At 50.1% G+C, this 57,671-nt stretch carries 48 protein-coding genes (1 of these 48 running past the window's edge); 27 read left to right on the forward strand and 21 right to left on the reverse strand.

The annotated features are described in order from the left end of the window. The first annotated feature begins 530 nt into the window (after positions 1 to 530). Positions 531 to 1,022, forward strand: a complete 492-nt coding sequence (locus tag AR688_RS17960) for an RNA recognition motif domain-containing protein (RefSeq protein WP_068237339.1) — start codon at positions 531 to 533, stop codon at positions 1,020 to 1,022. A 131-nt stretch (positions 1,023 to 1,153) separates the two neighbouring features. Continuing rightward, positions 1,154 to 2,248: a tRNA (uridine(54)-C5)-methyltransferase TrmA gene (gene trmA / locus AR688_RS17965; protein WP_068237342.1), complete on the forward strand. Its 1,095-nt coding sequence runs from the start codon at positions 1,154 to 1,156 to the stop codon at positions 2,246 to 2,248. An 18-nt stretch (positions 2,249 to 2,266) separates the two neighbouring features. Here trmA and fabR read toward each other — a convergent pair whose 3' ends face one another. After that, the gene (gene fabR, locus AR688_RS17970) at positions 2,267 to 2,875 is read right to left on the reverse strand and encodes an HTH-type transcriptional repressor FabR (protein ID WP_068237345.1); all 609 of its coding nucleotides are present in this window, start codon (positions 2,873 to 2,875) and stop codon (positions 2,267 to 2,269) included. A 98-nt stretch (positions 2,876 to 2,973) separates the two neighbouring features. On the opposite strand from fabR, the gene AR688_RS17975 reads away from it, so the two are divergent. The 3 genes from AR688_RS17975 to AR688_RS17985 all read left to right on the forward strand — a co-directional run bounded on the left by AR688_RS17975 (position 2,974) and on the right by AR688_RS17985 (position 7,098). Then, positions 2,974 to 4,092: an acyl-CoA desaturase gene (locus AR688_RS17975; RefSeq protein ID WP_068237348.1), complete on the forward strand. Its 1,119-nt coding sequence runs from the start codon at positions 2,974 to 2,976 to the stop codon at positions 4,090 to 4,092. An 87-nt stretch (positions 4,093 to 4,179) separates the two neighbouring features. After that, positions 4,180 to 5,604, forward strand: coding sequence for a Si-specific NAD(P)(+) transhydrogenase (gene sthA, locus AR688_RS17980; RefSeq protein WP_068237351.1), 1,425 nt, complete (start codon positions 4,180 to 4,182; stop codon positions 5,602 to 5,604). A gap of 129 nt (positions 5,605 to 5,733) precedes the next feature. Further along, positions 5,734 to 7,098 (forward strand): TonB family protein, encoded by a 1,365-nt coding sequence (locus tag AR688_RS17985; protein ID WP_068237353.1) that lies wholly within the window; start codon positions 5,734 to 5,736, stop codon positions 7,096 to 7,098. A 54-nt stretch (positions 7,099 to 7,152) separates the two neighbouring features. On the opposite strand, the gene hemE is transcribed toward AR688_RS17985, so the two are convergent. After that, positions 7,153 to 8,232 (reverse strand): uroporphyrinogen decarboxylase, encoded by a 1,080-nt coding sequence (hemE, locus tag AR688_RS17990; RefSeq protein ID WP_068237355.1) that lies wholly within the window; start codon positions 8,230 to 8,232, stop codon positions 7,153 to 7,155. A 297-nt stretch (positions 8,233 to 8,529) separates the two neighbouring features. Further along, complete coding sequence (nudC, locus tag AR688_RS17995; protein WP_068237358.1) at positions 8,530 to 9,324, reverse strand: NAD(+) diphosphatase; 795 nt, start codon at positions 9,322 to 9,324, stop codon at positions 8,530 to 8,532. Positions 9,325 to 9,468: 144 nt separating this feature from the next. Between nudC and AR688_RS18000 the strand changes: the two genes are divergently transcribed. Then, positions 9,469 to 9,954 carry an Rsd/AlgQ family anti-sigma factor gene (locus tag AR688_RS18000; protein WP_068237361.1) on the forward strand — a complete coding sequence of 162 codons (486 nt, stop codon included), beginning with the start codon at positions 9,469 to 9,471 and terminating at the stop codon, positions 9,952 to 9,954. A gap of 333 nt (positions 9,955 to 10,287) precedes the next feature. Beyond that, on the forward strand, positions 10,288 to 13,149 hold the full coding sequence (locus AR688_RS20690; protein ID WP_068237364.1) for a TonB-dependent receptor plug domain-containing protein: 2,862 nt from the start codon (positions 10,288 to 10,290) through the stop codon (positions 13,147 to 13,149). A gap of 55 nt (positions 13,150 to 13,204) precedes the next feature. On the opposite strand, the gene AR688_RS18010 is transcribed toward AR688_RS20690, so the two are convergent. Both AR688_RS18010 and speE read right to left on the reverse strand, forming a co-directional pair. After that, the gene (locus tag AR688_RS18010) at positions 13,205 to 13,654 is read right to left on the reverse strand and encodes a DUF4124 domain-containing protein (protein WP_068237367.1); all 450 of its coding nucleotides are present in this window, start codon (positions 13,652 to 13,654) and stop codon (positions 13,205 to 13,207) included. A 121-nt stretch (positions 13,655 to 13,775) separates the two neighbouring features. Continuing rightward, positions 13,776 to 14,630, reverse strand: coding sequence for a polyamine aminopropyltransferase (gene speE, locus AR688_RS18015; RefSeq protein WP_068237742.1), 855 nt, complete (start codon positions 14,628 to 14,630; stop codon positions 13,776 to 13,778). Between the two features lie 135 nt (positions 14,631 to 14,765). On the opposite strand from speE, the gene speA reads away from it, so the two are divergent. The 3 genes from speA (at position 14,766) to AR688_RS18030 (ending at position 18,577) form a co-directional block, all read left to right on the forward strand. Continuing rightward, entirely contained in the window at positions 14,766 to 16,652 is a 1,887-nt protein-coding gene (gene speA, locus AR688_RS18020; RefSeq protein WP_068237370.1) for a biosynthetic arginine decarboxylase, read from the forward strand. 102 nt (positions 16,653 to 16,754) lie between these two features. Beyond that, a complete protein-coding gene (locus AR688_RS18025) occupies positions 16,755 to 17,648 on the forward strand; it encodes an acyltransferase (protein WP_068237371.1) in 894 nt (297 codons plus the stop codon). Beyond that, a complete protein-coding gene (locus tag AR688_RS18030; RefSeq protein WP_068237372.1) occupies positions 17,648 to 18,577 on the forward strand; it encodes an acyltransferase in 930 nt (309 codons plus the stop codon). Before AR688_RS18025 ends, AR688_RS18030 begins: the two co-directional genes overlap by 1 nt. 7 nt (positions 18,578 to 18,584) lie before the next feature. Here AR688_RS18030 and AR688_RS18035 read toward each other — a convergent pair whose 3' ends face one another. Continuing rightward, positions 18,585 to 19,766, reverse strand: coding sequence for a class I SAM-dependent methyltransferase (locus tag AR688_RS18035; protein ID WP_068237744.1), 1,182 nt, complete (start codon positions 19,764 to 19,766; stop codon positions 18,585 to 18,587). Positions 19,767 to 19,841: 75 nt separating this feature from the next. Here AR688_RS18035 and AR688_RS18040 point away from each other — a divergent pair, with 75 nt between their 5' ends. Next, positions 19,842 to 21,701, forward strand: a complete 1,860-nt coding sequence (locus AR688_RS18040) for an ATP-binding protein (protein WP_068237378.1) — start codon at positions 19,842 to 19,844, stop codon at positions 21,699 to 21,701. Then, the gene (locus AR688_RS18045) at positions 21,698 to 22,084 is read left to right on the forward strand and encodes a response regulator (protein WP_068237381.1); all 387 of its coding nucleotides are present in this window, start codon (positions 21,698 to 21,700) and stop codon (positions 22,082 to 22,084) included. Before AR688_RS18040 ends, AR688_RS18045 begins: the two co-directional genes overlap by 4 nt. A gap of 18 nt (positions 22,085 to 22,102) precedes the next feature. On the opposite strand, the gene AR688_RS18050 is transcribed toward AR688_RS18045, so the two are convergent. Continuing rightward, entirely contained in the window at positions 22,103 to 22,960 is an 858-nt protein-coding gene (locus AR688_RS18050) for a tetratricopeptide repeat protein (protein ID WP_068237382.1), read from the reverse strand. Between the two features lie 349 nt (positions 22,961 to 23,309). On the opposite strand from AR688_RS18050, the gene AR688_RS18055 reads away from it, so the two are divergent. Together AR688_RS18055 and ilvN are read left to right on the forward strand one after the other, a co-directional pair. Then, entirely contained in the window at positions 23,310 to 25,079 is a 1,770-nt protein-coding gene (locus tag AR688_RS18055) for an acetolactate synthase 3 large subunit (RefSeq protein ID WP_197412285.1), read from the forward strand. Between the two features lies 1 nt (position 25,080). Further along, positions 25,081 to 25,572 (forward strand): acetolactate synthase small subunit, encoded by a 492-nt coding sequence (gene ilvN, locus AR688_RS18060; RefSeq protein ID WP_068237383.1) that lies wholly within the window; start codon positions 25,081 to 25,083, stop codon positions 25,570 to 25,572. Positions 25,573 to 25,608: 36 nt separating this feature from the next. Here the strand turns inward: ilvN and AR688_RS18065 are convergent, their stop codons facing one another. Both AR688_RS18065 and AR688_RS18070 read right to left on the reverse strand, forming a co-directional pair. Next, positions 25,609 to 26,853: a cation:proton antiporter gene (locus AR688_RS18065; RefSeq protein ID WP_068237386.1), complete on the reverse strand. Its 1,245-nt coding sequence runs from the start codon at positions 26,851 to 26,853 to the stop codon at positions 25,609 to 25,611. Between the two features lie 15 nt (positions 26,854 to 26,868). Continuing rightward, complete coding sequence (locus AR688_RS18070; protein WP_231732158.1) at positions 26,869 to 28,119, reverse strand: NRAMP family divalent metal transporter; 1,251 nt, start codon at positions 28,117 to 28,119, stop codon at positions 26,869 to 26,871. 163 nt (positions 28,120 to 28,282) lie between these two features. Between AR688_RS18070 and AR688_RS18075 the strand changes: the two genes are divergently transcribed. The 4 genes from AR688_RS18075 to AR688_RS18090 all read left to right on the forward strand — a co-directional run bounded on the left by AR688_RS18075 (position 28,283) and on the right by AR688_RS18090 (position 32,929). Next, positions 28,283 to 28,549, forward strand: a complete 267-nt coding sequence (locus AR688_RS18075) for a hypothetical protein (RefSeq protein WP_068237755.1) — start codon at positions 28,283 to 28,285, stop codon at positions 28,547 to 28,549. Further along, positions 28,546 to 28,794 carry a GNAT family N-acetyltransferase gene (locus AR688_RS18080; RefSeq protein WP_068237389.1) on the forward strand — a complete coding sequence of 83 codons (249 nt, stop codon included), beginning with the start codon at positions 28,546 to 28,548 and terminating at the stop codon, positions 28,792 to 28,794. The genes AR688_RS18075 and AR688_RS18080 overlap by 4 nt, the downstream gene beginning before the upstream one ends. A 116-nt stretch (positions 28,795 to 28,910) precedes the next feature. Beyond that, on the forward strand, positions 28,911 to 30,830 hold the full coding sequence (locus AR688_RS18085; RefSeq protein WP_068237392.1) for an alpha/beta hydrolase family protein: 1,920 nt from the start codon (positions 28,911 to 28,913) through the stop codon (positions 30,828 to 30,830). Positions 30,831 to 30,940: 110 nt separating this feature from the next. Further along, positions 30,941 to 32,929 (forward strand): cache domain-containing protein, encoded by a 1,989-nt coding sequence (locus AR688_RS18090; protein ID WP_068237397.1) that lies wholly within the window; start codon positions 30,941 to 30,943, stop codon positions 32,927 to 32,929. 29 nt (positions 32,930 to 32,958) lie between these two features. On the opposite strand, the gene AR688_RS18095 is transcribed toward AR688_RS18090, so the two are convergent. The 3 genes from AR688_RS18095 to AR688_RS18100 all read right to left on the reverse strand — a co-directional run bounded on the left by AR688_RS18095 (position 32,959) and on the right by AR688_RS18100 (position 34,335). After that, entirely contained in the window at positions 32,959 to 33,618 is a 660-nt protein-coding gene (locus AR688_RS18095; protein ID WP_068237400.1) for a GGDEF domain-containing protein, read from the reverse strand. A 27-nt stretch (positions 33,619 to 33,645) separates the two neighbouring features. Further along, positions 33,646 to 33,792 (reverse strand): lmo0937 family membrane protein, encoded by a 147-nt coding sequence (locus AR688_RS20285; RefSeq protein ID WP_156420352.1) that lies wholly within the window; start codon positions 33,790 to 33,792, stop codon positions 33,646 to 33,648. A gap of 123 nt (positions 33,793 to 33,915) precedes the next feature. Then, positions 33,916 to 34,335, reverse strand: a complete 420-nt coding sequence (locus AR688_RS18100) for a PRC-barrel domain-containing protein (RefSeq protein WP_068237407.1) — start codon at positions 34,333 to 34,335, stop codon at positions 33,916 to 33,918. A 212-nt stretch (positions 34,336 to 34,547) separates the two neighbouring features. Between AR688_RS18100 and AR688_RS18105 the strand changes: the two genes are divergently transcribed. From AR688_RS18105 to AR688_RS18120, 4 genes are all read left to right on the forward strand, one after another. Further along, the gene (locus tag AR688_RS18105; RefSeq protein WP_068237411.1) at positions 34,548 to 34,859 is read left to right on the forward strand and encodes a BON domain-containing protein; all 312 of its coding nucleotides are present in this window, start codon (positions 34,548 to 34,550) and stop codon (positions 34,857 to 34,859) included. A 98-nt stretch (positions 34,860 to 34,957) separates the two neighbouring features. Next, positions 34,958 to 35,737 (forward strand): Crp/Fnr family transcriptional regulator, encoded by a 780-nt coding sequence (locus tag AR688_RS18110; RefSeq protein WP_068237413.1) that lies wholly within the window; start codon positions 34,958 to 34,960, stop codon positions 35,735 to 35,737. Between the two features lie 111 nt (positions 35,738 to 35,848). Then, positions 35,849 to 44,572 carry a GH36-type glycosyl hydrolase domain-containing protein gene (locus tag AR688_RS18115; protein WP_082694839.1) on the forward strand — a complete coding sequence of 2,908 codons (8,724 nt, stop codon included), beginning with the start codon at positions 35,849 to 35,851 and terminating at the stop codon, positions 44,570 to 44,572. Positions 44,573 to 44,694: 122 nt separating this feature from the next. Next, positions 44,695 to 45,453, forward strand: coding sequence for a Crp/Fnr family transcriptional regulator (locus tag AR688_RS18120; protein ID WP_068237758.1), 759 nt, complete (start codon positions 44,695 to 44,697; stop codon positions 45,451 to 45,453). A gap of 56 nt (positions 45,454 to 45,509) precedes the next feature. On the opposite strand, the gene AR688_RS18125 is transcribed toward AR688_RS18120, so the two are convergent. From AR688_RS18125 to AR688_RS18145, 5 genes are all read right to left on the reverse strand, one after another. Beyond that, on the reverse strand, positions 45,510 to 46,436 hold the full coding sequence (locus AR688_RS18125) for an OmpA family protein (protein WP_068237415.1): 927 nt from the start codon (positions 46,434 to 46,436) through the stop codon (positions 45,510 to 45,512). Continuing rightward, positions 46,433 to 46,864, reverse strand: coding sequence for a DUF4398 domain-containing protein (locus tag AR688_RS18130; RefSeq protein WP_082694840.1), 432 nt, complete (start codon positions 46,862 to 46,864; stop codon positions 46,433 to 46,435). Before AR688_RS18130 ends, AR688_RS18125 begins: the two co-directional genes overlap by 4 nt. A gap of 117 nt (positions 46,865 to 46,981) precedes the next feature. Then, positions 46,982 to 47,704: a GGDEF domain-containing protein gene (locus AR688_RS18135; RefSeq protein ID WP_068237417.1), complete on the reverse strand. Its 723-nt coding sequence runs from the start codon at positions 47,702 to 47,704 to the stop codon at positions 46,982 to 46,984. Between the two features lie 85 nt (positions 47,705 to 47,789). Beyond that, positions 47,790 to 48,626, reverse strand: coding sequence for a BON domain-containing protein (locus AR688_RS18140; protein ID WP_068237419.1), 837 nt, complete (start codon positions 48,624 to 48,626; stop codon positions 47,790 to 47,792). 85 nt (positions 48,627 to 48,711) lie between these two features. Further along, on the reverse strand, positions 48,712 to 48,924 hold the full coding sequence (locus AR688_RS18145) for a hypothetical protein (RefSeq protein WP_068237420.1): 213 nt from the start codon (positions 48,922 to 48,924) through the stop codon (positions 48,712 to 48,714). Positions 48,925 to 49,120: 196 nt separating this feature from the next. Between AR688_RS18145 and AR688_RS18150 the strand changes: the two genes are divergently transcribed. The 5 genes from AR688_RS18150 to AR688_RS18170 are packed head-to-tail and all read left to right on the forward strand — an operon-like array spanning position 49,121 to position 53,212. Then, complete coding sequence (locus tag AR688_RS18150; protein ID WP_082694841.1) at positions 49,121 to 49,693, forward strand: diguanylate cyclase; 573 nt, start codon at positions 49,121 to 49,123, stop codon at positions 49,691 to 49,693. After that, complete coding sequence (locus tag AR688_RS18155; protein WP_068237422.1) at positions 49,690 to 50,796, forward strand: beta-ketoacyl-ACP synthase III; 1,107 nt, start codon at positions 49,690 to 49,692, stop codon at positions 50,794 to 50,796. Before AR688_RS18150 ends, AR688_RS18155 begins: the two co-directional genes overlap by 4 nt. Then, entirely contained in the window at positions 50,797 to 51,483 is a 687-nt protein-coding gene (locus AR688_RS18160) for an iron-containing redox enzyme family protein (protein ID WP_068237425.1), read from the forward strand. After that, positions 51,473 to 52,333 carry a DUF6999 family protein gene (locus AR688_RS18165; RefSeq protein WP_068237426.1) on the forward strand — a complete coding sequence of 287 codons (861 nt, stop codon included), beginning with the start codon at positions 51,473 to 51,475 and terminating at the stop codon, positions 52,331 to 52,333. Before AR688_RS18160 ends, AR688_RS18165 begins: the two co-directional genes overlap by 11 nt. A 3-nt stretch (positions 52,334 to 52,336) precedes the next feature. Next, positions 52,337 to 53,212 (forward strand): hypothetical protein, encoded by an 876-nt coding sequence (locus tag AR688_RS18170; protein WP_068237429.1) that lies wholly within the window; start codon positions 52,337 to 52,339, stop codon positions 53,210 to 53,212. Here AR688_RS18170 and AR688_RS18175 read toward each other — a convergent pair. The 4 genes from AR688_RS18175 to ompR all read right to left on the reverse strand — a co-directional run. Further along, positions 53,202 to 53,963, reverse strand: a complete 762-nt coding sequence (locus AR688_RS18175) for an ABC transporter permease (protein ID WP_068237432.1) — start codon at positions 53,961 to 53,963, stop codon at positions 53,202 to 53,204. The two genes, AR688_RS18170 and AR688_RS18175, sit on opposite strands and share 11 nt — an antisense overlap. Next, complete coding sequence (locus AR688_RS18180) at positions 53,960 to 54,886, reverse strand: ABC transporter ATP-binding protein (RefSeq protein ID WP_068237434.1); 927 nt, start codon at positions 54,884 to 54,886, stop codon at positions 53,960 to 53,962. Before AR688_RS18180 ends, AR688_RS18175 begins: the two co-directional genes overlap by 4 nt. Before the next feature lie 1,171 nt (positions 54,887 to 56,057). Continuing rightward, positions 56,058 to 57,362, reverse strand: a complete 1,305-nt coding sequence (gene envZ, locus AR688_RS18185) for a two-component system sensor histidine kinase EnvZ (protein ID WP_068237437.1) — start codon at positions 57,360 to 57,362, stop codon at positions 56,058 to 56,060. Beyond that, a protein-coding gene (gene ompR, locus AR688_RS18190; protein ID WP_068237440.1) for an osmolarity response regulator transcription factor OmpR crosses the window boundary here: on the reverse strand, positions 57,363 to 57,671 show its final stretch. Its footprint extends 417 nt past the window's final position; only the last 309 of its 726 coding nucleotides appear in the window; its start codon lies off the right edge, out of view — the gene reads right to left on this strand; it ends in the stop codon at positions 57,363 to 57,365. It abuts the gene before it with no gap.

The following is a 57,671-nucleotide window of genomic DNA, read 5'->3' on the forward strand; positions in this document are numbered from 1 at the left end:
AATCCATCATAAGTGCCCACACAGATGATTGATTGCGAATTGTTAAAGAGCGTGCTTTGAACTCTCAAAGCGGGAGGCGTATGTTACACTTCCCAGTTTTTAAGTCAAGCGTGACGATGATTCTTACTTCAAAAACACATCGTCACACCAGACTTGTTTACTCATTTCACTGCGTTAAACACCACCGTGAAGCGAGGGCGCCATTTTAGTGATTTAAGCCGATCTGTCAAGCGTCTTTTTGAAAGATTTTTGCGAACCGGTTTAACTCACCTGAAGCACCCAAACTGCAGCACCCGTGGCATGGCGCGCATTATAGGGCGTTTTGAAATACCTGCAAGCGGTTATTTAGTGAAAATGGGGTTTTACGTGCTGTTTGCTTACTAAATGGGCTTTTTGCATGTTTTAGATACAAATCGAGTGCAAACAAGCTGTTGTTTATGGTTGCGGTTTATTACCTAACCGCTAAGATAAGGCTGCTTTATCTTATTAAAGCATTCCGATAAATAGAACTAAGTGCTTAGGATATTATTATGTTACCCACTTTACGTGCTTCTTTGCCTTATACACTGGCATTAGCGGTGTTGGCTTATCTTGGCTTTGCCTTTCTTCCTGTGCTGGGGTTTGCTCAGGAAATTTTCGTGGTGATAGGTGTTTTGTTAGCCGGCATACTGGTGCCGGTGTTAGTAGATGTTAAAGGCCGTGCTGGCACGACTCCCTCGGCAGCACCTTTGGCGATGACTGACTATAAAGGTGATACGACTACCTTATATGTAGGTAACCTGCCTTATCGTGCAAACGAAGATGCCGTGAAAGAGTTATTCCAACGGTTTGGTGTTGTCGTTAATGTCCGCCTGATGAAAGATCGCCAAACCGGTCGGCGTCGTGGTTTTGGTTTTGTCGAGGTTGCGGCCAAAGACGGCGATAAAATGATCCAGAAGTTAAATGATTTTAATTTTCAGGAACGCACATTAAAAGTGCGTGAAGCTAAAGAGCGTCAGGATACTGACGACACTGAAGAGTAATTATCGATTATCGCTACAAGGGAAGCTTTTGCTTCCCTTTTTTATGCTCATTTTCCGCCCTGTTGAGATTCAAGGTTGGCTCAGCCTCTGCTCTGGCTTAAAATAGCTGTTTTGGTTTAATAGAGTTGCAGATGAGCGTAGGTCAGGTTTTCCCCGAGCAGTATTCAGAGCAGTTGACGGATAAGGTTAATGCTGTGCAACAGCTGCTATCAGATTTTAATGCCCCGGAGGCAGAGATCTTCAGATCTGAGCCCGATCACTACCGTTTGCGGGCGGAGTTCCGGATTTGGCACAATGGTGATGATATTTACCATGCTATGTTTGACTCGCAAACACGCGATAAGGTGCGTATTGACCATTTTCCGGTAGCCTGCCGCACTATTGCCGATTTTATGCCGGTGCTGCTGGAAAATATTCAATTTAACCATGAGCTACGCTATAAATTATATCAAGTTGATTATTTAGCAACTCTGTCTGGTGAGCTGCTGGTTTCTCTTATTTATAAGCGGCCATTAACCAATAGCTGGCTGGAGCAGGCTAAACAACTGACGGATAAGCTGGCCGGACAATACCATGTGAAGTTTATTGGCCGCTCACGTAAGCAGAAGCTGATGGTAAGCACCGATTATGTCACAGAACAATTCGAACTTGATGGCTGCCTTTTGCAATATCAGCAGGTAGAAGGCAGCTTTACTCAGCCCAATGGTGAAGTAAACCGGCAAATGCTGGGTTGGACAAAAAAGATTGCTCAGCAACTATCAGGAGATTTACTGGAGCTGTATTGCGGCAATGGTAACTTCTCTATCGCCCTGGCACCCTGCTTTAATAAAGTGGTGGCAACAGAAATTTCCCGTACCTCAATTAAATCGGCACAATACAACATTGCACTGAATAAGGTGGGTAACCTGCAAGTACTGCAAATGTCTGCTGAAGATGTATCAGCTGCACTGCAGCAAGGCTCTGTGCTAAAACAGCTGGATTTAGCTGATATGCAACTGAACACGATATTAGTTGACCCGCCGCGCGCCGGGCTGGACAGTGCAACCGAACAGCTGGTCAGTCGCTTTGACAATATTATTTATATTTCCTGTAACCCACAAACGCTGGCGCAGAACTTACAGACATTGACTAAAACCCACGATATTGCGCAACTTGCAGTGTTTGACCAGTTCCCTTACACCCACCATATTGAAAGCGGTGTGTGGCTACGTAGACGTCAAAGCTGATAAAGACCAGCTATAACGTCAGCCTTTTGGTTTACGGCCAGAACCAGCGGCACCATGAGTCAACCAGCGTAGCTGGGTAATAGTGCGACTGGTTAAATAACTATACTGCTCTGGTGGCGCGTCCAGCGCGTCGGCACCGGCATGAAAAACCAATATCACCATGGCTTCTGCCTGTGCCCTGGCTAATTCGTCCGGGCAGATGGTTTCCTTACGCAAATACTCGGCGAGTTCGGCAACAAAGTGCTGGATCTCGCGGGCTACTGCCCCTCTGAACGCTGCCGAGGTACCTGAGCGCTCGCGCAGCAATAAACGAAATACGTTACTGTTACCGGTAACAAACTCCATAAAAGTTTCAATAGAGGTGCGAATAACGCTGCCGTTTTTCTCAATACGTTGTCGGGCCTGGCGCATTAACTGTCTTAGCATCAGGCCTGCTTCATCGACTAAAGTAAGGCCTAATTCATCCATATCAGCAAAGTGCCGGTAAAAAGAGGTAGGCGCAATACCCGCTTCGCGCGCTACTTCACGTAAGCTTAAGCTGGCAAAGCTTTTATCAGCGCTTAGTTGAGAAAAAGCGGCATTTATAATAGCGCGGCGGGTGCGCTCTTTCTGCTCTGCTCTAGACACAGATATTCCTTCATTCACTGAAAAGCACTATTTTATACCTTGACCCGGGGGTTGTGACCAGTAGAATGAGCGAACAGTTGTAAGCTAAAGTGGAATTTATGAAAAAAGCACCCATTATCTGGACTAACGTTCTGCTGTTTTCCATCACAACCCTGATTGCAGCCATCGGTGTGCCTTGGTACGCCTTAACTGTGGGCTTCGGTTGGTTTGAGGTTATCGCCACTGTTATATGCTTAGGCTACTGCGGTATGTCTATCACTGCCGGCTATCACCGGCTGTGGGCACATAAAACTTATGATGCACATCCCATATTGCAATGGATTTACGCTATTGGCGGCGCTTTTGCGTTACAAAACAGTGCGCTGCATTGGTCAGCCGATCATCGTGTGCATCACCGTCATGTTGATGACAATGACAAAGACCCTTATTCTGCCGGACGTGGTTTCTGGTATAGCCATATTGGCTGGATGCTGCGTGATTATGAAGATGTAGAAAAACCGGACTACAGCAATGTAAGGGATCTGCAGAAAAACCCGATCGTAATGTGGCAACACCGCAATTACCTGTGGCTGACCATAGCCACCAACTTTGGTATCCCATTATTACTGGGTATTATCAGCGGTAACATTCTGGGCATGTTATTACTTGCCGGCGTACTGCGTTTGGTATTAAGCCATCATTTCACATTTTTTATTAACTCACTGGCCCATGTGTGGGGCTCACAGCCTTACACAGAAAAAAACTCTGCACGCGATAACGGCATACTGGCTTTTGTGACATATGGCGAGGGGTATCACAACTTCCATCATATTTTTGAATATGATTACCGCAACGGCATTAAATGGTATCAGTTTGATCCAACGAAGTGGTTTATTAAAACTGCCTCATGGGTCAAGCTAACTGGCAATCTTCGTACCGTTCCAGAAGAACGAATTGAACAAGCAAGGTTACAAATGCAGCTGAAACGGGCACAAGATAATGTGCGGCAAAAACCCAATGCAGAGCAGCTACTGCAATTGCTGCAGCATGAATACGAATTACTGCTTGCCAGAATGCAGGACTATTACAACATCAGAAAGCAACTGCTACTGCAACGCAAAGATAAACTGCTTGCACAGTATCAGGCGGTAGATTTCAAACATAAATACCACGAATTTAAACACCATCTGCAGCAGCAACAGCAACACTGGCAGCGGCTGGTGAATGCCGTCGCATGATAGAAAAAAGAGACTTCGGTCTCTTTTTTTATGTCTGATACCTGATATGCTCAAACTTAAGTTAGTTAAATCAGTGAGATTATCAGCGTGAGTGCGAGAAAAACGTCCCCGAAAAAAGCCAGCTTTGATTTTGATGCCATTGTTATAGGAACCGGCCCCGGCGGCGAAGGTGCGGCAATGTATCTGGCCAAAAGCGGGCTTAAAGTCGCGGCGATTGAACGCTATCATGCTGTCGGCGGTGGTTGCACCCATTGGGGCACCATTCCGTCAAAAGCGTTACGCCACTCGGTCAGCCGCCTGATTGAATTTAATGAAAACCCACTATTTCAGCTGGATGAACAGCATACCAAACTGACTTTCTCACAAATTTTAAAACATGCCGCCGGCGTGATCCGCAAACAAGTGCGACTGAGAACCGGTTTTTATGACCGTAATCAGGTAAAGATATATCAGGGCGAAGCCCGCTTTATTGATAATCACAACCTGAGTATCAGCAGTGATGATGGCAGTTGTTTTGAACTCAGTGGCAAAACCATTGTTATTGCCACAGGTTCACGCCCCTACCGGCCGGCAGATGTCGACTTTAACCATAACCGGATTTATGATTCAGACACTATCTTGTCACTACAGCACGATCCCAAGCATATTATTATCTACGGTGCCGGTGTTATCGGCTGTGAATACGCCTCTATTTTCCGTGGTTTAGGTGTTCGGGTAGATCTGGTAAACACCCGTGACCGCTTACTATCTTTTATGGATGCCGAGATTTCAGATTCACTGAGCTACCATTTCTGGAACTCCGGTATGACTATTCGCCATGGCGAAGAATTTGACCGCATTGAAGGTAAAGACGACGGCGTAGTGCTGCATCTAAAATCCGGCAAGAAAATGAAAGCGGATTGCTTTTTGTTTGCCAACGGCCGCACCGGTAATACTGATATGCTGAATTTAGCTGCAATAGGCCTTGAGTCAGACAGCCGCGGGCTGGTTAAAGTGAATAAACAGTACCAAACCAGCATAGACAATATCTACGCCGTTGGTGATGTAATTGGCTACCCCAGTTTAGCCAGCGCGGCATACGATCAAGGCCGCTTAGCTGGCGAAGCCATTGTTAAAGGTAACCTGGATGGCCATTTGATTGCTGACATCCCTGCAGGTATTTATACCATCCCTGAAATGAGCTCCGTTGGTAAAACTGAACAGGAACTCACTGCAGCAAAAATTCCTTATGAAGTGGGCCGCGCCCAGTTTAAGCATCTGGCCCGGGCGCAAATTGCCAATACCAGTGTGGGCAGCTTAAAACTGTTATTTCATCGCGATACGCTGGAGATACTTGGTATTCATTGTTTTGGTGAGCGTGCCGCAGAAATTGTACACATCGGTCAGGCTATTATGATGCAGAAAAATGGCGGCAATACCCTCGAGTATTTTGTTCATACCACTTTTAATTACCCCACTATGGCAGAAGCATATCGGGTAGCTGCATTGAATGGCCTTAACCGGCTATTTTAGCAATAAGATACTGATATTTAATAAATAAACAACTTAATTACCGTTGTAATATATATTTTTGTTTTGCCTGATAAATCGTTGTAAACTCAATTGCATAATAATTAAATAAATAGTTTACGGGGGCTTTTTATGCTGCAACTTAGGTACAGTTTAGCATTATTGTGGCTGACCATTTCGTTTCAGGCATATGCTGATTTCCCCACAGCAAAGGCCTTATTCGAGCAACAAGACTACTCGCAGGCCAAACCAAAGCTTGAAGCTTTGGCTGAGCTGGGTCACCTTGAAGCACAGTATCTGTTATCAAGAATGTATGCCGAAGGTTTAGGTGTAGATGCAGATATAAAACTAGCCTATGCCTGGACATTAATTGCCCGTGACGGTAAACACCCGTTAGCAGATGAACAATACAAGGCACTACGCACCAAACTTCCTTCGCGTTTGGCCGGAAAAGAAGTGTATACCACACTGAACAACCAGTATGGTAAACAAGCTCTGCTGGGTAACCTGTATCCAAGTGCCAACCGTTATGTAAAAACCAGCAGCAGATTAAAAGCAATAAGCCAGCCTGAACCTAAATATCCGTCCTATTTCGAGCGCGCAGGCGTCGCCGCCTGGGCAGTTGTTCACTATGACGTGACTGAAGATGGCACAGTAGAAAACGCCAGTATCGTTGCCAGCTTTCCTATCGATGGGATCAATGAGTACGTGCTGGATGCCGTGAAAAGCTGGCAGTTTGAGCCGCCAAAAGATTTATACGGCGATCCTGTGAGAATGGAACTACAATCGCATACCTTCAGAATAAAAAGCTCTGCAGGTTCACAAGCACGTAAATTCCAGCGCGATAGCCAAGAGTATACTGATGCCATTCTGGCGGCAGCTAAAGCAGAATCGGCCAAATATCAGTACCTATACGCTGTATTGGCAGAGAATAATATTACTACCGATCCCTCACCTGTTAACTGGTATCTGCAGGCAGCTGTCAATGGTTATCAGCCAGCGCAGTATCGCCTGGCGCAATGTTTAATTACCGGTAATGGCTGTGATAAAGATCACAGTAAGGCGTTAAACTGGCTGGGTATATCTGCTGATGGCGGTAATCCCAAAGCCGCTTATTTGTTAGCTCAGGAGCTACTGGACAGCAATAATGTTAATTATAATCCACATAAAGCTGCCGGTTATCTGGAAGGCGCGGCACTGCAAGAATACATGCCTGCAGTAACCGAATATGCCTCACTGCTGGCGATGTCAGATGATCCAACGTTGCGGGACCCACAAAAGGCGATCAGGCTGGCAGAACAAGGCCGCGCTATAGATGCCAACAACCCCAATCTGCTATCCACCCTGGGGATTGCTTTTATTGAGCTTGGCCAGCAAAGCCGGGGCGAGTCAATGCTCCAACAAGCGCTGGAAGAAGCTAGGCGGCGTAACTGGACCATTGAAAGCTTTGAAGATTTGCTTGCCGATTACCAGACTGTCGCCACAAGCACAAACTAATCATGCCATGGCAGCTCAGGTTCTCCCCCGGTGTGATGCCGGGGGCTATCCGGCTTATTCGGTCAGATCAGTATTCATATGATAAGTGCGGCTAAATGCGTGCACAGCATCAATAAAAACGCTGACGCGCTCAGGATCGACATCAGGTGTAATACCGTGGCCAAGATTAAATACATGGCCGGTTCCCTGACCAAACCCATCCAGTATCATTTGTACTTCCTGGCGGATGCGCTCTGGTGAGCCTAACAAAATTGACGGGTCCATATTGCCTTGCAGCGCAACTTTATCGCCAACACGGGCTTTTGCATCACCAATATTGATAGTCCAATCCAGCCCCAAGGCATCGCAGCCGGTATTAGCGATTGTTTCCAGCCACAGGCCACCGTTTTTGGTAAACAATGTTACCGGTACTTTACGGCCGTCTGCTTCGCGGGTTAAACCGTTGACTATTTGCTGCATATAGCCCAATGAAAACTCCTGATAGTCACGCGGTGATAATACGCCGCCCCAGGTATCAAAAATCATCACAGACTGGGCACCTGCCGCTATTTGTGCATTCAGGTACAACACCACGCTTTGCGCCAGCTTATCCAGCAACAGGTGCAAGGCTTCAGGCTCGGAAAACATCATTTTCTTGATCGTACCGAAGGTTTTGCTACTGCCGCCTTCAACCATATAGGTTGCCAGCGTCCACGGGCTACCGGAAAAGCCAATTAGCGGCACACTGCCATTCAGCTCACGGCGGATAGTGCGCACCGCATCCATCACATAACGCAGTTCCTGCTCCGGGTCCGGAATAGGTAGATTGGCAATATCAACAAAATCACGTACTGGCCGCTGAAATTTAGGGCCCTCGCCTTCGCCAAAATAAAGGCCTAAACCCATAGCATCAGGAATGGTCAGAATATCACTAAACAGAATTGCGGCATCAAGCGCATAACGGCGCAACGGCTGCAAAGTCACTTCACATGCCAGCTCCGGGTTTTTGCACAGTGACATAAAATCACCGGCCTGGGCTCTGGTAGCACGGTACTCAGGCAAATAGCGCCCTGCTTGTCGCATCATCCAAACCGGCGTTCTGTCTACCGGTTGTTTTAGTAAAGCTCTGAGGTACCGATCATTTTTTAATTGCATATATTGTCCGCCATTCACAGGATTGGCGCTATTTTAACACTCTGCAGCCGCAGCGACTATGTTTTCGCTGTAAATGCTGTGTTCAGGTTTTTTATGCTAGATGCTTGTCATCAACAAATCGATCTGCTATAACATTGCTGCGCTAGTGAAGAATAACAAGCAAGAAGCCCGTTTAAACGGGACCATGCAAACCATTTAGTTAAGCCACTTTATGTGGCTTTTTTATTTTCGGCCATCCATGGCACAAACCCTTACTGGCCCATCCCCGCCCTGTTAAAAATCTTCCCGGAAGATTGTTTATTTGCCTGCAATTTGCTGTAGTTGCTGAATAATTTTCCCTGAAAGCGTTTGTATTGGCGGCACCTCCGGTAAGGATGCCAGGTCAAACCAATATGCTTCTTCTATTTCTTGTGGCTGACAGACGATATCTCCACCGGCATAGTCAGCAATAAAACCTGCCATTAATGAATGCGGAAACGGCCACGGCTGGCTGCCAACATAACGTAAATTAGTAATATCGACGCCGACCTCCTCTTTTACCTCACGCGCTGCCGCCTGCTCCAGCGTTTCTGCAGATTCTACAAAGCCGGCAAGAATAGAGAAAAAACCTTTCCGGTGCCGGTTGGAGCGCGCCAGCAGGATTTGTTTATCTTTGATAATACCCACCAGTACACAAGGTGCTATACGCGGATAGCAACGATGGCCGCACTTGTTACACAAAGCTGCCAGCTCCCAGCTGACCAGGCTCATGGCACTGCCACACTGGCCACAAAAGCGGTGGGTTTGTAAAAATAATGCTACCTGCACCGCTCTGGCTGCCAGATGGAATATTTGTTCACCCTCGCTTAGCAAGTCTCGCGGCGACACCCACTCATTTTCATCTGCAATATGGTCATGATTAATCAGCAGATAGGCATCTTGCCCTGCCAGCTCACCCAGCCGGCATATCTGTTCAGGCTCTGCCGACAGCGTTAATGCACTTAGCATGCCTTGCGGGATCTGACGCGCGGCATTGACCCAGATACGGCCCCGGTTCACGACAAACCAGAGTCCGTGCTGATTTGGCGTTAAGCTGATACTGTGTTTGATCATAAGTGGTTCTCTGCTGTACTCTGTAGTTCGCGCTATCATAATGCCGTTCACTGGGCTGACCAATAAAAAAACGGTTGATCTTTCGTGCGAAATTCATTTAATTAGAGTTAACTGCAGCAGAACGCTGCATTGAAGGAGAAGGCAATGTACACCCGTGTGCAGACCGCGCGACAAAAATGGGGTGGTTCGCTTACCGCCATAGACAACTGGCTGGACGAGCGCCAACAGCTTATTGTCAGTTATTGTAAACTGGCCGCATTGCCGCCTTTCGATAACAAACGTACCAAGTTGCCTACGCAAACAGCAGTGCAGGAGTTTTGCCAGTTAATGGTGGATTATTTATCTGCCGGACATTTTGAAGTTTATGAACGTATTGTCTCAGAATGTGCGGTAAATGGCACGGACAGCCGTAAGCTGGCTGACAGCCTGTATCCGAAGATTGCGGTATCAACCGATCTGGCACTGAATTTTAATGATCTTTACGCCGACCATTTAAGTACCAAACACAGCGCAGCTTTTGACCGCGAGCTGTCTGAGCTAGGGCAAGCACTGGAAGAGCGCTTTGCTTACGAAGATGAACTTATTAATACCCTGTATGAAAAGCATATAGACAGCAACGTATCTGCCTGATAAGCCCTGGACGGTCAATATTTTGTAGCTGGTCTAAACTTAAATAAAGCAGCGCCTCAGGGCGTTGTTTTATTTGTGAATTTATAACTTAGCCACCAACTTCCCATCTCTCTGCAGTTCTGCCAGCACCGTAAGCCTACAAAATGCCAAACCCCAAAATAAACACAATAAAAACCTTAATGAAACTTTTTTTACAAAATAAACACTCTTAGCTAAGATTCAGGCTGAACTTATCATATAGTGAGTTCTGTACACTGCCTGTTGCCTGGCGAAAAAGCCGTGCCAGCCATGTTGTCAGCAGTAATTTGTGAAAATAAAAATAAGGAATACTGCATGCGCTCCTATTCAACGATATACCTGAGTGTGCTTGGTGCTATAACCTTTGCACCAACAACCACCCAAGCTCAAGACACGACAACCGATAAAAATGTTGAACGTATAGAGGTCACAGGTAGCCGGATCAAGCAAACTGAGCTTGAAGGCCGCAGCCCTGTACAAATTCTGGATCGTGATGCAATTGACCGTTCGGGTTTATCTTCAATTGGCGATATTATCCAAAACATTACCGCCTCCGGTTCTGCACTCAATACCAAATTTAACTCTAGCGGCAACTTCGGTTTTCCGCCGGATGGTGGTGGGGTTGGCGCCGGGGCAACTACGGTAGATTTGCGGCATTTGGGGGCGAAGCGGGTATTGGTGTTGGTTGACGGCATCCGCTGGGTAAATGAAAGCTCTGCATCTGGGGTGGGCGGCGTGGTGGATTTAAATACCATCCCGCTGGCGATTGTTGAGCGTATTGAGGTGCTAGAAGACGGTGCTTCGTCAATTTATGGCTCAGATGCCATAGCTGGCGTAGTAAATATTATTACCCGACGCTCTGCTGTTGGCGCCACTGTTAGCACCAGCTTTGGCCAATTTAGCGAAGGCGACGGTGATACCAGCACATTTGAGCTGAGCTTTGGCGGCGAAAGTGACAAACACAGCTACTTTATGGCGGCCAGCTACAACGAGCAAAAATCTGTTGCCGCAGATAGCAGAGCACAGTCCAGCCTGCCAGTACCAGGCACTGGCCTGGCTTTTGGCAGTTCAGCTATTCCAGGGGGCCGTTTTATTATCAATGACCCAAATACCGGCGCCTCATTAGATTTAGTACCAAACGCCGGCGTTACCAGCCCAGATTACGATCCCTCCCTTGGCGAAAGCTGCGACCGCACTGATGACTTTCACTGCTTTACCACAGCAGACCGTTTTAACTATTCCAGCTTTAACCTGCTGCAGACACCGAACAAAAGAGTGTCACTTTACGCCCAGCAGCGCTATGAATTTACACCGGATACCAACTGGTACCTGCGTGCTTTGTATAACCAGCGCAGCAGCGTAAATCAGGCAGCAGCTGAACCTATGTTTATTGGTACCTTCTCACCCAGTAACTACTGGATGGATAATCTGACTATCGCCGCCGACAACCCATATAACCCGTTTGGTTTTGATCTGGTAGCTTCAGGAGACGACCCTAATCTGATACTGGCCGGCAAACGCCCGCTGGAAGGCGGAGCAAGACGATTCGAGCAAAAAGTGGATACCTTCTATATTGGCTCAGGTATCGAAGGCCAGCTGGAATTAGCCGGAAACCTTTACTACTGGGATATCAACGCCGCGTACAGCACTAACCGGGCCAAGCAAGACAACTTCGGTAGCTACAATGCAAGACGCGTTGCCACCGCACTTGGACCTCTGGCCAGCTGTCAGGCTGATCCTGCTTGTGTGCCGTTGAATATCTTTGGTATCGGCAGTATCACGCCTGATATGCTCGGCTATATTCAACCGGTTGTCCGTGATACCAGCGAAAATAAACTTAGCTTGTATTCTGCCAATATTACCGGCGACATTGTGGAGCTACCCGCAGGGGCACTTAGCTTTGCATCAGGCTGGGAATACCGCAAATACACCGGTGAATACACACCAGATGCCCTGACAGTAGCCGGTGAATATAACGGCGTAGTGTCCTCTCCTACTTCTGGCTCGCTTAACGTTAACGAGCTCTTTGTTGAATTTAATGTGCCTTTACTTGCCGATTTACCGCTGGCAAAACAATTAGATCTGAGCCTGGCCAGCCGCTACTCTGACTATTCCACTTTTGGTAGCGAAACGACCAGCAAAGTAGGTTTTCGCTGGCTAATGCAAGACGAGCTGCTCTTCCGCGGTAGTTGGTCTGAGGGCTTCCGTGCACCTAATATCGGCGAGCTATTCGGTTCAGCCAGTGGTTTTGACGCTGTATTGTCTGATCCTTGCTCAGCGCCAACCCCTGCCCTTGCAGCAAACTGTGCGGCCCTTGGTGTGCCGGCCAGTTATCAGCAGCCTAACCCGCAGATCAGCGTGGTTACCGGCGGCAATCGTGAACTGGCACCAGAAACCTCCACCAGTTACAACCTTGGTACCGTATACAGCCCGGAGTACGCCAGCGCAACAGCCTGGTCAGAAAGTTTAGACATTGGCATCAGTTGGTATCAGCATGAGCTTAAAGGTGCCATTCAGGCGCTGGATGCACAAACACAGCTTAACTTGTGTGTACAAACCCTGTCAGAAACCTTTTGTAATGGCATAGGCCGCAACCAGCTTGGTGCTATTGATCAGTTTAATAATGTCCTGACCAATATTGGTAGTATAGAAACCTCTGGCCTGGACTTCGACATTGGCTGGCTAATCCCCCAAACTGAGTTTGGTCAGTTTAATGTCAGGCTCAGAGCCACACTGGTGGAAGACTATACCGTAGTTGATGCCAACGGCCAGCAGCAACCTAAAACTGTCGGTATTGAAGTTAATGACTCAGCAATTCCAGAATGGAGCGGCAACCTGGCCCTTAACTGGCAGCATGAAGCCTGGCAGGCCAGCTGGACAATGCGTTACACCAGCGACCTAGAGGAAAGTTGCGGTGATGCTGCCGATTTCGCGGTATGCCGTAATAATCCGTCTACCGGGCAAAACCGTCTGGGCAGCACTACTTACCATGATGCGCAAATCAGTTGGAACACCGACGCAATATTGTCTGGTATGCAACTGAGCTTTGGCGTGAATAACCTGTTCGGTAAAGAGCCTCCTATTTGTTTGTCGTGCTCACTGAACGGCTACGATCCATCAACCTATGATATGCCGGGCAGCCGTTACTGGTATCTACGCGCGTCTTTTAGTATTTAATAGCGTCTGATAGCAAAAAGCCCCGCAATGCGGGGCTTTTTCATCACAGAATTCATTAATTTTGTGCGTACTGACGTTCAAGACTGCCTACTTTTAGTTTTAAGCCCGCCAATGACGCTTTTTCTACCGCTATTTTCTCGTTGTACAACTGCTCTGTACGGGCAATTTTTTGTTGCAGCACAACCAGCTCTTCTGCTTTAGGGAAACTGCGACGCAGTTTGTAAAGTTCTGCTTTGAGCACTTCAAGGTCCTGCTGTTTTTGTTGCTCCAGCGAACTTATCTGAAACTCAACAAACCGGCTCTGACGCTTTAAGGCATCCACTTGCTGCTTATATTCACCGCGGGTGCCAATCATGGCGGTGCCGAGCGGGCGCATGTCTACTGTTTCAGCATCACCTGAGCAGGGAAACTGGCTAAACTCTACAACACCGTTTTGCTCACACTTGTAGACAGCGGCTTGTGCTGAAAACGCACTTAACAATAATAACCAAGCATATTTTATCATTTGCCACCCCGTTTATGAGCAATAAATGTACAAAAACCTTGCCAAATAGGCAAGCTAAGCCCGGTATTTATTTATGCTGTTTTAATGCGCTTTCAGATACTGCTGTCATATCTGTCCCGCTTTAGCCCTGCAATGCTTTTTTCATAAAATTAGGCCAGGCTGATGCGGCTTTATGCACTTCGGCATTGTAATAATCTGTGCTAAATGCTGCCTGAGCCGCATCAGCTTCCCGAAAGCCATTAAAGGCTGCGCCTTTGCGCGCCAGAGTGCATGTCCACCAGCCAGACGGATACACCATTTGTGGGAATAACAGCGTTTGCAGTGCATCAAAACCGGCATCCAGCATGGCATCACGCATGTCTTTAAGTAACGGCATATGGATCAGTGGCGATTCGCTCTGCTGTACTAAAATGCCGCCATGACGCAGCGCTTTGCGGCAGCTGTCATAAAATGCCCGGTTAAACAGCCCTTCACCCGGCCCGATAGGATCGGTTGAATCCACAATAATGACATCTACTGACTCTGGCGCAGCTTCGCGCATATATTTAATGCCGTCGTCAAACTTCAGCGTAGCACGTGGATCACTGTTCGAGGCACACAGCTCCGGGAAGTACTTTTCAGCCATTCGCGTAACCTGCTCATCGATATCAATTTGCGTTACGCTTTCCACACCAGGGTGCTTTAACACTTCACGCAAAGTGCCACAATCACCACCACCAATAATCACCACGTTTTTCGGGCTAGCATGGGTAAACAGCACCGGGTGGCTAAGCATTTCGTGGTAGAGAAAATTATCGCGGCTGCTCAGCATAATAACGCCGTCAATCACCATCAGATTGCCAAAATGGGTGGTTTCAAACATTTCAATCTTCTGGAACGGCGACTGAACTTCATCCAGTTTCTTCGTGATAGTCAGACCAAAGGCGCTGCCGCTGGGGGCGAAAATTTCAGTGAACCAATTGTTGTCGCCAGACATAGTGTTACCCTCAAAACAAAATAGCCGCATATTTTGCCTGCTTGTGCCGCCAAGGACAAATATTTCGATGTTTTTTGCTGCAGCTTTACCACATTGGCTTTAAACTATGCACATCTTAATTTTAAAGGAACGACAATGGCCGACTGGGGTACAGAAAAAGCACGCTCTATCTATAACGTAGCGGTATGGAGTGAAGGGTATTTTGATGTTAATACTGATGGTGATCTGGTGGCTTATCCGGATCAGGATCACAGTAAAAAAGGCATCAGTTTTCCTGAGCTTACGGCACGTTTTAAAGAGGAAGGCTTAACCTTACCTGTGCTGGTACGCTTTACTGATATTCTGCAACACCGGGTAGACACGCTGATTAAGTCGTTCCAGCGTGCCAAAGCAGAAAAAGAGTATCAGGGCCAGTACACCGCAGTTTACCCAATCAAAGTAAACCAGCAATTCTCGGTGGTAAAACGCCTGATCAGCCACGACAGCGGCAAAGTAGGCCTGGAAGCCGGTAGTAAGCCGGAGCTGATGGCTATTTTAGGTGTTACCGATCAGCCACTGCAAATTGTCTGCAACGGTTATAAAGACAGCGAGTTTTTGCGCTTAGCCACTATTGGCCAGATGATGGGCCATACGGTGTATGTGGTGGTAGAAAAACTGTCTGAGCTGAAAACCCTGCTGCGTGAAATTGATAATTTAGGCACCGCGCCACGTATTGGTATCCGTATCCGTTTAAATTCGGTGGGTAAAGGCAAGTGGCAAAACACCGGCGGCGAGAAGGGTAAGTTTGGCTTAACTGCTACTCAGGTGCTGCAGGCGATTGATGTACTGCGTGATGCCGGCAAGCTGGACTTACTGCAACTGGTGCATTTTCATATCGGCTCACAAATTGCCAATATTCGTGATATTCATAACGCCATTCGTGAATGCGCCCGCCATTATGCTGAACTGCGTACTTTAGGTGTGCCTATTACTACCGTTGATGTGGGCGGTGGTTTAGGTGTGGACTACGAAGGCTCTAAATCACGCTCGGCCTGTTCGATGAACTACACCATGTACGAATATGCCCGTAATGTGGTCAATGGCTTAAAAGAAGTGTGTGACGAGTACGACCTGCCGCACCCGAATATTATTACCGAATCTGGCCGCGCCATGACAGCACACCACGCCGTGCTGGTTACCGATGCGATTGATATTGAGCGGGCGCCAGGGCTGGTAAATTTACCAGAGCCAAGCGAAGACTCACCAACAGTGATCCTTGGCCTGTGGGAAGCCTACCAAAACGTTACACCGCGCACGGCGATTGAAGCTTACCACGATGCAGTGCATTACTTTACCGATGCCCATGCTCAATATGTGCATGGCCTGCTGACACTGAAAGATTGGTCGTTACTGGAGCAAATTTATTTTGCCACCATTAATAAAGTAAAAGCTAATCTGGATATGACCGCGCGCTCACACCGTTCGATTCACGACGAGCTGAATGAAAAACTGGCCGATAAGTTATTTGTTAACTTCTCGCTGTTCCAGTCCATGCCGGATGCCTGGGGTATTGATCAGTTGTTTCCGGTAATGCCGCTGGAGCGGATGAACGAGCCGCTGGACCATCGCGCTATCATTCAGGACATTACCTGTGACTCTGACGGCCAGCTGAAAAGCTACGCCGATGGTAACGGCATTGAACCAAGCCTGCCGTTGCCACTGTATAAAGAAGACGAGCAGTACCTGTTGGGTATGTTTATGGTAGGCGCCTATCAGGAAATTTTGGGCGACTTACACAACCTGTTTGGCGACACTGACTCAGTGCACGTTGAACTAACCGATGATGGCAGCTATAAACTAACCAACATAATTAAAGGCGATACAGTAGCCGATGTATTGCGCTATGTGCAGTTTGATGCGAATAAGTTGATCGCTTCTTACACCCGTCAGCTGGCAAAGTTAGAGATTACCGACAGCAAGAAAGACGAAATGCTGGATGAACTGAAAGCCGGTGTTTATGGTTACACCTATTTTGAAGATTAAGGTAAACTAGCTACTCATCGGACATGTTAACAGCAGGCTCGCCTGCTGTTATTATTTTTAGCCGGCAAAAAATCGGGCCGGCCACAAATACCAGGTGTTGTTATGCTGCATTTTTTACCCCGTCCGCTAACGGGCATGCTTTCACTGTTGCTTTATATCGTCAATACGTTGTTCTGGTGCATACCCATTATGCTGCTGGCGATATTAAAGCTGCCGCCTATTACCCGCTGGCAAAGCTGGATGACCTACCTGCTGGATGCCTGTGCCGTGGCCTGGATCAGCGTTAACAACTTCACCACCCGGCTGTTTACCCGTATTCGCTGGCAAATATCAGGCCTGGAAACTCTATCGCTTAAAGACTGGTATCTGGTGCTGGCGAATCACCAGTCCTGGGCGGATATTCTGGTGCTGCAAAAAGTATTTAACCGCAATATTCCGTTTATTAAGTTTTTTCTGAAAAAAGAACTGATATATGTGCCATTTATAGGCATGTGCTGGTGGGCACTGGATTTCCCTTTTATGAAGCGTTACAGCAAAAGCTTTTTACAAAAAAATCCGCATTTACAGGGCAAAGACATAGAAACCACGCGCAAGGCTTGCCATAAGTTTCGCTTTAAACCGGCAGCAATTATGAATTTTGTGGAGGGTACCCGCTTCACCCCGGAAAAACATCGCCAACAACAATCACCCTACCAAAACCTGCTAAAACCCAAAGCCGGTGGTATGGCTTTTGTACTGGGCGCTATGGGTGACCAACTACATAAAATTCTCGACATCACTATTCATTACCCCAAGGGCATTCCGAGTTTCTGGGACTATATTTCCGGCAAAGTGCGCGATATTACCGTGCAAATCCGGGTAATACCTATCACGCCCGAGCTGTTGGGCGACTACAACGATAGCGAGTACCGCGAGCGGTTTCAGCAGTGGATTAACCAGTTATGGCAACATAAAGATCAGCAGCTAACCGCGCTGAAACAGGGAGAGAAGCAGTAATGCTAAGTTTTTTACCCGGCTGGTTGCTGTTGCCTTTTAGCTTTAGCTTGTTTGCGTTAAATCTGGCGTTGTGGGGTATTTTGGTTACACCACTGGGCATCATCAAATTGCTGCTGCCGTTTAAAGCTGTGCATCGTGTAACTGCACTGGCGGGTAAAGGCTGCTATCGCGGCTGGACAGCAGTTAATACCGCCTTAATTAATCTGTTTAATCATGTTGACTGGCAAATAAGCGGTGCCCAAACGCTGGATAAGGCGAGCTGGTATCTGCTTATTTCCAACCATAAAAGCTGGCTCGATATTCCGGTTGTCAGCACAGTGGCCCATAGCCGTATTCCAGAGCCGAAGTTTTTCTTAAAAGACGAACTAAAATGGTTGCCGTTTTTAGGCACCGGCTGCTGGGCACTGGATATGCCCTTTATGAAGCGCTACAGCACAGCGCAACTGGCTAAACGGCCTGAGTTAAAAGGCAAAGATATCGCTACTACCCGTGCGTCATGCCAGAAATTTAAAACCATACCCACCACCATTATTAATTTTGTTGAAGGCACCCGTTTTACCGACAGAAAAAAAACAGCGAAGCACAGCCCGTTCCAGCACCTGCTGCCCCCCAAAGCAGGTGGTATTGCTTTTACACTGGCCAGCATGGGCGAGCAGTTTAACGCCATACTGGACTTTACCCTGCTTTACCCCGATAACCCGCAGCATGTTGCTATGGATATGCTGATGGGTAAATTAAAACGGGTGGTGGTACAGGTAGAAGTTCTGCAGGTAGATCAGCAGGTTATTGGCGACTATTTTAACGATGAACAGTTTCGTGAACGCTTTCAGTTATGGTTAAACCAGCGCTGGCAGCATAAAGACCAACTTATACAGCAATATCATCAGGCTCAGGTGTTAGCCACCGCACCCGACCAGCTGCCCTGCTAGCTGTGGTTTATCTGGTTGCTGTCAGCAGCAGGTTACGTGGTGTTACCTGATAATCACAAAATTCGCTGATGCGGGTTTGATAACCATGTTGCTGCAAATATAGTGCTTTATCCAGCGCCAGCCATAACTCCAGCGGCCGGCGAAATAAGTGTCTTATCAATTCAATACGCTGAACTGTAGCTGCACGTTGCTGTGCCCGCGCCAGATATACGTCTTCATCTATCACGGCCGGTAGCTGCAACTGATGCTGCGCCGCAGCCCAGCAAACAAAGCCGGTAAAACTGCCGCTAAACCAGTGCTTACCAACCGACGCCAGCGGCCGGTAATGCTGCTGTCCGGTAAGGTCGGCGCGCAATTCATCATAAGCCAGCCGCCACAGCACTTCAGTTGCTCTGAGTTTTTCAACCCGCTCACCTGCTGTTACCTGGCCCTGCACCACCAGCTTTAAATCGTCTTTGCTTAACGATAAATTGTGCTGCAAAGCAAGATCCGACATCGGCTGATACTGTGTTTGCGCAATCAAATGGTAACAGCACGGCACTAGTTGTAACTGCTGGCAACCTGCCTGCACTGCCTGTTGCAGCATGGTAATATGTAACTGGCCACAGGCATGCAGCGCTACGATATGCTGCTTTGGCTGTAAGGCAGCGCCAAGCGGGTCGCTTAATACGTCAGCACAAATAAACTGTTGTGACAGCTGATATTTTTTTGCCAATGCCGCACCATCTTCACATAACTGTGGCTGCCATTCGACACTGGTTACCGGCACAGCAAAACGATGGGCCAGTATCCGGCCCAGATGCCCTTTGCCAGCACACCACTCCAGCACCGGTAACTTACTGTGTGGCCACTGCTGACACAATGCATCAATTTGCTGCAGCTTACGCCCGCCAATACCGTTTTCCAGCCAGAATGGTAACGCCAGCAAGGGGGCAGAATCAGCGGCAACAGCCACTAGCGGCAAAGCAAATAACGCCGGGAAAAATGACGAAAAATACTGTTGCTGCAAAATGCTGCTTTGGTCAATCTGCCTTAGCAGGCCATCATCCAGACCTGCTAACAACTGCTGCAGTTCACCATCCGACCACGGTATAGCGTCGCAGGTAAACGGCAGCAGTTGCCAATATTGCCGGTACTGCTGCAGTACCGCGCTTAGCTGCTGAAATTGCTGCGTTAATATGTTGCTCATAAATATCTGTCCGCCGTTTTGCCAGGCCAGCGCTTGTGCTTTATAGTAAAGCAGTCCGCTTAGATTAAGGCCGCTATGATAAATCAACGCGTTAGCAGAACCACTAATTTTATCAGTTGGCTGGGCAGCATCTTATTGCTGATACTATTTAGCTATCTGGCATGGCGGGGATACCGGCTTAATCCAACTGACGATGTGTTACAACGCTGGGTACTGGCATTTTTAGCCAGCGAATTGCTGTTATTAATACTGCTTTCTGAGGTTAAACGCTTAATCAGACATCTGCTACAAGAAGTAAAGCAGTCGGAGAGTTTAAAACAGCAACTCGCAGCACAGCAAACGCAGAAATACCAGCAAGCACTTAGCACCTTAAACAATATCGCCGCCAGCTTTAACCCCGACTGGCGCAAGCAGCTACGCCAGGCGCTGCAGGTTGCTGCAGATTACCTGCAGTTACCCATCGCTGTGCTCAGTAAAATTGAGCAGCAGGATTATCAGATCCTGGTGCACAGCGCGCCAGCCGGTTTATTGCAGGACGACAGTCATTTTGAGCTGGGTAATACTTATTGCAGCCTGGCACTGGCCGAAGGCGGCATTTTTGCCACTAATCAAATGAGTGCAGGCCCCTATGCCAGCCACCCGGCCTTTAAAGCTTTTGCGCTGGAAAGCTATATTGGCAGTGCAGTGCAGGTAGAAGGAAAGCCATTTGGCACAGTGGGGTTTTCTTCGGCCAGTTCGCGTGAACTGGCTTTTAGCCAATTGGAGTGCGAATTTGTCAGCCTGCTGGCGCGCTGGATTGGCAGTACCATTGAACGCCGACGCTATCTGGATGCACAAATAGAAGCCGCCGGGCGGTTACAGAAAATTGCCAGTCAGCTACCGGGCATGGTATTTCAGTTTCAGTTAGCACCAGATGGCAGTAGCTGTTTGCCTTACTGCAGCGAGGGTATCCGTGATATTTATCAGTTGACACCTGAGCAGGTAAAGCTTGATGCCAGCCCGATGCTGTCGCTAATCCACCCGGATGATGCCCAATTGATGTATGACAGTATTATCGCCTCAGCACAGCAACTTAGCCTGTGGAAACTGGATTACCGGATACAACGCCCTGATGGTGACGTGATATGGGTTAGCGGCCGCTCAGTACCTGAACGCCAGGCAGATGGCAGCGTACTGTGGTACGGTTTTATTAGTGACATTAGCGAAAGAAAAAAAATTGAGCGCCTCAAAGATGAGTTTGTCTCTACCGTCAGCCATGAACTGCGCACACCATTGACAGCAATTAGCGGCGCCATCGGCCTATTGCATGGTGAAGTATTTGGCCCACTGCCGCAGCAAGCTGCGCAGATGACACAGCTGGCACAGGCCAACGTTAAAAAATTACAGCTACTGATTAATGATCTGCTGGATATGGATAAGCTGATCGCCGGCAAGATGTTGTTTGATATTCAGCCGCAACCATTATTACCTATCATAGAGACATCGTTGCACGATAACCAAAGCTATGCCCAGCAATATCAAGTTTCCTACCAACTAGAGTCCACATCGGCCGATATGTGGGTAAATGTTGATAACATGCGCCTGCAGCAGGTTATGGCTAACCTGCTCTCCAATGCAGCTAAATTTTCGCCACCGCTGGCGGTGGTTAATATTATTGTGCAGCAACAGGGCAATAATGCATTGATCCGGGTAATAGACAGCGGCTGCGGTATTAACGAGCAGTTTAAACCCCATATTTTCAGCAAGTTTTCTCAGGCTGACAGCTCTGATATTAAAAGCAAAGGCGGCACAGGACTTGGTTTGGCTATCAGCAAACAGTTAATGAGCCGTATGCAGGGTGAAATAGGTTTTCAGTCAGAGCAAGATAAAGGCAGTGAATTTTATTTGTTACTGCCACTGGCCAGCACGGCAGAACTACCAGAGGTAGATTTATGAACGAATTAAAACGCATTATGCATGTAGAGGACGATCCGTCTATTCAGCAGGTAGCGAAAATTGCGCTGGAAGCCGTAGGTGGTTTTAGTGTGCATACTTGTGGCAGTGGCAAGCAGGCATTAACCGATTACCCTTCAGTAACACCGCAACTGATCTTGCTGGATGTGATGATGCCGGGTATGGATGGCCCCACTACATTGCAGCAGTTGCAAACCCAATACGATTTAACCAAAGTCCCGGTAGTATTTATGACAGCCAAGGTGCAAAGCAATGAAGTTGCGTCTTACAAAGCACTGGGGGCTGCTGATGTGGTAGCAAAGCCGTTTGACCCTATGACGCTGTCAAACCAGATCAGGCAGATCTGGCTCGACTTTCATCAGTAACAACGGCCTGCTTTGGTATCAGTACAGCAGGCTGTACAATTTACGCCGGTACAGCGTTGCCACACTGTCGCCTTTGGGCAGCGCAGCCAGAATATCCAGATACAGCTTTTTGCTGCTGCCGTAGTTTAAATCCTGTTGCAGAATACTCAGCAGCAGCGCCAACGCCTCTTCACTGCGCTGTACCGCCTGATATTGCACAGCCAGTTTTTCTTTCAGTTCGTTTTTATTTGGTGCAGCGTCGGGTTCTGCTGCCAGTGCAGTTTCCAGCGCCTTAATTTCTGGCGTGTCGGCAGCTTCCCTGGCCAGCTCCAGTTTGGCAACCACCGATTTATACAAGGCATCCTGATCAGCCAGCTTGATCTCGCTTAGCAGCGCTTCGGCTTGTGGCAACTGCCCCAGGCTAACAGCGGCATCGGCCAGCCACAGTTTGATCTCGGTACGCTCGGGTGCCAGGGTTAATGCGTCTTTTAACAACGGATAAGCAGCGGCGTAGTCCTGCGTTGCCAACAATTGTTCAGCCTGTGCCAGTAAATCATCTTCCGGCTTAGGTAAGTAAGCAGCCAGTTTATCGCGGATAGCCTGCTCGGTTTCTACTCCGGCAAAGCCATCAACCGGCCGGCCTTGTTTAATCATCATCACGGTTGGCAGCGATTGCACACCAAACTGCATAGCCAAGTCTTGTTCTTTGTCACAGTCTACCCTGGCCAGCAGTAACTGCTGCGGATATTGTTGTACTATGCGCTCCAGCACCGGGCTTAACTGCTTGCAACCCTCGCTGCGGGCCGACCAGAACTGGAATAGCACCAGTTTCTGCATCGAGGCATCCAGTACCTCACGGGCGTTATTAATAGAAACATCAATAATAGGCTGGTGCATAAAACAAAAATCCTTGCTGGCAGATCAAAATTCAATTGTGTCTTACTATGTGGGCACAGCCGTGGCTTTGCAAGCCTTGTAAGTGCTGACACCCGACGCCAAAACGGCGGAAAAAAGCATCGACATCCGGCCGTCTATCACGTAAATTAATACAGCGCACAAAAATGACTGCTCAGCAGCAAATAACCATAGCGCCATAGTTTGAGTTTAACAGCTTATCCTGTTTAACCAGTCCACGTAGCACACAGAATTAAAGCGGCCTTTGGTTGCTTTAAGAGTATTCACCCGCGCCTTTGCCTGCAAAGCCGTGGTGTGTTGTATTTGCCACAGCAAACTATGAGATAGCATAATGACCAGCCAAACCCAGCCAGACGATAAGTCAGCCGACTCCACCAGAGCAACAGAAATGTTATCCGGTGCCGCCATGGTAATACGCGCCCTAGCCGATGAGGGTGTCGAATACCTGTACGGTTATCCGGGTGGCGCTGTATTACATATTTACGACGCCCTGTTTCAGCAAAACAAAGTTAAGCATGTCTTGGTACGACATGAACAAGCCGCTACCCATATGGCCGATGCCTACGCCCGTGCCAGTGGTAAAGCCGGTGTTGTGCTGGTAACCTCAGGCCCCGGCGCCACCAATGCGGTTACTGGTATTGCTACTGCCTACATGGATTCTATTCCGATGGTGGTGCTTACCGGCCAGGTAATGAGCCACTTAATTGGCGGTGATGCGTTTCAGGAAACCGATATGCTGGGTATCTCGCGGCCAATTTGTAAGCACAATATGTCAGTGCGCCGGCCAGAAGATATTCCCTATTTAATTAAAAAGGCCTTTCATATCGCGCAAACCGGCCGGCCGGGCCCGGTGGTGCTGGATATCCCTAAAGATATGACCATGCCAAACCAGACATTTGCCTACCATTACCCGGCAGAAATTAACCTGCGCTCATATCAGCCCAAACTCAAAGGCCACAGCGGCCAGATTAAAAAAGCCGTTACGGCATTGCTGGCCGCGAAAAAGCCGATTTTATATGCTGGTGGCGGTGTGATTATGGGTGGCGCGTCAAACGAGCTGACCGAACTGGCTCAGTTGCTGAACCTGCCGGTAACTAATACTCTGATGGGCCTAGGCGCCTACCCCGCCGGTGATAAACAGTTTATTGGTATGCTGGGTATGCACGGCAGCTATGAAGCCAACCAGACTATGCACCATGCGGACGTTATTCTGGCTGTGGGTGCCCGCTTTGATGATCGCGTGACGAACAACACCAAAAAATTCTGCCCGGACGCCACCATTATTCATATTGATATCGACCCGGCCAGCATCAGTAAAACCATTAATACGCATATTCCTATCGTTGGCTTAGTACAACCGGTGCTGACAGAAATGCTGGAAGTGCTAAAACAGAAGAAGAAAAAGTTAGACAGCGGAGCACTGGAACAATGGTGGCAGCAAATTGAACAATGGCGCACTGTACATGGTGGCCGCTACGACAACACAGCACCACTGCTAAAGCCGCAATATGTAATTGAGCAGGTTAGTAAAATTACTAAAGGCGAAGCCTATGTTTGCAGTGACGTAGGCCAGCACCAGATGTTTGCCGCACAGTATTACAAGTTCAATAAGCCCAACCGCTGGATCAACTCCGGTGGCCTTGGCACCATGGGTTTTGGCTTGCCTGCCGCGATGGGTGTAAAGCTGAATTACCCCGATGCCGATGTGGTGTGTGTTACTGGTGAGGGCTCTATTCAGATGAATATTCAGGAGCTGTCTACCTGTAAGCAATACGGTTTAGGCGTAAAAATTATTAACCTGAATAACGGCTATTTGGGTATGGTTAAACAATGGCAGGACATGAATTACGAGTCGCGCTACGCCAGCTCGTACATGGATTCCCTGCCCGACTTTGTCAAGCTGGCTGAAGCTTATGGCCATGTTGGCATTCGTGTTACCACACCGGAAGAACTGCAACCGGCACTGGAACGTGCCTTTGCGTTAAAAGACCGGTTGGTGTTTCTGGATATTCATATCGATCCGAAAGAGCACGTTTACCCGATGCAGGTGCCGGGTGGCGCGATGAACGATATGTTTTTAAGCAAAACAGAGAGGACTTAACATGCGGCATATTATTTCTGTTCTGCTGGAAAACGAATCCGGCGCTTTAGCCCGCTTAGTTGGCCTGTTTGCCCAGCGCGGCTATAACATTGACTCACTAAATGTAGCCGCCACCGAAGATCCAACCCTGTCACGCTTAACCCTGGTAACCCATGGCAATGATCAGGTGATAGAGCAAATCAGTAAGCAACTGCATAAGCTGATTGAAGTGGTCAAGGTGTCGGATATCAGCGAGGCGGCACATATTGAGCGCGAACTGATGCTGGTAAAAGTAAAAGCCAGTGGTAATCAGCGCGAAGAGGTAAAACGCTGCGCCGATATTTTTCGCGGCCAGATTATCGACGTAACCCCCGCGACCTACACCATTCAGCTGGTAGGCACCAGCGACAAACTTGATGCCTTTATTCAGGCGCTTGGCACTACGCCGATAATGGAAGTAGTGCGCAGCGGCGCTTCAGGCATTGCCCGTGGTGAAAAAACGCTGGCGTTATAGTTTTTAACAGGCATTATGCAAGCACCAACGGCAACTTTAGATTGCTGTTGGTTTTGGCTGATGCCTGCCATATACCCAGTGGAACAACGGCGATGCCATCAGCGTAGTGACTATCGCCATTACCACCATAATCGAAAATAACGCTGGCTGGATAACGCCATAACTTAGGGCGATATTAATAATAATCAGCTCCATCAGGCCGCGCGCATTCATTAATGCGCCTATCGCCATTGCCGTACGGTTATCAGCCCCGTTCAACCGGGCCGCAGCCCAACAGGCCACACCTTTGGCAAATACAGAAACAGCCAGCACCACCAGCGCTACCGATAACACCTGCCATGAACCCAGCACATCCAGTTGTGTGTTCAGGCCGGAATAGGTAAAAAACATTGGCAGCAACAGCAAGATAGTAAATTTTTCCAGCCGCTTACGCAGTTGCTCAACGATTACGCCGCGCGGCATGGCAATACCCAGTAAAAAGCCGCCGAATACAGCATGCAGGCCGACCCAATCCATGCTGTAAGCCGACACGGCAAATAACAGCATAATGCCGATAAACTGGGCATAGCTCATATGGTTATTGCGGGCGATATTATCAGCCAGCGGCTGCAGCCAGTGCCGTACTCTGGTGAGCATGATAAACGCATACAAACCACCACCCAGCAGTGCTTTAAACAGCAACTCAGAGCCACCGCCAAAGCTGGCAAGCACAAAAGCCAGCACCAGCCAGGCGGCAGCATCGTCGATGGCACCGGCCGCCAGCGCCATGGTGCCCAGGGGTGTGCCGGCTAAACCACGCTCATAAATAATACGCGCCAGCATCGGAAAGGCCGTAATTGCAATGGCGGCGCCCATAAATAAGGCCGCGTTAAAATAAGAAATATCGGCCGCAAACAGCCCAGGCGTATCGGTAAGCCATAAACACAGCAAGGCTGCACAGGCAAAAGGCACTAACATACCCGCTAGCGATACGCTGACAGCACTCTTAGCATGGTGTTTAAACAACCGGGTGTTAAATTCCAGCCCGACCAGAAACATATACAAGCCCACACCAAGCTGGGCGCCAAAGTACAGCAAGCTGCGGGTATCTGCGGTAAAAATGCTTTGCTGCAACTGTGGCGCCAGCCAACCGAATAGCGACGGCCCCAGCAGCACACCGGCAATCATTTCACCCACTACTTTGGGCTGACCAATAAAGCGAGCTACCCGCCCCATAAGCTGCGCCGCCAGTAAAATCAGTAGGAGTTGTAACAGAAACAACAACACTGTACTAAACCCCATTGGCCAGCCCCTCAGTTAACTCAGTAAGCCACTGTACCAGCCTAAAAACAGCAATGAAAAACCACTCAGATAGAATAAACCGGCCCAGCTAAGTAGCCGCAGCGGCCAGCTTAGCACTATGGCACCGTCACCGCGCATCAGGCTGTAGTTAAGCCAGGCAAACACCGGCGTGGTTAAAAATGCCAGTGTCATGGCAAAAGTTAACATAGGTGCCAGTGCGGCTTTAAAAAACAGGATCATTGCCATGCCACAGGCGGCCTGAACTATCAGCCAGTAATTCAGCGCCGCTGGGTGTTTAATCCAGCCCAGTTGTGCAAAAGAGGCATGCAAAGTACGGGCGTAACCGTCCAGCACGGTAATGGTGGTACCAAACATACATAAGAAGGCAATTAACGCTACCAACGGCCGCGCCCAGTCGCCAATGGTGCTGGCGTACATATTCATTAATTGTTGCGCAAAAGCACTGCCTGCCAGCGCAATAGGTTGTTCACTGCCGTATTGCACCAAAGCGCCCAAAGATAAAAATACCAGTGCCAGAGCGGCAGTAAGCCAATAGCCCAGATTAAAATCAAACAGGCCCTGGGCGCGGGTTATATGGGTATGGCGTTGTTTGGCTTTTAACCACAGCGAGCTGATAGCCGATATTTCTATAGGTGCCGGCATCCAGCCCATCAGTGCCACCAAAAAGCCCAGGCTGGCCAGTGTCCAGGGCGAAGGGCCAACATAATCCTGCGGTGCCTGGGCGCCATTGTGCCAGGCTATTACCGCAGCAATCAGCGTGGTAAATGTCAGCAGTATCATGATCAGCTTCGACACATTATCCAGTGCTTTGTAATGGCCCAGCAGCAAAATCAGCAAACAGGCAGCCAATATGCCCCAGCACAGTAAGGTGACCGATAAATTACCCGGCAGCGCATATTGCAACAGGCTGGCGGTTAGCAGCAGTACTCCAGCCGTGTTAACCACTGCAGCAATAATATTCAGCACAATAAAGCTGTAGAAATAACCGCGGCCCTTACGCTGATACCCCACCAGCAGGCTTTCTTTGCGGGTTAGCGTGTACTCAACACCAAAACGGAAAAACGGATACTTCAGCACATTAACCAGCAGAATCAGCCAGGCCAGCTGCCAGCCAAATAAAGCCCCCGCTTGCGTAGACGCTACCAGATGCGAGCCACCAATAGCCGCCGTAGCCATTAAAATACCGGGGCCAAGCGCCTGCATACGGCCGCGCCAGCCATAATTTTCCTGTTGCATAGGTTGCATAGGTTGCTCTTAATCCAAACTGAAGAGCGCTCCAGCTTAGCCAAAGCCACAGCTAAATACTATCTGGCGTAAGCTTTTTTCCGCAGCAGATTGGCAAGCGGCTGCAGATATTCCATACTGGCGCAACTACAATACAATGCACAAAAGCAATACTGAGGCCTTTATGAGCGAAGAACTGCTCGATCAAGCCATGCTGTTTGAAGTGGTAGAAAACCAGCTGGCTGACAATTACCCGAAACAAGTTACTGAAACCCTAATGCGCCTGCGGATGACCGGCCACAGCCGGGAAGAAGCGGTTGAACTGATCGCCTGCGCGCTGGCACCTGAAATGATTGATGTGATTGAACATCAGCAAAGTTTTAATTTAGAGCGCTATGCTGCTCATCTGGCGCAATTACCACAAACACCCTGGCTGGGAGAAGACGCATGACAGAGGCCACTATTACACATCAGCCACAACAACAACGTTTTGTTATGACACTGGATGGTGCCGAGGCCGTGCTGGACTACCAGTTAACCGGCAGCCAGATTAATTTCCATCATACCTTTGTCCCTCCGACGTTTCGCGGCAAAGGCCTGGCAGAAAAACTGGTGCGCCACGGCCTGGCATGGGCTAAAGCCCAGCAGTATCAGCTGCAGGCCAGTTGCTCTTATGTGCAGAAGTTTTTACGCTAGCGTTAGCTGAATTTTGTTAGCTCAATTTTGTTACACCGGCCGGTTACCGGCATTATAAGCCGTCGCAGAGCAGGCAGTCGCGACTTAGTGTTTTACCCTGACATAAGGACATTATCATGCTATCGCGTCTTACCCTCGCCCTGCTGTTAAGCTCGGTGCTATTAACCGGCTGCAATAAAGCACCACCCACCACTGTTGCCACCGGCAATACTGCCGAACCAAGCGTAAGTGCCGCGATACCGCAGTACAGCGCCGAGCAATTTTTTGCCACTAAAACCTACATGGGCAACGACATTAACCATAATGCCAGTGCCCTGCTGGTCGCATCAGACGAAAGCGGCGTGTTTAACCTGTACCGGGTTAGCCTGGACGGCAAAGACTGGCAACCGCTAACGCAATCGGTAAGCGATCCGGCGTTCCCTGTCAGTTGGTTTCCGGCTGACGATCGCCTGCTGTATACCGCTGATCAGGGCGGTAACGAGCTAAACCACATTTATCTGCGCGAACTTGATGGCACAGTGCGTGACCTTACCCCCGGCGATAAACTAAAAGCCGCGTTTGCCGGCTGGCATGATGATGGCAGCTTTTTTATTACCAGCAATGAGCGCGACGCGCGGTTTTTCGATTTATATCACTACAACAGCACCGACTACAGCCGCACACTGATATACGAAAACAACGACGGTTACAGCATTGATGCTGTTAGTAAAAACGGCCGTTATCTGGCATTAAGCAAAGAGCGCAACAACGCCGATAACAACCTGTTTTTAATCGACTTACAGGCAAAAGAACCCAGCGCCACGCTGCTAACAGAGCACGACGGTAATATTTCTCATAACGTGTATGGCTTTACTCCGGATAGCAGCACTCTGCTGTTTGGCACCGATGGCAACAGCGAGTTTGTAGAAGCTTACAGCTACCGCCTTGCCAGTGGCGAAACCAGCCCCTATAGCCGTGCCGACTGGGATATCAGCTTTATTTACTTCAGTGACGACAACAAATATCAGGTACAGGGTATTAATGCCGATGCCTCTACCCTGATCAGTATTACTGAGCAACAAAGTGGCCAAAGCCTGCAATTACCACCACTGCCAGCCGGCGATTTACGCGGCGTAACCTTTTCGGCCGACAGCCAGTACCTGAGTTTTTACCTCAATGCCGACAACAGCCCGTCTAATTTATATGTCTGGAAACTGGGCGATGGCCAGGCTCAGCGCTTAACCCAGGCACTGGACAGCAGCATTGATGAAGCCAAACTGGTGCAAAGCAGTGTGGTGCGCTACAACAGCTTTGATGACTTAGCCATACCGGCATTGCTGTATCAACCAAAGCAAGCCAGCGCCACAGAAAAAGTACCGGCACTGATTTGGATCCACGGCGGCCCCGGCGGCCAGTCACGTACCGGTTACAGCCCTGTTATTCAGCATCTGGTAAACCAGGGTTATGCCGTGTTAGCGGTGAATAACCGCGGCTCGTCTGGTTATGGTAAAACCTTCTTTCATCTGGACGATTTACGCCACGGCGAAGACGATTTACAAGATATCGTCTATGGCAAAAAGTATCTGCAAAGCCTCGACTGGGTTGCCGCTGATCGCATCGGCGTGATGGGCGGCAGCTATGGCGGCTACCTTACTATGGCAGCTATGGCCTTTACCGACGAGTTTAAGCTGGGCATCAATATTTTTGGTGTAACCAACTGGGTGCGCACGCTGGAAAGCATTCCACCTTGGTGGGAAGCATTTCGTGAATCGTTATATGCGGAGCTTGGCGATCCGGCGGTAGACGGCGAGCGCCTGCGTCGTATTTCCCCGCTGTTCCACGGCGATAAAGTGAAAAAACCGGTGCTGGTAGTACAAGGCGCCAACGATCCGCGGGTACTGCAGGTAGAAAGCGATGAAATGGTCGCTGCCATTCGTGCTAACAACGTACCGGTAGAATATGTGCTGTTTCCGGATGAAGGCCACGGCTTTTTGAAAAAGAGTAACCGCATTACTGCCCAGCAGGCTTACCTTAAGTTTCTGCAGCAATACCTGTAAAACCGTCACAGGGGCCTGCCAGGGCCCCTGCTGATTTAACTCTGGCAGATAGCTTGCATAAAATTATAAGGAACAACCACAGGGCTAGAAGCCCGGAGCAGTAACAGGTTATGCAGCTGTTTGTTGAACAACATAAAAGTGTACTTAAAGCCACCCTGCAAGGTGTGTTGGAGCATGAGCTAAAATTACAACAATTGGACGATTGGTGGGGAAAAGTAAGCCTGATAGGCAAAATTAACAGTTTACGCCTTGGCTCTGACATTCTTACCAGTATGGACATTACCAAGCAGCGCTTTAATCAGCTACAACATACCCTTATTGATAACCTGCTGCAGGAACAAACTAAAAAAGTACTGCTGCACGACAAAGCCTGCTGCCAGATGGCAATAGATGTGTTAATTCGTAACCTGTTTGAACGCACTGCCGATATTGGCTTTCTGGCAACGGATCAGCAAATTTGTCATTTTATGGCTCAGCCTCTGGCCGATACTGAATTGCATGGCAAGCTACACCAGCACCTGCAGCATTATGTTGCCAATTATTCTGTTTACGATGATGTGGTATTGCTGGGTCTGGACGGCACTATTCTGCTGCGGCTAAACCAGCAGTACAGGCAAACTCACTCGGCCGATCCGCTGCTGCAATACAGCCTTGAACAGGGCAGTAATTACAGTGAAACCTGCCGCTATAGCGATTTACAGCCCGATAAAAGCTTAAGCCTGATCTACTCACAGCCGGTATACGGTGATGCTGGCCAGCCGCTTGGCGTGTTGTGCCTGTGTTTTAATATCGCCGACGAACTAAACACCATTTTCAGCAAATTACTGCTAGCAAACCCACACAGTATTTTAGCGCTGGTTAATGCAGACGGCACAGTAGCCTTTAGCTCTGATCCGGCGCAGCTGCCCGCACAAACCCAGGCTGCAGTGGCAAATTACCTGAATTTACAACAACATCAGCAACACAGCTATCTGGTCAGTTTTGCTAATAGCCGCGGTTATCAGCAGTACTTTGGCCCCGGCTGGCAGGTACAAATGTGGACACCGCTACAGTTACTTGCCAATAGCATGGCAAACAGCAACAGTACGGGCAGCCCGGCAGATGGCCAGCTGTTTCCGGCGCTGGCAGCGATAAAGCGTGAATCTATGCAGGTAAACGATGAACTGAGTTTAATTGTGCTAAACGGCGAAATTGCCGCAGCGCGCAAAGATGCTATAGAGTTTATCCCTGTGCTCAACGCTATCAGAGGCATTGGCCAGGATATTTATCAGGTGTTTTCGTCTTCTATCGACGAACTGGGTGCCACCATAATGCACAGCCTGCTGCAGGAGTTAACCACACTGGCAGAGCTGGCTGCGGACATTATGGACCGCAACCTGTACGAGCGGGCAAACGACTGCCGCTGGTGGGCACAAAATGCCAGTTTTCGCACGGCTTTAGCCCAAAATACAATAAGTGTGGCGCAACAACAGGAATTATCAACAGAGCTAGGTTACATCAATAGCTTATATACCGTGTATCACACTATTTATCTGTACAACACGGCACAGCAATTAGTGGCCATCTCAACTGCCGACAACGGCAGCAGCCAGATTAACGATATCACCGGCGCCGCCAGTTGCCTGCAACTGACCCAGCCGCAGCAATACAGCGTCAGCGCTTTTGTGCCAAATGCGTTGTACCAGCAGCAAGCCACCTATATTTACAATGCGGCATTGTTCCACCCGGCAGAGTCAGAGCAGGTTATCGGCGGTATAGGTTTGGTGTTTGACAGCGCGCCCCAATTCAGGGCAATGCTAAGTGATATTCTCCCCAAAAATGAGCAGGGCGACATTAAAACGGGCTATAGTGCCTGTTATGTTGATAGCGCAGGCAAGATTATTTCTGCCAGCCATGCTAACTGGCAAGTTGGTGCCCGGTTACCGTTGCCAGCAACGCTATATCAAAGGGCACAACAACATAGCGTAACAGAACAATGTGATGTAAACGGCCAGCGGTATCTGCTGGCGCTAGCACCGGCTAAAGGCTACCGCGAGTATAAAACCAGTGATGGTTATCAAAATCTGGTGTTTGCCTGCCTGTTACTGCAATACCGTTAAAATAGGCAGCGTTAACCCGGTAAGGCGTTTTAGCGCAGTAACGAAAACTGATTGCCGCCCCGATTTTGCGCATGCAGCAGCGCTGCGGCGGCTCTTTCTATCAGTAAGCCGGCGTCGTTACCATCTTGCGGAAAACGGCTGATACCAATACTGACAGTGATCCCCAACGGCATTACAGACACGCCGTGTAAGATCGACAGTTTCTGTTTTAGCTTTTCCGCTACCAACACAGCATCATAAATACGTGACACATCGGTTATCAGCAGTAAAAATTGATCATCAGCCTGCTGGCTGATGCTGTCACAATCGCGCAGTGTCGCTACCATACGCGCAAGAGTTGCTTCGCTAACCTGTTTAGCCACTGCCGCGCCGTGGCCGTCATAAATATTTTTATAATGATCCAGTTGCACAAACAACACGGCAAAACTGCTGCCATTGCGCTGAGCCTGCTTAATCATGAAGCTTAGTTGGGGTTGTATTTGCAGTTTATCAGTCGCTTCAGCCTTAGTACCCAACAACTGGCTTTGTTGCAGCGCCAGTAGTTCGCACAAGGTACGCTCGGTAATACTTTCAGCCCGTTGCAGGGCTTGCTGCAACTCGGTATAGCTGCGCCTGGGTGATAACAATATTTTTTGCGCTGATGGCAAGGCACCGTGGATCTGCGTTACTACACTGAGTTTATTTTGCATAAAGCCCCCTGCCCAGCTATGAAAATGTCAGATCCTACGGCCGCGGATCAAGCGTATGGCTACCACAACCAGGGCAACAATCAGCAAAATATGGATAAAACCACCCATGGTATAAGAAGATACCAGCCCCAACGCCCAAAGAATGACCAGCAGCACAATAATTGTTTCTAACATAGCAACTTACCTGTAAATTATGAAAAGGGCTTTATTATACCGCGCGGCTTTTAATGCTGTATGTGCGCTACACCACATAGCTATGTAAAAGCCCGTTTATATTAACGGGCCTGGTGAGTGCTATTACACTGAGTCGGGAAAATTACCCGGCTGCTTTGTGGCATAGTAAGTATCAACATGTTTTGCCCAGGCTTTATCTGCCATATTCGGCCATTTGTTTTTGTCAAAACCCGGCGCTTCACGTAGGCGGTCTTTTTCTATGTTTAATACAAAGCGTTTGTTCTCTGTATCCAGTGTTAGCGCACTCCACGGCACGGCAAACAGCTTTTCGCCCATACCTAAAAATGCACCAAACGACAACACGGCATAGCTGACTTTGCCATTGCCAACATCAAGCATAATTTCTTTAATGTCGCCCAGGCTCTCTTCCTTGTGGTTGTAAACATCGTTGCCTACCAGGGTATTGGCGCCCATCAGTTGCGGGCCTGGCCCATTTAAAGTGCCTTTGTACATACCAAAAGTGTCACGCATTTCGTAGTTCATATGTTACTCCTGCCTGAAAACCTGCAGCCAAACGAGAGTGTTGGCGCACGTTTGGCAAAAGCATAACGCAACAACAAGGTCGGCTCTGTGCGGTACAACACCAAACAAATACAGTTCTATTTGTGCGCTAGCGCACAGAGTTTTGGCTTATTAACGCGTAACATTCAGCGGTAAAAAACCCATTTTCTACCCCAACAAACAGGACATACATCATGAAAAAGCAAAGTATTTGCGCCATTTTATTAGTAGGCTTATTTAGCCTGACATTAGCAGGCTGCGGCGCCACAGCTACCCGGGCAGGCACCGGTGAATATGTAGACGACACCGTAATCACCACTAAGGTAAAAGCCGCTATTTTTAATACTGCTTCACTTAAAGTCAGCGAAATTAATGTCGAAACGTTTAAAGGCGTAGTACAACTAAGTGGCTTTGTCAGCTCTGCAGAAGACATTACTACCGCCATACGGGTAGCGCGTGAAGTTACCGGTGTCACCTCAGTTAAAAATGATATGCGGGTTAAATAATATCATGCGCTATGTGTATTTTATGTTCGCTGACGCACAAAGCTAACATTTTGCTTAACTATACTGATAACCACTCCTGATAACATAAGGACATCGTTATGCCCCAGCCGGCATCACAGCAACACTGTGCCACCGTTAAAAACCAGCCAACGCAAAACCTTTTGCTTAATGCCGCGCCTGCTGATGTGCAGCAGCGGTTATTTCCGCATCTGGAGTTGGTGGAGATGCCGCTGGGTAAGGTGTTGTATGAGTCTGGCGATGTCATGCGCTATGTGTATTTTCCTACTAATTGCATAGTGTCCTTGCTGTATGTCATGGAAAATGGCTCCTCGGCTGAAATTTCAGTAGTCGGTTACGAGGGCCTTGTTGGCGTTGCGCTGTTTATGGGCGGCGAAAGCACCACCAGCCGCGCCATAGTGCAAAGTGCCGGTTTTGCTTACCGGTTACTGGGCCAGCGGATGAAAGACGAGTTTAACCGCCATGGTGAGCTGTTGCAGTTAATGTTGCGCTACTCGCAGGCCTTACTGACACAAATGGCGCAAACCGCGGTATGTAACCGCCACCATAGTATTGATCAGCAATTATGCCGCTGGTTATTGCTATCGCTGGACAGGTTAAAAGATAATCACCTGGTGATGACACAAGAGCTGATAGCAAATATGCTTGGCGTACGCCGTGAGGGCGTAACCGAAGCGGCCGGCCGCTTACAAAAGCAAGGCGTTATTGACTACAGCCGTGGCCATATCATGGTTATCAACCGGCCTAAACTGGAACAACTAAGCTGCGAATGTTACGAAGTGGTAAAAGCTGAAACCGACCGCTTGCTGCCGCTAAAGCAGCACGAGCATGCCTGCAAAAAACCTGTGCTGCCCAACTAACGGTTAGTGTTAACCACATTGTCGTCAGCTATGTACGGCATCGAACCGACAACAGACTAACCGCCCTATAAGCTAAGCCGTTATCGCTTATGCTATTAGCTGCAGGTTGCTATGTCTGTTTTCCGTACTTTTTTCCGTGACACCTCTGCTTTACTGTTACAGCCGTTTTTCACGCTGCACCAGCGCAGTGGTAATTGGTTTACCCCCGAACTATGGCAACAAACCAGCCCGGTTCGTGCCGAACTGTTTAGTGTTGAACGGCTGGAGCTGCATGCTCACAGCCTGGCGAAAACCCAACCAGTTGTCAGCGAATTTACGCTGTTACAACAGGTTCGCCAGTATTGCCGGCCCGCACTACAACAAAGGCTGACAGCCAACGCCCACACCCTGCTGGCCGCTTACCGCGTTAGCGCGGCTGAATTGCAGGCCGGCCACAACATAGTACCCGCGGCAGAATGGCTGCTGGACAACTACCATATTGTTGAGCAGCAAATCCGTGAGATTCGCGACGACCTGCCTCCTGGCTATTATCGCCAGTTGCCCAAGCTGGCCACGGGCCCGTTTAGCGGCTATCCGCGCGTACTAGGTATTGCCTGGGCTTATGTTGCCCATACCGACAGCCATTTTGATCCGGCAATTTTACAGCGCTTTTTAATGGCTTATCAGCAAGTACAGCCACTAAGCATTGGTGAGCTATGGGCCGTTGCTATTACGCTACGCATAGTGCTGATTGAAAACCTGCGCCGTTTAACTGATCAAATCAGCCTGGGCCTGCGCCAGCGCGCAGCAGCGGATCAACTGGCCGATGCCCTGTTAAAGGGTGCAGACTGGCAGCACGCCATAAACAACCACAGCACAACAGACACCGCATTAAACGACAACTTTGCCGCCCAACTGGCCAAACGCCTGCGCGATCAGGACCCGGGCGTAACACCGGCTCTGCAATGGCTTAGCCAGCAACTGACGATACACGGCGACAGCATTGACACTGTGGTGCAAAGAGCACAGCAGCGGCTAGGCGCCTCTAACGTCAGCGTGCGTAATGTGATTACCAGCATGCGGCGTATCTCGGCCATCGACTGGACAGAACTGTTTGAAAGCGTCAGCCTGGTAGATCAGCAGCTTGCTGCGGGCAGCCGCTTTAACGAAATGGATTTTGCCAGCCGCAACCTTTACCGCACAGCCATTGAGCAACTGGCCCGCCGCGCTGAAAGCCCGGAGCTGACGATTGCCGCAGCAGTATTACAAACCGCCCGCCTGGCTGCCGCGAAGTGCAGCAACCCGATACAGGCAGAGCGCGAGGCCGACTGTGGTTACTATTTAGTGGGTAACGGCAGGCAGGCATTTGAGCAACAGCTGGGCATTAAGCGTAGCGGCGGGCGCTGGCTGCGCCATTGTATTGGCCGCCGGGGTATTAAAGGTTATATCAGCTTGTTTGTCTTGCTTAGCACTGGCTTATTACTGCTGGCTGGCTGGTTGCTGGGAATTAGCGGTATTGGCTGGCTTTGGCTGGTGCTGCTGGCCGCTATTCCGCTCAGCGAAGTGGCCAGTGCTTTGCTGCAAAATATGGCCAGCCGCTATAACGGCGCGCAACTATTACCGGCGCTGGAATTAGCCGGAGGTATTCCCGCTGAACTGCGCACCCTGATCGCGGTGCCGGTGTTACTAAACAGTAGTACCGAACTGCACCAGCACCTGCAGCGGCTGGAAGAACACTATCTGGCAGCCGGTAATGGCGATATCAGCTTTGCGCTGTTATCGGATTTTGTTGACGCCCCTGTGCAGCACCAGCCAACCGATCAGGCACTACTGGAACAAGCGATAGCGGGTGTTGCAACATTAAATAACCACTATGGCGCAGGCCTGGCAGGGCCGCGCTTTTTATTGCTGCATCGCCAACGCAGTTATAACCCAGCCGAGCAAAGCTGGATGGGCCGCGAACGTAAACGCGGCAAGCTAAGCGATTTAAACCAGGCACTGCGTGGGGCTGCCAACAGCAATGACAGTGAGCAAAACCCTTTTTCTGGCAGCAGTGCACAGTACCCGCTGTTGTCTAACCTGGTACCGGCGCAGGTGCGATATGTGATTACACTGGATGCTGATACCCGGCTGCCGCGCAACGCAGCCGTTAAGCTGGTGGGTAAAATGGCGCACCCGTTAAACCAGCCGCAATTTTGCCCGCGCCAGCAACGTATTATTGCCGGCTATGGCATTTTGCAGCCACGGGTAACACCGGCACTGGCACTCGCTGAGCATGGTTCGCGCTATTTGCGCTTAAGTTCTGGCCCGGCCGGTATCGACCCCTACGCCAGCGCAGTGTCTGATTTGTATCAGGATTTATTTGCCGAAGGCTCTTTTACCGGTAAAGGCATCTACAATGTCGAGGCTTTTCATGCGGCGTTAAACGGCAGAGTGCCAGACAACACCATGCTAAGCCATGATCTGTTTGAAGGCATCTTTGCCCGCGCGGGTCTGGTATCAGACATTGAAGTAGTAGAGGATTTTCCTACCCGATACGACGTTGCCGTTAAACGGCAGCACCGCTGGACCCGCGGCGACTGGCAGTTGTTGCCCTGGCTATGCCGCGCGTTTAATAAGCCGCGCAGTGCCAAAGCGGGCATGCCGTTACTGGGCCGCTGGAAAATGCTGGATAACCTGCGCCGCTCAACGCTGGCACCGGCTGGCTTTATCGCTTTAGTGCTGGCCCTGCTGCTGCCCTGGCCGCTGGCGCTTAATACCACCCTGTTGCTACTGGCGGTATTGCTGTTACCCACCTTACTGATGCGCCGTTTTACCTTATTGCCGCAGCACAGTATTTTACAAAACGGCGGCGCTATTGCGCTGCGCAGCCTGTATGGCAACCTGCTGGCCGATATAGGCCAGACCCTGAGCCAAAGCCTGTTGCAGATTATTTTGCTGGCTGATCAGGCCTGGCGCATGGGCCACGCCATCAGCGTTACGTTGTGGCGTGTGCTGGTAAGCCGCAAACAGCTGTTGCAGTGGGTCACCACGGCACAAAACAGTGCCCACCAGCCGCTAAGCCTGGCTGGCTATTACCGCCAGATGGCACCCGGGCTGCTGTTGGCCTGGCTAACCGCTGCGCTGGTGCTGTGGCTGGCACCGCATAATCTGGTATTACTGGCACCACTGCTGCTGTTATGGCAACTGGCACCGGCGCTGATGTATTGGCTAAGCCTGCCCACCGGCCAGCAGCAAACCCGGCCACTGACAGCACCTGAGGCCAATAGCCTGCGCTTGGTTGCCCGGCGCACCTGGCGCTTTTTCGAGCGTTTTGTCAGCGCTGATGACAACTGGCTGCCACCGGATAATTTCCAGCAATTACCAGAGCCGGTTATTGCCCACCGTACGTCGCCCACCAATATTGGCGTGTATTTGCTGTCGGTTGTTACCGCACGGGATTTCGGTTGGCTGGGCAGCCATGCCAGTGCCGATAAACTGGAGCAAACCTTTGCTACTTTACAGCGGCTTAGCCTGTATCAGGGCCACTTTTTTAACTGGTACGATACCCAGACTTTGCAACCGTTAGCACCGGCGTATATCTCATCAGTTGACAGCGGCAATCTGGCCGGGCACCTGCTGGCGCTGGCCAACAGCCTGGAAGACTGGCAACAACAGCTGCTGGCTCCGCTGGCATTGCAGGGGCTGAGTGACACCCTGGCACTGGCGCAACTTAGCCTGCAGCAGTGCGACAACAGCCTGCAGCATAATCAGCAGTTGCATATCCGCCTGGAAAAAATGGCACAGTTACTCTGTGCTACTTTTCGCCCGGCGCCGCTGCATAAAGAGCTTATCCGGCTGGCCGCTGAAGCGCACACGGCATACCAAAGTGCTGTCGCAGAGCATATCGCTGGCGTAACAGAGCAGAGTCATCTCGACAACCTGCAGTTTTATCTGCAAGCGCTGCTGCAAACACTGCAGCATCATCAGCAAGATAATCTGGCTGACAGCGCACAGCAGCATCAGTTACGCCAGCGCTTTGCCACACTGGCCGCACAAAGCCGGGCCATGGCATTACAAATGAACTTTGCCTTTTTGCTTAATACCGAGCGTAATTTGCTGTCGATTGGCTACACCGTTGCCGACAATAAACTCGATAACAGCTGTTACGATTTACTGGCCTCTGAAGCCCGCCTTGCCAGCCTGTTTGCCATTGCCAAAGGCGATATCGATGCCAAGCACTGGTTCAGGCTGGGCCGCGGCGCTACCCCGCTGGGGGCTGGCGCGGCGTTGTTGTCCTGGTCGGGTTCAATGTTTGAATATCTGATGCCGTCACTGGTTATGCGCGCCGCAGTGGGCAGCCTGCTGGAACAAAGCAACCGGCTTATTGTCGCGCGGCAAATCAGTTATGCCCGGCAACACAATGTGCCCTGGGGTATTTCAGAATCGGCCTACAATGCCCGCGATCTGCACCTTACCTACCAGTATTCTAACTTTGGGGTGCCGGGGCTGGGCTTAAAACGCGGCCTGGCGCAAAACCTGGTAATAGCGCCCTACGCTACCGCGCTGGCCAGTATGGTAGATGCCCCTGCTGCCTGCAGTAACTTTGCCCGGCTGCAACAACTGGGCGCGCTGGGTAATTACGGTTTTTTTGAAGCGATAGACTATACCCCGGCCCGGTTGCCAGACCCAGCTCAACCCGTGCTGGTGCAAAGTTTTATGGCGCACCACCAGGGCATGACACTGATAGCAGTGCTTAACACCCTGCAACAGGGCCTGATGCGCAGCCGTTTTCATCGCGAACCAATGATCAGCGCCTGTGAACTGTTGCTGCAGGAGCGGGTACCGCGCGATGTGCTTAATGCTCACCCCAAAGCAGAAGCGGTAACCATTGCCGCTGGCAGCAGCAGTGAATCACTGACCGAATTAAGCCTGGACCCAACCGCAAGCGGAGCACCGCACACGCACATTCTCAGCAATGGCAACTACAGTGTTATGCTTAGCGCCGCAGGCAGCGGTTACAGCCGCTGGCGCGGTATTGCCATCACCCGCTGGCGCGCCGACACTAGCCTGGATAACTGCGGTAGCTATATTTTGCTGCGTGAGCGCAATAACCCACAGTTCTGGGCAACCAGCCTGCAACCACTGGCAAGTGACAGCCAGCACACCACAGCGGCCAGCTTTAGCGTAACCTTTAGTGAAGACGGTGCAGAATTCAACGTACAGTCTGGCGAAAAACAGCAGGACATCAGCGCCAGAGTCACGGTAGTGGTGTCGTCGGAGCATAACGGTGAAGTACGCTGCGTTACCTTATGCAACCATGGCCGGCACGAGCAGGAAATTGAGCTAACCTCGTACGCTGAGCTGGTACTCAGCAGTGCAGCCAGTGACAATGCTCACCCGGCGTTTTCCAAGTTGTTTGTGCAAACTGAATTTATCAGCGAACACGGTGCCATTATCGCTACCCGCCGGCCGCGTACACCGCACGAACAACCACTGTGGCTGGGCCACTTCGCAGTAGTTGAAGGTAACAGCAGCGCCCCCCTGCAATATGAAACAGACCGGGCGCAGTTTTTTGGTGCCGGCACCAGTTTGCAGCAAGCACGCGCAATGCAGCACAACCAGCCATTAAGCAATAGCAGCGGCACCGTGCTGGACCCCATTCTGTGTTTACGCCCAACGGTAACGCTGGGCGCAGGTAAACAGCTGAAAGTGGCATTCTGGACGCTGCTGGCCAACTCGCGTGAAGAACTGCTGCAACTGATCACCCAGCATAACGAATACAGCGCCTTTGAACGCGCCGCCACCCTGGCGTGGACGCTGGCACAGGTGCAGTTACGCCACCTTACCGTCACCGTGGCCGAAGCGGCGCTGTTTCAGCGCCTTACCGGCCCTTTGCTATACAACGACAGCCGCTTTCGCGCGCCGCCTGCCGCTATCAGCCGAGGTGCCGGGCTGCAGTCTGGTGTATGGCAGCACGGTATCTCCGGCGATTTACCGGTGTTGTTGCTGCATATTGACGATATTGAAGATGTTGACAGCGTGCGCCAGTTACTGCGGGCACATGAATACTGGCATCTGAAGCAACTGCCAGTGGATTTGGTAATTATTAACGAGCGCGCCAGCTCTTACGTACAGGATTTACAGCAGGCGATAGAGGCGCTGGTACGCAGCAGCCAAAGCCGCCCGGCGGCAGTACCGTCAGCCAATGGCCCGCAACTGGCGAATGGTAAAGTGTATACGCTGCGTGCCGATCTGATGAGCGTCGCCAGCCGCAGCTTGCTGGCCTCAATTGCCAGGGTAGTATTGTATGCCAGGCGCGGCAACTTGCAGCGCCAGTTGCAACGTCTGGCACCAGAGCCATTGCCGGTAGCAAGGGCTGCAGCAAAACAGCTATCCCGGCCAACCATCGCCGATGCTTCAGCAACGGCTGACTATCTCAGCAGTGAGCTGGAGTTTTTTAACGGCCTGGGCGGTTTTGCCAGCGATGGCCGCGAGTATGTCATTTTGCTGCACAACTACCAGCGCACGCCGATGCCCTGGCTGAATGTTATCGCCAATGCGCAGTTTGGCTTTCAGGTGTCGGCCAGCGGCAGCGGTTACAGCTGGGCAGAAAGTAGCCGGGAAAACCAGCTAACCCCCTGGTCGAATGATCCGGTTACCGACCCCTGTGCAGAAGCTATTTATGTGCAGGATGAAGACAGTGGCCAGTTATTTACCGCCACCAGCGCACCCATAAACGACGGCGGCCACTACAGCGCCTGCCACGGCTTTGGCTACAGCCGCTTTGTACACCAGGCAGCAGGTATTCACTTAAGCCTGTTGCAGTATGTCCCGCTGGACGAACCGGTTAAAATTTCCCGCCTGACACTACGTAACACCTCAGATAAACGGCGCCAGCTAAGGGTAACGGCTTATGCCGAATGGGTACTGGGCCGTGACCGTGCAGCCTGCGCGCCTTACTTAATCAGTGAATTCGAACACGAGCACTCAGTGTTGCTGGCACAAAACCCGTGGCAAACCGCTTTTGTCAGCAAAGTGGCTTTTGCCGCGCTGGGCACAAGCACACCGCTGTCGGGCTGGACGGCCGATCGCACCGAATTTATTGGCCGTAATCGCAGTACGCAAAGCCCGCAGGCACTGGTGCAACAGCAATTACTCGGCGCCAGCGCAGGTGCTGCGCTGGACCCCTGCGCAGCCTTGCAACACAGCCTGAGCCTGGCACCGGGTGAGCAAATTGAGCTGGTGTTTTTGCTTGGCCAAACTGCTGACAAAGCCAGCGCACTGGCATTGGTGCAACGCTACCGCCAGGCCGATTTAGCGGCAGAGCTGCATAAGGTGCACCAGCACTGGCAACAGCTGTTACAGGCAGTACAGGTGAAAACGCCGGATCGCTCGATGGACATTATGCTCAACGGCTGGCTGCTGTATCAAACCATTGCCTGTCGTATTTATGCCCGTGCAGCGTTTTATCAGGCCAGCGGCGCTTATGGTTTTCGCGATCAGTTACAAGACACCATGGCACTGAGCTTTGCCGCGCCAGAGCTGACCCGTGCACACTTGTTGCGCGCTGCACAGCGCCAGTTTGTTGAAGGTGACGTGCAGCACTGGTGGCTGCCGCACAGCGGCCAGGGCGTGCGCGGCCGTATTTCTGACGACAGAGTATGGCTGGCCTTTGCCTGCGCCCGCTATATCGATACCTCAGGCGATAACGCAGTATTGGATGATAACGTCAGCTTTTTGCAGGGGCCGCAACTGGAACCGGGCCAGCATGATACGTTTTTCCAACCTATGCCGACCGACGCTGTAGCGCCTTTGTATGAGCACTGCGCCCGTGGCTTGGATCAAGCCATTAGCTTAAGCAGTGCACGCGGTTTACCGCTGATGGGCAGCGGCGACTGGAACGATGGTATGGATCAGGTTGGCAGCGAAGGTAAAGGTGAAAGTATCTGGCTGGGCTGGTTACTGCTTAGCACACTGCGCCGGTTTATTCCGCTGGCACAGGCGCGGCAAGACCCGCGCGCCGAAGTATGGCAACAGCACAGCAACACCCTGCTTAGCGCGATGGAGCACTACGGCTGGGACGGCAACTGGTATAAACGTGCCACCTATGATGATGGCAGCTGGCTTGGCAGCCAGCACAGTGACGAGTGCCAGATAGACTCGCTAAGCCAGTCGTGGGCCGTGCTGTCGGGCCTAGCAAATCCGCAGCGCGCCGCCAGCGCCATGGCGGCGGTAGATAAGCACTTAGTACAGCACAGACAGCAATTGCTGTTGCTGTTTACTCCACCGTTTGACCAAAGCACACACAACCCCGGTTATATAAAAGGCTATCCGCCGGGGCTTAGAGAAAACGGCGGCCAGTACAGCCATGCTGCCATGTGGGTGGTAATGGCTTTTGCCAGACTGGGCCAGGCAGACAAGGCCCATCAGCTGTTTAGCATGTTAAACCCGTTAAACCATGCCTTAACCCCGGCCGGCGTTAGCCGTTATAAGCTGGAACCTTATGTGGTAGCAGCTGATATTTATTCGGTAGCGCCGCATAGTGGCCGCGGCGGCTGGAGCTGGTATACCGGCGCCGCAGGCTGGATGTACCGCGCCGGTGTAGAAAGCCTGCTGGGCCTTAGCCGCCATGGCAGCCATATTCGTATCGCCCCATGCCTGCCAGCAAGCTGGCCGGGCTTTAGTGCCACCATAACCATTGGCGACAGCCGTTATGCACTATGCATTAACCAAACTCATGGCCAGCAGCCAGACCTGACACTGGATGGTGTAATAATCACTGCAGAGTCAGCAATCTTTGTCAGTCAGCACTGCATAACACTGCCGTTAGATAACCAGGCGCATCAGCTTAGCTGGAACAGGGTAAATCATTAAGTGTTGTTACTGAGTGGCTTAGCGCACAGAGCCACAACCCAAAACCATTATACTCAGACGCCAAGGCTGCACAGCACCTGTCTTGCGCCATTACGGCAATGCCCGTGCTAGAGGCCAGCGCTATGTCTGTTTCAACTGTTCCGCTTATTACTAATCATTTAGTTAATTTGCTGTCAGAAAAAGAACGTGTATTGCTGTTGCAACATTGTGATGTGGTAGAGCTGGAGTTTGGCACGCTATTGTGCGAGCCGCAGCAGCGCTACCGCTATTTGTATTTCCCGCTAAGTGGCTTTATTTCGCTGGTAACCAAGCTGGCCGGGCATAAACCGCTGGAAATGGGCTTAATTGGCAACGAAGGTATGCTGGGCGTTACGCTGGCACTTGGCATAACTACCGCGCCGATGCAGGCTGTGGTGCAAGGCAAAGGCACGGCCTGGCGTATCGATATTGCCGCGCTGCAGCAACTGCTGCAGGACTGCCCACAACTGCAGCATATATTGCAGCAATATCTGTTTGTGTTAATGGCGCAGTTGTCACAAAGCGCGGCCTGCGCGCATTTTCATGAGCTGGATTACCGCCTGGCGCGCTGGCTGTTAATGAGCCATGACCGGGCGCATAGTAATAGCTTTCATCTGACACATCAGTTTCTGGCAGATATGTTAGGCGTGCGGCGCAGTGGCGTTACCATAGCAGCAGGCATTTTGCAGCGAAAACAATATATTAGTTATAGCCGTGGCATGATGAGTATATTAGACCGCACCGCGTTAAAACATGCGGCCTGTGAATGTTATCAGATAGGAATAGACAATTATCGTCGCTTGCTGGGCGAACCAACACCCGACACCGCAAAACGTTTATTAGCAGAACAAGGTACGCCCTAGTATACAAAAAACACCCGCCGCAGCGGGTGTGTTTATCAGGTTAACGCCTGGTAATATTATTCTGCAATATTGGCGATAATCACTTCTACCCGGCGGTTTTGCTGCTTGCCACCGGCTGAATCATTGCTGGCCAATGGTGTAGTTTCGCCTTTGCCAGATGCATCCAGGCGGCTGGCAGCAATGCCCTGCGCGACCAAAAATGCTTTAACGGTATCGGCGCGCCGCTGTGACAACAGCATATTGGCAGCGTCAGAGCCTACGTCGTCGGTATGGCCTTCAATTTGCGCTGTACGTGTTGGATAAGCATTTAAAAACTCCGCCAGTTTATCCAGATGATTGCTGGTGCCGCTTTTCAGGTTAGCCCTGCCGGTGTCAAACAACACGTCGCCCAGTGTTACCACTAAACCTCTGTCGGTTGGCCTGGCATTAAGCTCAGCTATTTGGGCCCGCAGATCTGCTGTAGTGGCAGCAGCGGTTGCTGCGGCGGCATCGGCTTGCTGGCGTGCCATGGCGGCGCTGGCCTGAGCATTGCTGGCTTGCGAACGGGCCATTTCAGCATCACTGCGTGCATCACTGGCGTCAGCGCGGGCGCTGGCGGCTTCCTGAGTGCGGGCAGTCAGCCGTACTTCGTCACGTTTCTGGCTTAAACTGTCGCGTTGTAACTCCAGCAAACGGGTTTGCGCCTGGGTGCTGGCCATATTTACTTTACGTTCGGCCATAATCACCCGGTGGGCGGCTAAAGCGGTATTTTTTTCCGGTTGCTCAGCGGCAATAACAGCTTGCTCTGCTTCTTTTATAGCCAGTGGCGCTAACACCGCCAATTGTTGGTTGCCTTGCAGTTGAATAAGCTGCTGGCGCACATTAGCTGCACCATCCGGGCTTTTCGGTGCGCTGGCACAACCGGCAACAAACACGGCCGCCAGGCTCAGGCTAAGCAAGGTTTTGCTAACAGACATTTTTTCTGAAGAAAGCGCGCTATTCATAGTTTTACTCCTGACATATTACGCTGTGCTTCCTGCTGCACGGCGTCAATACTTTGCTGCATATCTTTATTTACTGCCTGCGCTTTAACCAGCTCTGCGCGTGCTAATGCCAGCTCGGCATTTAGCTGCGCTTGCAATGCCAGGCGTCTGGCTTGCGGCATATTTTCTTCAGTTATGGCTAGGCGTGCAGCTGCCAGCTCTTTACGCGCAGTATCAAGCTCGACAGTGGTGTAACGCACAACCTGCGCCTGCTCAGCCGTGCCAATGGCGCGTTCTGCTGCCTGCATTTCAGCCGTGGGTGGCAGTGGTGCTGAAGCACAGCCGCTTAATACTACAACGGCGCTGGCCAGTAACAGCCAGCGTTTGCCAGATCGTGCTCTGGATAAAGGCTCTGCGCTAACCAGAGTGTCGGCAATATGTGTTTTCATCTATAGCTCCTGATAAACCGGGGCTGCAGCGAAAGTGAGCCCTGTTTTACTATGCCGTTAAAACCAACCGCTGTCTGTGCGCTAGCGCGCATAGCGATAACAACTTTACACCAGGTTTTAACAAGCCCGGCTGCCACCTTGTTGCTTGGCACGGTACATAGCAGCATCTGCATAGCTAATAAGGGCCTTAGCACTGTTGCAGTGATCAGGATATATCGCAATGCCAATACTGGCCGACAGCAAAACACTGCGCCCTTCTATCTGATAAGGCTGCGCCAACACCTGCACCAGTTTATTGGCAAACAGAGTTGCAGCCTCATTGTCTGAAATATCGTTAAGCAGCAACAGAAACTCATCGCCGCCGTGCCGGCTTAGCGCATCGCTGTCTCGCACCGCAGCAGTTAAACGTTCGCAAACCTGCAGTATTACTGCATCACCGGCAGCATGGCCATATTGATCATTTACCGGTTTAAACCGGTCCAAATCAATAAATAACAGTGCAAACCGGCGTTGTTGCCGTTTTGACATGCTGATGGCCTGGCTAATGCGGTCCAGCATAATATTGCGGTTAAGTGTTTTGGTCAGCGCATCGCACTGGCTGTCGAGGGTAAGTTGCTGCAGTTTGGTTTGGGTACTGGCATTTTGGCTAACCGCCTGCATCAAGGTTAGTAGCAGCAACTGATTATGTTGTTGTAAATGCTGCTGTTGTCGCAGCCAGATATTTTGCTGCAATATTACTTCGCAGCGCATCCGCACCATTTCGGCACTTAGTGCTTCAACGTTAAGCTGCAGCATAGTGTTACGCAGCACTTGCGGGTTTGCATACTGAGGCTCATTCATATCAATGCCAACCTTTTCCAGTTAATAAAGTTCAAAAGATGGGTTGGGCCGGCAAACATAACCTAAGCCGCCCCATACAAACCGTTTAGAAAATAAGCTGGCGTGATGTAACACTTTTCACACCGCGGATATTCTGCGCCAGTTCAATTGCCAGAGCTTGCTCTGCACCACTGCCTACCTCGCCAGACAGCGTAACAACACCCTTGTCGGTCTTAACCGAAATATCAGATCCGGCAACATTGCTGGAGTACATAAAAGTTGATTTAACCTTGGTGGTAATCCAGCTATCGGCAATCACACTGCCTTTTTCCGCGTCGGCTTTTTTATAGCTTTTGCCATCAGTGGTTTTGTCGCTAACCTGCAGTTTATTGTCTACCGAGCGCACGCCGTCAGTATTTTTTGCCAGCTTTTCTGCCTGCTGTTTTGCCTGTTGCGTGGCTACTGTGCCGCTTAGCTCGACTTTACCTGCGTTAGTTACCACCTTGGTGTCCATACCTTCGGTATGCTTGCTCCACAGCAACTTTGACTTTACTGCAGTGGTAATAGTGGCATCGTCTACTACATCGCCGTACCCGCGGGTGCTACTGCGATCAGGCGCTTTGTAGTCGGCATCTACGGTAATTTGGTTATCAACATCGTCAATACCACTGACACCCGCAGCAATAGCACCGGCCAGATCTTTGTGTACATCTTCTTCCACGCTACCGCTAAGCGTGGCTTTGCCATCCAGCACGGTAACGGTTAAATCATTGGCCCGTAAATAGCGGTTTAGCGTGTAAGTAGTCCATATCTGCGCCTCTTGACGGGCATCAGCTACAGGCCCGCTTTTAGCTGCCACTTTGTCATCGGCCATAACGGGCGCGTTACCTAACGCCAGCGCTATAGCGGCGGCAAGTAATAATTTGGGGGTGTATGTTTTCATTTTAACTTCCTGTAAAGGCGTTACAACATTGCGCCGGAGCTTAATACACAGGCTCCGGAGCTCATTTTGGCAATGCCGGACATTGTTACCCAGAACGCTTTTTATCGGATTTATCCGTTTTATTACCTTTGTCAGTTTGGTTATGTTTATCTGTTTTATTGGATTTGTCCGTTTTGTCGGTTTTATCCGCTGTAGTGGATTTATCTGTTTTGTCAGATTTGTTGGCGGTATAGGCCCGGTCTGTTTTATCCAGTTTGTCTGACGTTTCGCCACGGTATTGCTCATTGTACTTACTCATATAAACCTCGTTTTCAGCTCAGACAGTGCAGAAATGCACTATCCGGTACCATACAATGAGCTTGTTATTTATGCCGTTCGGTGCGGCAGCGCGCATAAGGCATTTTAAATGCTACAACCGTGCAACCAGAAAATAATCTACAAACCATTAACCTTGCGTTATAGTACGCCGCAGTATTGGCACCAACAGGAGTTCGGTGTTGCAAACCAGCCAGTTGCTTATTCAGTTAATGTTGTATGTGTTTCTGCCATTGTGGGGTATTGCCGGTTTTATTGACTGGTGCTGCCACCGCGCCACCCGGATTGAACATACCTCGGGTTTAAAAGAGTCGCTTATTCACTCGTTAATGGGCATCCAGATGGCGGTGCCGATTTTGCTTTGCCTGCTGTTTAAGGTAAATGTGCTGATTATGCTGATTTGCATTGCCGCCTGGCTGGCACACGAAGCCGTAGCCCACTACGACGTGCATTACGCGGCGCCCAAGCGCCATATCAGCTTGTGGGAAATGCATGCGCATAATTATCTGGCCACATTACCGCTGTATATGTTGCTGTTAATTGCCGTGATTAACTATCCGGTAGTGGTGAAACTGCTGACATTCGATTGGCAGGGTGAATTTTATTTCCAGCGCATGCCTTACGCCCATGGCGGCGACACTTACCTGCCGTATTATCTGGGCTTTATGGCCATAGTCTGTGTGCTGCCCTATATGGAAGAAAACCTGCGCTGCTTAAAGGCGGCACTACAGCAGCGCAAGGTGAACGCATGAGTGTGTATATCAACAGCACAGGCCACTTTTTACCCGGCCCGGCCATCAGCAATGACGAAATGGAGCCGCTGCTGGGCTACGTGCATGGCAAACCCAGCCGGTTAAAGCGGCGTATTTTGCAATCTAACGGCATTCAAACCCGGCACTACGCTATCGATGCCAACCACAACACCACTATATCTAACGCCTCAATGGCAGCGCGGGCGGCAGAGCATTGCTTAACCGGCAGCTTTATTGGCAAACGGCAGATTAAGATGCTCAGCGCTGCTACCAGCCAGGGCGATGTGGTACTGCCGGGCTTTGGTTCTATGCTGCAGGCTGAATTGGGCTTAAGCGATATAGAACTGCACAGCAGCCACGGTATTTGCTCCGGCAGTATGATGGCGCTAAAAGCGGCGTTTACTAACCTGAAAGCCGGCGAGCAGCCCAATGCGTTAGTGGTGGCCAGTGAGCTGACCTCACGCTTATTTAAAGCCAGCCGTTATGAAGCCGCCGGCACAGAACTGGATTTTAACGCCGAGTTTCTGCGCTGGATGTTATCCGACGGCGCCGGTGCCCTGCTGCTGGAAACCCAAGCGCGTGGCCGCTGTTTTCGTATTGACTGGATCCGCAGCTTTTCGCATGCCGATGCCTATCCGGTGTGTATGAGCGTGGGTTACCCAACGGACAGCAACCACAGCCAAAGCTGGCAGGATTACGCCACTTATGCCCAGGCCGAAGCGGCCGGTGCGCTGCTTATTCGCCAGGATGTGCGCCTGCTGGAAAATATCGTTAAATTGGGCGTCGATGGTTACCTGCGTTTAATCAGTGAGGGCCGCGTGCAACCGGACAAGGTCGACCACGTATTGTGCCATTACTCATCGCATTATTTTCGCGGCAAAATATTCGACATGCTGCAGCGCGCCGGGGTCGGCATTGCTGAGCATAAGTGGTACAGCAATCTGTACAGCCGCGGCAATACCGGCTGTGCCTCTATTTTTATTATGCTGGACGAATTTCGCCGCACGCAAAGCTATAAAACCGGCGATACCATAGTGTGCATGGTGCCGGAGAGTGGCCGCTTTAATAATGCCTATATGCAACTGACCGTAGTGGAGGCCTGAATGACAGAGCACGTATTAAGCCCGCAGGGCCAACAATGTTTACAGGCGCTAATGCGGGTATGGTTTGAATTTGAACGCCAGCTCGGCCGCGTGCCACTGTTGCAACGGCTGGAGCGTGGCCAGTTTAGTAAAGCCGATTATTGCCAACTGCTGCTGAACTGGCGCCAGCAGGTGATTGAAGGCTCACGCTGGATCAGCCGCTGTGCCTCCAGCTTTGACCGCGATTACAGCGATGTACGCTCCACCATTATCGGCCATGCCCGCGAAGAGCACCGCGACTATGAAATGCTCGAGCGCGATTACGTTGCTGCCGGCGGCAGTTTAAGCGACATCCAAAACGCAGCGCGTAATATCGGCACTGAAGCGCTGCATGGTTTTTTAATGTACCGCGCCAGCCAGCCAAACCCGGTCGATTTAATTGGCGCCATGTGGATTATTGAAGGCCTGGGCCAGAAAATGGCTAACGACTGGGCAGCACAAATCGACAAGGCTAGCGGCGGTGATGGCAGCTACACCCGCTTTATGCGCTACCACGGCGCCAATGATGACGACCACATGCAAAAGCTGTATCAGCTGATCGACCGCTTATGCCAAAGCCCGGCGCAATTAAGCAGTATCGTGCGCACCGCCCGTGTTACCGCCAGGCTGTATTGCCTGCAACTGGAAGAGGTTGAGCATGACTACTGATCGTCATAACAGCAACCGCAGCGGCCCAAGCGCCTATTTAAAGGCCATTGCTAACGATAACTCGCTGCCCATCGAACAGGCCGCGCTGGATTTATGGTTAAAAGACTTACAAAACCCGCTGCGCTGGGGCATGCGGCCACTGCTGCAGTTTATTTTTGCTATTTTGCTGCATATCACCTGGTTTTTTAAGCGCTTACCCTTACCGCAGTTTAGTGCGCATAACAGCTTACAAAAGCTGATTTGCTGGTTTTGCACGCATTTTGTCAGCAAAGAAGCCAACTTACTGATTTTACGCCACTATGCTACTGAATCTAATGTGCTGAATTTTCTGGCTGCCAATAGCCGCAATAGCGGTGTTAACCCGGTGCAACTGTATCCAAAATGCGTTGCCGATATGCAACACGCCAGCTTTGTTGAGCATGACCAGCAGCTGTTTCGCTTATTTGCGGAGCTTGGCAGCTGGCACCACCCGAAGCAGCCGTTAACAGCTGGCGAGCTTAACTGGCAGCACTGGCAAAGTATTGATATGGCACAGTTTGAATTTACTGAGAAACGTACGCAATGGCTTGATTTTGAAAGCGCCCATGCGCTGTTTATGTGTTTATTCTGTCTGCTGTTAACCCGCGAAGAATACCGCGATGCGATAAACGGCTTTAACCTCGACCAATCCATTGCTATCCGCATCGGCGACTTGGTTGGCGATAAGTCTTTGAGCGAAATGGCCTATAACAAGTACCCGCATTATTTAGTCGGGCCATGGAATTTAGGCCAGCGCTTTTTAATGCATGGCTTTTTTACCGAGCAGCTGTATGCCTATCTGGAGCAACAGCGCAAACAACAACAGGCCTGAGCGATGAAAACCGTAGCGCTGATTACCATTCATGGCATGGGCGAAACCCAGCCGGATTATGCTGACAAACTGTTTGCCCGGTTACAGCAAAGTGTTTCCACTGCGCCGCTTTATTATGGCACAGTGTATTATCAGGACTTACTGCAATACAACGAGCAGCGGGTGTGGCAGGCTACAGGTACACGCCTGCGCTGGGGCAAACTGCGCCGCTTTATGTTATTCGGTTTTGCCGACGCCGCGGCACTGGAGCATCGTAAAGAGCATCCACACAGTTTGTATCATTACAGCCAGCTGAAAATAGCCCGCGCGCTGTATCTGGCAAAACAGCAGTTAACTGCCGATGGCAAGCTGGTATTACTGGCACATTCATTAGGCTGCCATGTGTTGTCCTGCTACTTGTGGGATGCACAGCAAGCCAAAGCCGGGCTAAAACCGGCAGCCGGGATCTGGCGGAACATTAAGCGCTATCAGGCGGCTATCAGCGGCGATAGTCTGCTAACTGAGGAGGATATCGCGTTTTTACGCGGTGATAGTCTGGTGAGCCTTATCACCACCGGCTGCAATATTCCGATCTTTGTTGCCGCACACGCCATGGAGCAAATAATTCCATTCCCTAAACCCAGCAGCGTTTTTATCTGGCATAACTACTATGACAAAGACGATGTACTGGGCTGGCCACTGGCCGAGTTATCAGACGGCTATGCCGCAATGGTAACCGATATTGAAGTTAACGCCAGCGGCGGAGGTTTTTTCAGCTGGTTAACTGCTAGCTGGAACCCGTTGTCGCATAATCTGTACTGGCATGATCAAGCCATTGTTAAAGCGCTGAGTGAACAACTGGCAGCCGCACTGCCAGCTATTAACGGGCTTACACCTTAACTTTATAGCCGGTGTGGAAAATCCAGCAAATTACCGCAATACAGCTGGCCATAAACAACAGGATCATCGCCAGGCTCAGGCCAACATTGACATCGGCCACACCGTAAAAACTCCAGCGAAAACCACTGATCAGATATACCACCGGGTTAAACAGCGTAATTTGTTGCCACAGCGGCGGCAGCATACTGATGGAATAAAAGCTGCCACCCAAAAAGGTTAGCGGCGTGATCACCATCAGCGGCACAATTTGCAGTTGTTCAAAGCTGTTAGCCAGCACGCCGATAATAAAACCAAACAGGCTAAAGCTAATGGCGGTAAGCACTAAAAAGGTTAACATCCATAGCGGGTGCATTATGCTGAAATCGACAAAAAACTGCGCTGTCAGCAAAATAATCAGCCCCAGTACAATAGCTTTACTGGCCGCAGCACCGACATAACCGAGGATAATTTCCACCGCTGACACCGGTGCCGATAAAATCTCGTATATGGTGCCGGAAAATTTTGGCATATAAATACCAAAAGAAGCGTTCGACGTACTCTCTGTCAGCACCGTCAGCATAATTAAGCCCGGCACAATAAAGGCGCCATAACTGATGCCGTCAATGGCCACCATACGTGAGCCAATAGCAGAGCCAAACACAATAAAATACAACGAGGTAGATAACACCGGTGAGGCAATACTTTGCATCAGCGTGCGCCGGGTGCGGGCCAGCTCAAACAGGTAAATGGCTTTAATGGCGAAGAAGTTCATGCGGCATCTCCCATCAGGCTGATAAAGATATCTTCCAGCGAGCTTTCTCTGGTATGCAGATCACTAAACTCTATGCCCTGAGTATTCAACTGGCGTAACAAGCTGGTGATAGTGGCCTGCTCCTGCTGCGCATCAAAGGTGTAAATAAGTTGGTTGTTGTCAGCAGATAACTGCAACTGATAGGCCGACAGCGCAGCCGGTATTTGCGGTAATGGCGTTGTCAGTTGCAACAGTAATTGCTTCTTACCCAGCTTTTGCATCAGGCTGGTTTTGTCATCTACCAGGATCAATTTACCGGCACGGATCACGCCAATGCGGTCGGCCATATCTTCGGCTTCTTCAATATAATGGGTAGTAAGAATAATAGTCACGCCACTGTCGCGCAGCCGGCGGATCATCTGCCACATATCACGGCGCAGCTCTACATCCACCCCGGCGGTAGGTTCATCCAGAAACAAAATTTGTGGCTGATGTGCCAGCGCTTTGGCTATTAAAACCCGGCGTTTCATGCCGCCGGACAACGTCATAATTTTGCTGTCTTTTTTATCCCACAGTGACAAGTCGCGCAGCAGTTGCTGCAAATAGGCCGGGTCAGCCGGTTTACCAAATAAACCCCGGCTAAAGCTAACGGTATCCCATACTGTTTCAAAAATACTGACCGACAACTCCTGCGGCACCAGACCGATGCGCTGGCGGGCCTTGCGGTACTGCTGCACTATGTCCAGGCCGTCTACCAGCACAGTGCCCTCGCCCGGGTTAACAATGCCGCAAATAATGCTGATTAAAGTAGTTTTGCCAGCCCCGTTCGGCCCCAGCAAAGCGAAAATTTCACCACGGCGAATATCCAATTGAATGTTTTGCAGCGCCTGAAAACCGGATGGATAGGTTTTGCTTAAGTTGTTTACCTGAATAATAGATTGCACTTTACCCCCTATAACCTTGAGATTGCCGCTAACAGTTTAGCTTAACCCCTGCCAGAAGCTGGCAGCAGTAGAACAGCATCAGAAGCTATGACCTCAAGCTAACTTAAGGTCAAGTGTTTATTTTGGGAAATAGGAAAAGAGATTGGGGCAAATTAGCTAATTTGCGCGGATACCTCAGTCTCTGCCCTCAGTTAATTCCTTCAAATACATGGGTAGAAAACTACCTATACAGATTTTTTACACTCTCTGGCTTAGGAGTAAACTAAGGTTTATGTTGCTATACCAACCAGGTTAACAAAATAGAGAAACTGTGGCATGCCGTGCACGATACCATAACACGCAACCACTACTTCAAAACGACGGGTGATTTACCGGAGCAGATTGAGCACTTTATGGATAACGCCGCTCTATTTCCGGGGGCTGCTATGGCTTACAGCGGTTATAGCAGAGCTATGATCAGCATTTAGCGTATGAAACATTTTGCTAAGAAATTAACTCTTGCTTCAAGCTAAAAAAATGTAAATTCAGTATTGATATTGCCCTTTGATATGTTGAGGGCAACTAATTACGTTATAATTTTCAGCCAAACTTGTTTTATTTTTGATTACAAAGTGTTGACTTTATTTTTTTGGCTAAATATTATGAGTTGTTTAGAAAAAACTAAACACTAGTAATAAATTGAATCATGAGGGTTGGAAATGAAGAAAAATAAAAAGACTGTAGTATTTGCTTTTGTCATAGCAACGTTTACATCAGCTGCCGCCTTTGCTATTGATAATTGCAGTGGACTGGAACTTTGTAACTGGTGGCCATCATACCCGATGTGTCAAAATCAATGTCATGTGCAGTAGTTTAAGCATTCAATAATTGAGTGTTAATGCAGGGCTGTAAAGGCCCTTTATTGTTATTGTTGTATTTTCAGATAGCTCAATAAATGGGTCTAATAATGGTGCTGTGTTATGTAGCTATTATGTACCTGATTACCAGTAAACGTTTTATAGCAGGATAAAAAACAGCAGTCGCGCAAAATGCGGCCTTACCCTGCCTGAAAAACAGTAATACTGCCAACCAAAAGTAAAAGGCTAAAAAAATCCGGTTTTTTTGTCCATCCCAAGTGTGTGAACGGCATGAACGCTGCACAGTTTTGCATCAACTTTTATAAATAAAAATACTAGCGTAGCGGCAAATACACCGTTACCACTAAGCCGCCGTAAGCGTGGTTATGCAGCGTTATATCGCCATGGTGCATATCGACTATTTTCTTAATAATAGCCAGCCCCAACCCCGAGCCACCACTGCCGCGGGCTACATCGCCCTGGGTAAAGGGTTCAAACATGGCTTTCATCTGGCTTTCCGGTATGCCAGGGCCATGATCACGAATTTGCAGGTAAATACGTTTACGGTTGCGCTCATAACCAGTGGTTATTTCAATATCGCCATCGCTGTAACGCAGGGCGTTTTCCAGTAAATTATTCAACAGCCGCTTTATGGCAATCCGCCTTAACATCACTTCCGGTAGGTTATCTGCCAGCACGGTGGCAATATGGCGCTGCTGTAAATGCTCGGCCTGCACCAGCTCCCGTACCAGGGTGTTAAGGTTTTCTTTCTGGCCGGGTTCTTCTTTGTGGTGGCGCAGGTAGTCAATAAACTGGTCGATAATGGCGTTCATATCTTCAATATCGTTGATAATGCCCTCACGGATCCAGTTATCCGGCTCTTGCATCATCTCCGACGCTAGCCGGATACGGGTTAGCGGGGTGCGTAAATCGTGCGATACGCCGGCCATCAGTAAGGCCCTGTCCTGCTCCAGCTGGCGAATGCCGCGCGCCATATAATTAAAGGCTTTGGTTACAGCAATAATTTCGGTAGAGCCTTTATGCTCTGGCAAAGGTGGCGGAAACTCGCCGCCGCCTACCTGTAATGCCGCCTGCTGCAGGCTTTTTAGTGGCCGGTTTAACTGGCGGGCAAACAGCCAACCGCCACCAACGCTTAGCACACCAATCATCAGCAAATAAAACGTCAGCGGTGAAAAGTCGGTTTCATCCAACCCGGTAAGCGGTACTTTTACCCAATAATGTGGTGCCTGCGGTGGCCGCACCCAAAAAGCATAAGTTTCGCCCTGCGCTACCCGTACTTCAGCGGCGCCACCCAACTCACGCGACATCAGATCAGAGAAATAACCATAGTAACTGGCCTCTGCCAGGCCCTGCTGTAATGCTTGCTGCTCGGTATACACTTCAATGCCGGTTGCTTCGCGAAAGCGCTCCGTCAGCTCATTAGACAAAACCGATTGCTGATGCCCAACATCAATAAAAACCACTTTAATTTGCTTGGCAATCAGGTGATTAATTTGTTGCGTGGTGGGTTTTATCACATAAAACGCCACCGAAAGATAAGACACTAACTGATTGATCAGCAGCAACAGGCCTATCAGGAAAACAGTCTGGCCAAAGGCACTGCGCGGGAAGCAACGCATCTAACTGACGCTGCCATCCGGTACAAACACATACCCCAGGCCCCATACCGTTTGAATATAGCGCGGGTTAGCGGCGTCATCTTCCAGCATCCGGCGCAGGCGCGATACCTGCACATCGATGCTGCGTTCCATAGCGGAATAATCGCGCCCCCGAGCCTGGTTCATTAGCTTGTCACGTGATAAAGGCTCCCGCGGGTGGCTTACCAGCACTTTAAGTACTGCATATTCGCCACTGGTTAGCGGTAATAGCTGCTCGCCCTTGCGCATTTCACGCGTGGCCAGATTAAATTTAAACGGGCCAAATTCCAC

The organism is Rheinheimera sp. EpRS3 (assembly GCF_001513785.1).
Classification (GTDB): domain Bacteria; phylum Pseudomonadota; class Gammaproteobacteria; order Enterobacterales; family Alteromonadaceae; genus Alishewanella.

Excerpts from the sequence above, each read along its gene's own strand:
- AR688_RS17960 (WP_068237339.1), top strand. The coding sequence starts at position 531 with ATGTTACCCACTTTACGTGCTTCTTTGCCTTATACACTGGCATTAGCG.
- trmA (WP_068237342.1), top strand. The coding sequence starts at position 1,154 with ATGAGCGTAGGTCAGGTTTTCCCCGAGCAGTATTCAGAGCAGTTGACG.
- AR688_RS17975 (WP_068237348.1), top strand. The coding sequence starts at position 2,974 with ATGAAAAAAGCACCCATTATCTGGACTAACGTTCTGCTGTTTTCCATC.
- AR688_RS17985 (WP_068237353.1), top strand. The coding sequence starts at position 5,734 with ATGCTGCAACTTAGGTACAGTTTAGCATTATTGTGGCTGACCATTTCG.
- hemE (WP_068237355.1), bottom strand. The coding sequence starts at position 8,232 with ATGCAATTAAAAAATGATCGGTACCTCAGAGCTTTACTAAAACAACCG.
- nudC (WP_068237358.1), bottom strand. The coding sequence starts at position 9,324 with ATGATCAAACACAGTATCAGCTTAACGCCAAATCAGCACGGACTCTGG.
- AR688_RS18000 (WP_068237361.1), top strand. The coding sequence starts at position 9,469 with ATGTACACCCGTGTGCAGACCGCGCGACAAAAATGGGGTGGTTCGCTT.
- AR688_RS20690 (WP_068237364.1), top strand. The coding sequence starts at position 10,288 with ATGCGCTCCTATTCAACGATATACCTGAGTGTGCTTGGTGCTATAACC.
- AR688_RS18010 (WP_068237367.1), bottom strand. The coding sequence starts at position 13,654 with ATGATAAAATATGCTTGGTTATTATTGTTAAGTGCGTTTTCAGCACAA.
- speE (WP_068237742.1), bottom strand. The coding sequence starts at position 14,630 with ATGTCTGGCGACAACAATTGGTTCACTGAAATTTTCGCCCCCAGCGGC.
- speA (WP_068237370.1), top strand. The coding sequence starts at position 14,766 with ATGGCCGACTGGGGTACAGAAAAAGCACGCTCTATCTATAACGTAGCG.
- AR688_RS18025 (WP_068237371.1), top strand. The coding sequence starts at position 16,755 with ATGCTGCATTTTTTACCCCGTCCGCTAACGGGCATGCTTTCACTGTTG.
- AR688_RS18030 (WP_068237372.1), top strand. The coding sequence starts at position 17,648 with ATGCTAAGTTTTTTACCCGGCTGGTTGCTGTTGCCTTTTAGCTTTAGC.
- AR688_RS18035 (WP_068237744.1), bottom strand. The coding sequence starts at position 19,766 with ATGAGCAACATATTAACGCAGCAATTTCAGCAGCTAAGCGCGGTACTG.
- AR688_RS18040 (WP_068237378.1), top strand. The coding sequence starts at position 19,842 with ATGATAAATCAACGCGTTAGCAGAACCACTAATTTTATCAGTTGGCTG.
- AR688_RS18045 (WP_068237381.1), top strand. The coding sequence starts at position 21,698 with ATGAACGAATTAAAACGCATTATGCATGTAGAGGACGATCCGTCTATT.
- AR688_RS18050 (WP_068237382.1), bottom strand. The coding sequence starts at position 22,960 with ATGCACCAGCCTATTATTGATGTTTCTATTAATAACGCCCGTGAGGTA.
- AR688_RS18055 (WP_197412285.1), top strand. The coding sequence starts at position 23,310 with ATGACCAGCCAAACCCAGCCAGACGATAAGTCAGCCGACTCCACCAGA.
- ilvN (WP_068237383.1), top strand. The coding sequence starts at position 25,081 with ATGCGGCATATTATTTCTGTTCTGCTGGAAAACGAATCCGGCGCTTTA.
- AR688_RS18065 (WP_068237386.1), bottom strand. The coding sequence starts at position 26,853 with ATGGGGTTTAGTACAGTGTTGTTGTTTCTGTTACAACTCCTACTGATT.
- AR688_RS18070 (WP_231732158.1), bottom strand. The coding sequence starts at position 28,119 with ATGCAACCTATGCAACAGGAAAATTATGGCTGGCGCGGCCGTATGCAG.
- AR688_RS18075 (WP_068237755.1), top strand. The coding sequence starts at position 28,283 with ATGAGCGAAGAACTGCTCGATCAAGCCATGCTGTTTGAAGTGGTAGAA.
- AR688_RS18080 (WP_068237389.1), top strand. The coding sequence starts at position 28,546 with ATGACAGAGGCCACTATTACACATCAGCCACAACAACAACGTTTTGTT.
- AR688_RS18085 (WP_068237392.1), top strand. The coding sequence starts at position 28,911 with ATGCTATCGCGTCTTACCCTCGCCCTGCTGTTAAGCTCGGTGCTATTA.
- AR688_RS18090 (WP_068237397.1), top strand. The coding sequence starts at position 30,941 with ATGCAGCTGTTTGTTGAACAACATAAAAGTGTACTTAAAGCCACCCTG.
- AR688_RS18095 (WP_068237400.1), bottom strand. The coding sequence starts at position 33,618 with ATGCAAAATAAACTCAGTGTAGTAACGCAGATCCACGGTGCCTTGCCA.
- AR688_RS20285 (WP_156420352.1), bottom strand. The coding sequence starts at position 33,792 with ATGTTAGAAACAATTATTGTGCTGCTGGTCATTCTTTGGGCGTTGGGG.
- AR688_RS18100 (WP_068237407.1), bottom strand. The coding sequence starts at position 34,335 with ATGAACTACGAAATGCGTGACACTTTTGGTATGTACAAAGGCACTTTA.
- AR688_RS18105 (WP_068237411.1), top strand. The coding sequence starts at position 34,548 with ATGAAAAAGCAAAGTATTTGCGCCATTTTATTAGTAGGCTTATTTAGC.
- AR688_RS18110 (WP_068237413.1), top strand. The coding sequence starts at position 34,958 with ATGCCCCAGCCGGCATCACAGCAACACTGTGCCACCGTTAAAAACCAG.
- AR688_RS18115 (WP_082694839.1), top strand. The coding sequence starts at position 35,849 with ATGTCTGTTTTCCGTACTTTTTTCCGTGACACCTCTGCTTTACTGTTA.
- AR688_RS18120 (WP_068237758.1), top strand. The coding sequence starts at position 44,695 with ATGTCTGTTTCAACTGTTCCGCTTATTACTAATCATTTAGTTAATTTG.
- AR688_RS18125 (WP_068237415.1), bottom strand. The coding sequence starts at position 46,436 with ATGAATAGCGCGCTTTCTTCAGAAAAAATGTCTGTTAGCAAAACCTTG.
- AR688_RS18130 (WP_082694840.1), bottom strand. The coding sequence starts at position 46,864 with ATGAAAACACATATTGCCGACACTCTGGTTAGCGCAGAGCCTTTATCC.
- AR688_RS18135 (WP_068237417.1), bottom strand. The coding sequence starts at position 47,704 with ATGAATGAGCCTCAGTATGCAAACCCGCAAGTGCTGCGTAACACTATG.
- AR688_RS18140 (WP_068237419.1), bottom strand. The coding sequence starts at position 48,626 with ATGAAAACATACACCCCCAAATTATTACTTGCCGCCGCTATAGCGCTG.
- AR688_RS18145 (WP_068237420.1), bottom strand. The coding sequence starts at position 48,924 with ATGAGTAAGTACAATGAGCAATACCGTGGCGAAACGTCAGACAAACTG.
- AR688_RS18155 (WP_068237422.1), top strand. The coding sequence starts at position 49,690 with ATGAGTGTGTATATCAACAGCACAGGCCACTTTTTACCCGGCCCGGCC.
- AR688_RS18160 (WP_068237425.1), top strand. The coding sequence starts at position 50,797 with ATGACAGAGCACGTATTAAGCCCGCAGGGCCAACAATGTTTACAGGCG.
- AR688_RS18165 (WP_068237426.1), top strand. The coding sequence starts at position 51,473 with ATGACTACTGATCGTCATAACAGCAACCGCAGCGGCCCAAGCGCCTAT.
- AR688_RS18170 (WP_068237429.1), top strand. The coding sequence starts at position 52,337 with ATGAAAACCGTAGCGCTGATTACCATTCATGGCATGGGCGAAACCCAG.
- AR688_RS18175 (WP_068237432.1), bottom strand. The coding sequence starts at position 53,963 with ATGAACTTCTTCGCCATTAAAGCCATTTACCTGTTTGAGCTGGCCCGC.
- envZ (WP_068237437.1), bottom strand. The coding sequence starts at position 57,362 with ATGCGTTGCTTCCCGCGCAGTGCCTTTGGCCAGACTGTTTTCCTGATA.